Origin of the sequence: Streptomyces sp. NPDC017225, from assembly GCF_044331465.1 — a bacterium.
Classification (GTDB): Bacteria; Actinomycetota; Actinomycetes; order Streptomycetales; family Streptomycetaceae; genus Streptomyces.
In genome coordinates this window covers 1-56,431 of sequence record NZ_JBIRNE010000027.1, presented here as the reverse complement: position 1 = coordinate 56,431, position 56,431 = coordinate 1, and the positions used below count along the sequence as shown (strand labels likewise).

Genomic DNA, 56,431 nt, shown 5'->3' with positions numbered 1-56,431 from the left:
CAGGCACGACCTCATGAACGGCAAGCCGCCGCCCGGTTACCGGGCGGCGGTTTTCGTTACTCCGAATTTTCAACAAAGTGTTGACGGCTTGTTTCCGAGCGCGTTAGCTATCGGCACGCCCGTTCAGCACAAGGCCACGGAGGCTCCCGTGACGTCCATTTCCGCGTCGGGCCTGGCCCGTTTCAACACCCTCGAGGAGTCCGCCGCGCTCGCGGAACTCCACGAGGCGTGTGCCTCCACGGCGTGGGCCCGGCACCTGCTCGCAGCCCGCCCCTTCACCACCGTGGAGGACCTCCACACCGCCAGCGACGCCGCCATGGCCGAGCTGACGGCCGAGGACCTCGCCCAGGCGATGGCCGGGCACCCGCCGATCGGCCGCCCCAAGCCGGGCGACCCGACCTCGTCCCGCGAGCAGGCCGCAATGGCCGGCGCCGCCGAGGAACTCAAGGCGGAGATGCTCGAACTCAACCTGGCCTACCAGGAGAAGTTCGGCCACGTCTTCCTCATCTGCGCCACCGGCCGGACCGGCGAGCAGATGCGGGACTCGGCTCGGGAACGGATCGGCAACTCGCCCGAGCAGGAGCGGGAGATCGTCCGCACCGAACTGGGGAAGATCAACCGCATCCGCCTGACCCGACTCGTCGAACAGGACGCCCGACCATGAGCACCAGCACCACCGCCTCCGTGTCCACGCACATCCTGGACACCAGCGCCGGCCGCCCCGCCGAGGCCGTCGCCGTCCAACTCGCCGCCCGCGCGGGCGGCGACGCGGACTGGCAGACGCTCGGCGGCTCCGCCACCGACGCGGACGGCCGGTGCAAGGACCTGCCGGCCCTGCCGGAGGGCACCACACACGTACGGCTCGACTTCGACACCGAGACGTACTTCGCCAAGAAACAAGCCGCGGCCCAGCAGGACGCCCCCGCGCTCCGGGACAGCGAGAACGGCCGGCCGGTGTTCTTCCCCGAGGTCACCATCACCTTCGCGGTGGTGCCCGGGGAGCACTACCACGTTCCGCTGCTGCTCAACCCGTTCGGCTACTCCGTTTACCGAGGGAGCTGACCGACACATGACCCGTTTCGTCCTGGGACAGAACCAGTACGGCAAGGCAGAGAACCGCGTTGTCAAGATCACGCGTGACGGCGACACGCACCACATCAAGGACCTGAACGTCTCCGTCGCCCTCTCCGGCGACATGGAGGAGGTCCACCGCAGCGGGTCCAACGCGAACGTCCTGCCGACCGACACCACCAAGAACACGGTGTTCGCCTTCGCCAAGGAGCACGGGATCGAGAGCGCCGAGGACCTCGGCGTCAAGCTCGCCCGCCACTTCGTGGACAACAACGACCCCATCCACCGGGCCCGCATCCGCGTCGAGGAGTACGGCTGGGAGCGGATCGAGACCTCCAAGGGCGGCGCCCGCTTCGTCGGCTCGGAGGAGATCGCCCACTCCTTCGTCCGCACCGGCCAGGAGACCCGCGTCGCGGAGATCACCTACGACGGCCACGGCATCCAGGTGCTCTCCGGCTTCAAGGACCTGACCGTCCTGAACTCGACCAACTCCGAGTTCTTCGGCTACCTGAAGGACAAGTACACCACCCTCAAGGAGGACTACGACCGGATCCTCGCCACCACCGTCTCCACCTGGTGGCGGCACAACTGGGACGGCGTCGACTCGCACGCCCCCGACTGGGACCGCTCGTACAACGGGGTGCGCAAGCACGCGCTCCAGGCGTTCGCCGAGACCTACTCGTACTCGCTCCAGCAGACCCTCTTCGAGATGGGTGTGCGGGTGCTGAACTCCCGCGACGAGGTCGACGAGATCCGCTTCTCCATGCCCAACAAGCACCACTTCCGCTCGGACCTGTCGCCCTTCGGGATCGACAACGAGGCCAAGGACGGCGCCGTCTACTACGCCGCCGACCGCCCGTACGGCCTGATCGAGGCCACCATCCTGCGCGACGGCGCCGAGCAACTCATCCCGGTCGACATGACCAACCTCTGACGCGGGAAGCGCGCCGCCGGCCCGGCCCCCCGGGGCCGGCGGCGCGCCACACCGGAGGGAAGACCATGGCACAGCCTGCAACGGAGCCGGCGAAAGGCTCCTGTTCCACCCCGCCGGTGCACACGGAGGACGCCGTCACGTCCGTGCACCCGGTGGACGAGAAGCTCCACCCCTCGCGGCTCGCCCCCGCCGCGCTCCAGCACATCGCCGCCATGTACGCGGGCGTCGTCACCCCTCCGCTCATCATCGGCCAGGCCTGCGGACTCGACGTCGAGGGCCGCACCAGGCTGATCGCCGCGAGCCTGCTCATCGCCGGCGTCGCGACCCTGCTCCAGACCCTCGGCGTCAAAGGCTTCATGGGCAACCGCCTGCCGTTCGTCAACGCGGCCTCCTCGGCCGGTATCGCACCCATCCTCGCCATCGCCGAGACCAACGGCGACGGCCGCCAACTCCCCGCCATCTACGGCGCGGTGATGGTCGCCGGCGTCTTCTGCCTCGCCGTCGGACCGTTCTTCGGCCGGCTGCTCCGCTTCTTCCCGCCCCTGGTCACCGGCGTCGTCATCACCCTCATCGGCGTCACCCTGATGCCGGTCCCGGTCGGCTGGGCCCAGGGCGGCGACGAGAGCGCCGCCGACTTCGGCTCGATGCGCAACCTCGCGCTCGCCGCCTTCACCCTCGCCGTCATCCTCGTCATGCAGCGCTTCGGCAAGGGCTTCCTCAAGCAGGTCGCCCTGCTCTTCGGCCTGCTCGTCGGCACCCTGGTCGCGATCCCCGTCGGCATGGCCGACTTCAGCGCCCTGAAGTCCGCGCCCATCGCCGCGCTGCCCACCCCCTTCGCCTTCGGCGCCCCCGAGTTCCAGCCCGCGGCCATCCTGTCGCTGTGCATCGTGATGCTGGTCCTGATGACCGAGTCGTCCGCCGGCATGCTCGCCCTCGGAGAGATCTGCGACCGCCCCGCCGACGCCAAGGTGATCACCCGCGGCCTGCGCACCGACGGCCTCGCCACCCTGGTCGGCCCCGTCTTCGGCGGCTTCCCCACCTCCGCCTTCGCGCAGAACGTGGGCGTCGTCACCCTCACCCGGGTACGCAGCCGCTACGTCGTCGCCGTCGCCGGCGCCACCCTGCTCGTCCTGGGTGCCTTCCCGGTCCTCGGCGCGGTCGTCTCCCTGGTCCCCATGCCGGTCCTGGGCGGTGCGGGCATCGTGCTCTTCGGGTCGATCGCCGTCAGCGGCATCCGTACGCTGGCCGAGGCAGGCCTCGACGACAGCTCCAACATCATCCTGGTGGCCGTGGCGCTCGGCGCGGGCATCATCCCGCTGGCCGCGCCGACCTTCTACGCCGAGTTCCCGGCCTGGGCGCAGACCGTCCTCGGCTCCGGCATCAGCGCCGGCGCGCTCGTCGCGGTCGGTCTCAACCTGTTCTTCCACCATCTCGGCACCCGGAGCCGCACCACCGTTCCGGCACTCAAATCCTCCTAGGGTCCTGCCGTGCCCTCCCCGTGGGTACTCACTCCCGCCCATGGGCCCCACTGAAAGAGAAGGAAGCAGCATGGCAGCATCATCGGCACCGGAGCGCGCGTCCGAGCGCGTGGTCGAACGCGTGGTCATCGAGAACTGCGCGATCGCCACGGTGGACGCGGGCGACACCGAGATCGCCTCGGGTCATCTCGTCCTCGTGGGCAACAGGATCGAGTCCGTCGGCGCGGGAGGGGCACCCGAGGGCCTGGAGAACGTGGTGCGCCGGATCGACGCGACCGGCCACCTGGCCACGCCCGGACTGGTCAACACCCACCACCACTTCTACCAGTGGATCACCCGGGGCCTGGCCACCGACCACAACCTGTTCGACTGGCTGGTCGCGCTGTACCCGACCTGGGCGCGGATCGACGAGCCGATGGCGTACGCGGCGGCCCAGGGCTCACTCGCCATGATGGCCCGCGGCGGCGTCACCACCGCCATGGACCACCACTACGTCTTCCCGCGGGGCTCCGGCGACCTGTCCGGCGCGATCATCCTCGCCGCCCGCGAGATGGGCGTCCGCTTCACCCTCGCCCGCGGCTCCATGGACCGCGGCGAGTCCGACGGCGGGCTGCCGCCGGACTTCGCGGTGGAGAGCCTGGACGGCGCGCTCGCCGCCACCGAGGCCACCGTCCGGGAACACCACGACGCCTCCTTCGACGCCATGACCCAGGTCGCGGTCGCCCCCTGCTCCCCCTTCTCCGTCTCCACCGAACTGATGCGCCAGGGCGCGGAGCTGGCCCGCCGGCTCGGCGTACGGCTGCACACCCACGGCTCGGAGACCGTGGAGGAGGAGAAGTTCTGCCACGAGCTGTTCGGCATGGGCCCGACCGACTACTTCGAGTCCACCGGCTGGCTCGGCGAGGACGTGTGGATGGCGCACTGCGTCCACATGAACGACTCCGACATCGCCGCCTTCGCCCGTACCGGGACCGGCGTCGCGCACTGCCCGTCCTCCAACGCGCGACTGGCCGCCGGAATCGCCCGCGTCCCCGACATGCTCGCCGCCGGCGTCCCGGTCGGCCTCGGCGTCGACGGCACCGCCTCCAACGAGTCCGGGGAACTCCACACCGAACTGCGAGGCGCCCTGCTGATCAACCGCCTCGGGCCCCAACGCGAGGCCGCGCTGAACGCCCGCAAGGCGCTGCGCCTGGGCACCTACGGCGGCGCCCAGGTCCTGGGCCGGGCCGCCGAGACCGGCTCGCTGGAGCCGGGCAAGCTGGCAGACCTGGTGCTGTGGCGGATGGACACCGTCGCCCACTCCTCGATCGCCGACCCGGTGACCGCCCTGGTCCTCGGCGCCGCCGCCCCGGTCACCGCGTCGTTCGTGAACGGCCGCCAGATCGTCGAGAACGGCCGGCTGCTCACCGCCGACGAGGATGCCATCGCCCGCTCCACCCGGGACGAGGCACGACGCCTGGCGCGGATCGCCGCGCAGGGCTGAAGGACGCACGACTGTCGGACGCACAGCTGAAACACGCACCACCACGCACCACTTGATCTCCGGCCGGGAGGGACGGCTTCCGGCCGGTAGCCGTGGACCCGAGCGGGGTCCATGGCGGCTGTCTCCGGGGCGCGTGCGCCCAAGCGCGCACGCTCCCGGAGCGGTCACCGTTTCCCGGAACGGTCCGTCCCGGTCCCGCACGACCACCACCCGCACCACCTCCCTGACACCCGCGTCAGAGCCGACGTGTACCCGACCGGAGGAACGCCGCCGTGGCCGACCACCCTGTTGACGAGAAACTCCCGCCACTGAAAATGGCGACGACCGGCCTGCAGCACGTGGCCGCCATGTACGCCGGAGTCGTCGCTCCACCCCTGATCGTCGGTGCGGCCATCGGCCTGACCGCGACCGAACTGACCTTCCTCACCGGTGCCTGTCTGTTCACCGCCGGCCTCGCCACCTTCCTGCAGACCCTGGGCATCTGGAAGATCGGTGCCCGGCTGCCCTTCGTGAACGGCGTCACCTTCGCCGGCGTCGCCCCCATGACCGCGATCGTCGCCTCCACCGAGGACAAGTCCGACGCGTTGCCGATCATCTTCGGCGCCGTCATCGTCGCCGGACTCATAGGCTTCTTCGCGGCCCCCTTCTTCAGCAAGGCGATCCGGTTCTTCCCACCGGTCGTCACCGGTACGGTCATCACCCTCATCGGTATATCCCTGCTGCCCGTGGCCTTCGGCTGGGCACAGGGATCCAGCCCCGAGGCCGACGACTTCGGGTCGTCGACCAACCTGGGCCTGGCCGCGATCACCCTCGTCATCGTCCTCCTGCTGCGCCGCTTCACCCGCGGCTTCGTCAAGCAGATCGCCGTGCTGCTGGGCCTGGTCGCGGGCACGCTCATCGCCATCCCGTTCGGCGTCACGGACTTCGGGCCGGTCGCGGACGCGAGCGTCGTCGGCTTCCCGACCCCGTTCCACTTCGGCGCCCCGCAGTTCCAGCTCGCCGCGATCCTCTCCATGTGCGTGGTGATGGTGGTCTCGATGACCGAGTCCACCGCCGACATGCTCGCCCTGGGCGAGATCGTGGACCGCCCGGCCGACGAGAAGACCATCGCGGCCGGCCTGCGCGCCGACACCCTCGGCTCCGCGCTGAGCCCGGTCTTCAACGGCTTCATGTGCAGCGCCTTCGCCCAGAACATCGGCCTCGTCGCGATGACGAAGATCCGCAGCCGCTTCGTCGTGGCCGCGGGCGGCGGCTTCCTGGTCCTGATGGGCCTGTGCCCGATGGCCGCCTCGCTCATCGCCGTCGTGCCCCGCCCGGTGCTCGGCGGCGCCGGCGTGGTGCTGTTCGGCTCGGTCGCGGCCAGCGGTATCCAGACCCTGGTCCGGGCCAGCCTCGACAAGGACAACAACGTCCTGATCGTGGCGGTCTCCCTGGCCGTCGGCATCATCCCGATCGCGGCGCCGGAGTTCTACCACTCGTTCCCGGAGAACGCGAAGATCATCCTCGACTCGGGCATCTCGACCGGCTGTCTGGCCGCCGTCCTGCTCAACCTGGTCTTCAACCACATCGGCGGCCGGGGGAAGGAAGCGGAGGACGTGACCCATCCGATGGAGGCGGGAACGGAGATCACCGAGGCGTCCCGGGCCCCGGCCACGCCGTGACCCCATGGTCAGCCTGACGCGGTCGGACGGCGTATCGGACCGATGCGCCGTCCGACCGCGTCAGGCCTCCGGGACGAGCCGGGACGAGCCGGGACGAGCCGGCACGTCACGCCCCGAACAGCCCCGATTCCGCCGCCAGTTCCGCGGACCGCCCGCGCGGGTTCGCCACCAGCCGGCGCTCGCGCAGGTCCATCGGGCCGCCGACACCCTCGACCTCGGCCGCGACCGTGCCGTCCGCCTTGCGGATGACCTGCCGTGTCCGGAAGGCCCTGCCCTCGCCTTACTCGAACGCGCAGGACACCGTGACCTCGTCACCGGCGAGCAGCTCCCGCCACAAGCGGATGGTCGTCTCCAGAGCGACGGGACCCACACCCCGGGCCACCGGATCGGCCTGCCGGATACCGGCCGCCCGGAGCAGCGACCAGCGGGCGCGCTCGGCGTCACGGGAGCGTCACACCTTCCGCGGCGAGGCCAGCAGGTAACGGGCGCGCGTGCGCGGCTCGGTGTGCTCCCCGACCTGCCACCCCACCCGCTCCAGCGTCGCCGCACAGCCCCGCAGGGCCGCCTCGTCCGGCTCGTACACGGCGACGGCGTCCGGCTGGGGCGTCGCCCGGACCCGGTACCCGTCATCGCCGTCCGGTCCCGCCGGACGATGCCCGGCCGCCTCCAGCGCGAGGGCGGCGGCGCGCACGAGATGTGCCCGCTCCCACCCGCAGGGCCGCTCCGTGCTCCCGTCGGAGTGCGTCATCCGGCGCAACTCCAGCAGTCCCTGCCAGGCGCTTCGCACCTCACGCAGCCGAGCCGGCCCGGCATCGCCCGGTACGGCCTCCTCCCCACCCACCCGCGCGGCGAACACCCCGTCGTCGGCGGCGGCGGGCGCCGCCGGCCCGGGCGTCCTCGGCGCCCCGGGCCCGGCGGGGGCCTCCCGTGTCCGGTGCCCGGCCGGCGTCAGGAAGTGGTCGTGCGGCGGACGCGGATGCCGGAAGGCGAGCCCTCGCCTCACCAGCGCCGCGAGCTGTGCCTCCGTGCCCTTCAGACGCCCGGTGACGGCGTCGGCGGCGTCGATGACGCGCCGCTGCGCGGCGGTGGGCGACAGTGCCACGGCGTCCTCCTTCCACCCTCACCGCCGAGACCTTCGAAGCCGGCGGCTCCCTCGAACCCGGCGGCTTGCCCGAAGCCGGTGACTCCCTCGAAGGCTACGACGGAGGTCTGACATTCCAGGCCGCGATCACCGGCCGCGCGTGCTCCGTGCCCAGCCGGCACAGCGTGCCCGTGCCCAGCTGGAACAGCGCCCCGTGCGACGCCGGAAGTCCCAGGTACCGCGCGGTGAGCGCCCGCAGGAAATGCCCGTGCGCCACCAGCACCACGCACCCCTCCGTGTTGGCGAAGGCGGCCTCCACCCTGGCCAGCACCCGGTCGGCCCGATCGCCGACCTGCTCCGGTGACTCCCCGGGACGGTCCGGCGGCCCGGGCTCGACCCCGTCGGTGAACAGGAACCAGTCCGGCCGGCTCCGGTGGATCTCGACCGTCGTGACCCCCTCGTACCCGCCGTAGTCCCACTCGTGCAGGTCGGAGTCGATCCGCACCTCCTCGCGCAGCCCGATCAGCTCGGCCGTCTCCCGGGCCCGCTGGAACGGGCTGACGAACGCGGCCCCGATGCGGTGCGACCGGATCAACGGCACAAGACCGCGCGCCTGCTCCCGCCCGTGCTCGGTCAGTGGCACGTCCGTCAGCCCGGTGTGCCGCCCGGACCGCGACCACTCGGTCTCACCGTGCCGGACCAGAAAAAGATCACCCATGCCGACCAGGCTACGGAAGGGAGCCCGGTGATCGGCGCGCATACGTCCGCGTGTGCCGTGTCCGTGCCCCGCCGTGTCCGTGCCCCGCCGTGCCCGGGACCCGCCGTGCCCGGGACCCGTCGGACCCGGGGGCCGCGGAACCCGGGGACGGCGAAACCGGGGTACCCGGGGAGGCGATAATGAACCCATGCAGTCACGCGGCGAGTTGGGAGACTTCTTACGCTCACGGCGGGCCAGGATCCGGCCCGAGGACGTCGGTTACGCCTCCGGCTCGGGCCTGCGGCGCGTGCCGGGGCTGCGCCGTGAGGAGCTGGCACACCTGGCGGGGGTGAGTATCGACTACTACGTACGCCTGGAGCAGGGCCGCAACCGCGGCGTCTCGGACACCGTGCTCGGTGCGGTGGCCGCCGCCCTGAGGCTGGACGAGGACGAGCGCGCCCATCTCTTCCGGCTGGCACGGCCGCGGAAGCCGGAACCGGACGCCGAGCAGTCCGCCCCGCGAGTGGCGGTGCGTCCCGGGGTGCGCGGGCTGCTGGACTGGATCACCGCTCCGGCGCTCGCCATGGGCCGCCGGATGGACGTACTGGCCTGGAACCGGCCCCTGTGTGCCCTCATCACCGATTTCGACGCGCTGCCCGTGGCCGACCGCAACCTGTGCCGGCTCCATCTGCTGAACGACGAGATCGGCAGCCGCTACCCCGACCGTGAGATGATCGCCCGTGAGGTGGTGGGCCACCTCCGCATCGCGGCGGGCCGCTTCCCCGAGGACCCGGAACTGTGGCGGCTGGTCGAGGAACTCAACCAGGGCAGCGAGGAGTTCCGGCGCCACTGGCAGCGGCACACCGTGCGCACCAAGTCCCACGGCCTCAAACGCATCGACCACCCCGAGGCCGGCCCGCTCACCCTTTCGTACGAGATCACCCACTTCCCCCAGGACCCCGAGCTGAGCCTCCTCGTCTACACGGCCGCTCCGGGCTCGCCCGAGGAGGAGGCACTGCGCGTCATGGCCAGGACACAGGCCCGGTGAGGGGGTCCGGCGGTACCCAGGTTCGCCGTGTCTCCGGTGGGACGGAGCGGAGGGAACCGGACCCGGTCCGGCCCAGGATGGACGAAACATCCGCCCCACCTACCCCACCGAGGCCTCCATGCGCCTGCTCGCTTCCGCCCTGGCGACCGTCACCGTGCTCGCCGTCACCGTCGCCACCGGCTCCCAGGCCGCCGTCGGCTCCGAATCCGCCGTCGGCTCCCAATCCGCCGCCCGCTCCGAATCCGCCACCGCGCGGCTTCCCGACCACTACGTGATCCCGGGGGAGAAGGCCTTTCCCACCGGGGTGGCCTACGACCCGCGCACCGGGCACTACTACGTGGGCAGCGCCCAGGACGGCACCCTCTACCGGGGGCATGTACGCAAACCCGACGCCCGGGTCTGGTCGCCCGCCGGGCGGGACGGGCGTTCCTTCACCGCCGGCATGACCATGGACGGTGAGGGGCGGCTGTACGTCAACGGGGGCGGCACCGGCACGCTGCGCGTCTACGACTCGGCGACCGGCACCCTGCTGACCACACAGCACGGCGCGAAGGGCGGATTCGTCAACGACGTCACGGTGGCCGCGGACGGCACCGCCTACGTCACCGACTCCTTCAAGCCGGTCGTCTACCGCCTGACCGAGGACGAGCGAGGCCGGTGGAAGCTGGAGCACTGGCTCGACGTCGACGCCTCGGGCGTCGACTGGGTCGACGGCCAGCACAACCTCAACGGCATCGTGGCGGTCGGCACCCGCCACCTGCTCGCCGTGCAGAGCAACACCGGGAAGCTGTGGCGCATCGACCGCTCCACCGGCCGGACCACCGAGGTCGACCTCGGCGGCCACACCCTTGTCAACGGAGACGCCCTGGCCTGGAGGGACGGCCGCCTCTACGTGACCCAGGGCAACCTGTACGACGATCCCGACACCGAGCCGCAGGTCGCCGTCGTCGAGATGGACGACGACCTCACCAGCGGCCGGTTCCTCCACGCCCTCGTGCCGCCGGAAGGCCTCCTCCACCCCTCCGCCGCGGTCATCACCGACCACGACCGGCTGCTCGTCGTGAACAGTCAGTACAACCGCTGGGTCGGGGGTCTGCCGCCGGAGAGCCTCCCCTTCACGGTCTCCAGCCTGCCGCTCGGGTAGCGCGGCTACTGCCGGTATCCGCCGAGGAAGCGCCCGATCCGTCCGATGGCCGCCTCCAGGTCGTCCGCGTGGGGCAGCGTCAGGATGCGGAAGTGGTCGGGGGAGGGCCAGTTGAAGCCGGTGCCCTGGACGACCTGGATCTTCTCCCGCAGCAGCAGGTCCAGGACGAACTTCTCGTCGTCGTGGATCTTGTGCACGGCCGGGTCGAGGCGCGCGAACGCGTACAGCGCGCCCTTCGGCTTCACACACGACACACCCGGGATCTCGTTCAGCTTCTCCCAGGCCACGTCCCGCTGTTCGCGCAGTCGTCCGCCCGGGGCCGTCAGCTCGTGGATGGACTGGCGGCCGCCGAGCGCGGCCTGGATGGCGTACTGGGCGGGCGCGTTGGCGCACAGGCGCATGGAGGCCAGCATGGTCAGGCCCTCCAGGTAGTCGCGGGCGTGCTGCCGAGGGCCCGTGACCACCATCCAGCCGGAGCGGAAGCCCGCCACCCGGTACGTCTTCGACAGGCCGCAGAAGGTGAGGACCACCAGGTCGGGGGCGAGCGCGGCGGCCGAGTGGTGCACGGCGTCGTCGTACAGGATCTGGTCGTAGATCTCGTCGGCGAAGACCATCAGACCGTGCCGGCGGGCGAGGTCGAGGACGCCCTCGACGATCTCCTTGGGATAGACGGCGCCGGTGGGGTTGTTGGGGTTGATGATGACGACCGCCTTGGTGCGGTCGGTGATCTTCGACTCCATGTCGGCCAGGTCCGGGTACCACTCCGCCTGCTCGTCGCAGAGGTAGTGCACCGCCTTGCCGCCGGCGAGGGTCGTCACCGCCGTCCAGAGGGGGAAGTCGGGGGCGGGGATCAGGACTTCGTCGCCGTCCTCGAGCAGCGCCTGTACGGCCATGGAGACCAGCTCGGAGACGCCGTTGCCCAGGAAGACGTCGTCCACGTCGACCTCCAGGCCGAGGGCCTGGTAGCGCTGGGCGACGGCTCGGCGGGCGGAGAGGACGCCGCGCGAGTCGGTGTAGCCGTGCGCCTGCGGCAGCATGCGGATCATGTCCTGGATGATCTCCTCCGGCGCCTCGAACCCGAAGGCGGCCGGGTTGCCGGTGTTGAGCCGCAGCACGCTGTGCCCCGCCTCCTCCAGCGCGTTGGCGTGCTCTATCACCGGGCCGCGGATCTCGTAACAGACCTCGCTGAGCTTGTTCGACTGCCGGAATTCCATGCGGCGCTTCCCCTCCGGTATCTGGTGTTGCTTGGTTTTACCAAGTGAGAGCTTGGAAAGTCCAACAACTTGTCTACACTGCGTCGCATGTCACCTCGCCGAAGCTACGACCAGTACTGTTCCGCCGCCCGCGCGCTCGACACCGCCGGCGATCGCTGGACCCTGCTGATCGTCCGGGAGCTGCTCGCCGGTCCGCGGCGCTACACCGACCTGCACGCCGACCTGCCCGGCGTCAGTACGGACGTACTCGCCTCGCGGCTCAAGGACATGGAGCGCGACGGGCTGACGACCCGGCGCCGGCTGCCCCCGCCCGGAGCGGCCTACGTCTACGAACTCACCGGACGGGGCCGCGGGTTGCTGCCGGTCCTGGAGGCGCTGGGCGCGTGGGGTGCCGACGAGCTGGGGGAGCGGCGGCCGACGGACGCCGTACGGGCGCACTGGTTCGCACTGCCCCTGCTGCGGGCGCTGCGGGAGGCCGGGGCGGGGGAGGGGCTCGTCGAAGTGCGGGCGGACGAGGGCGACTTCCACCTGTACGCCGGAATGGACGGGGAGGGCCCCGTGTACGGCGACGGGCCCGCACCGGGGGAGCCCGACGCCCGGCTGGTACTGGACGCGGGGACCTGCGCGGCGCTCAGCCGCGGGGAGCTGGCCTTGCGGGACGCGGTGCGGGACGGGCGAGTCGGGGTGAGCGGCGACGGCACGGTCGCCAAGGCGCTCCGGGAAGCGCTCCGGGAGGGATGAGACGGCGGAAGGCCCGCCGGGGGCGGGCCTTCCGCGATGGCGTCAGACGCTCGGAGGCATCCGCGACGGCCGCCCCGACCCGCGGGTCAGCGCGTATCCGCCGATGCCCGCGAGCGCGGCCAGCACGCCGCCGATCCCGGTCCACACCCACCGGTCGGACCACCAGCCGGAGGACCAGCCGTCCTCGGGCTCGATGGCGGACAGCACGGCGCCGCCGCCCGAGTCCTCCTCCTCGGCCGGGGAGTTCATCGCCACGCCCGGTACCAGCGGCTCGGCCAGCGAACCGTCCACCGCCGCCGCCCCGCCGACGTCCTTGGAGTCCACCCGGACCTCCGCGGAGACCGGGACGCCCAGGTCGGACGTCGGCAGGTTCACCGCCGTCAGCCGGATGTAGTACGTACCCGGCAGCGGGTCGTTCGCCCACGGCTCCGACCACGCGCGGACCGTCCGCAGCACACAGGCCAGCTCCACGGAGGAGGTGCCGGCCGCCGCGATGCGGGTCTGTGCCCCGTACTGGCAGGCCTGACGGCGGCGCAGGCCGTCGTACACGTCGATCCGCCAGGTCTCGGCGGCGTGCGTCTCGGGCAGTTTCACCGTGGCCTTCACGGTGGGACGCTGACCGGCGTCCGCCGGGAACGACCAGTACAGGTAGTCACCCGCGGAACCGTTCGCCGTGGCACGCTGCCCCTGCTCGAACTCGGCCGCCGTACGGAAGGACGTACCCGCCTCGGTCGGCGCGCCGCCGTCGTCCGACGGGCTCGCGGAGGGCGAGGAGTCGGCCGCCGCGGGGGTCGCGGCCAGGCCGAGCAGCAGCACAGCCGCACTCAACGCTCGGGTGAGACGCATCAGTTGGTCCTCCAGACCGCGAACCGCCAGCGCGACAGCCAGCCCCACAGCAGACCGGCGACGAAGCCGATGAGCACCAGCACTCCGAGCAGCCACCAGCCGCGCCCGAGGCCGAAGGAGGCCACGTCGTCGGAGTCGCCCGGACCGTCCACGACGTCGACCGTCAGCTCCAGCGGCAGCCCGGGCGTGGTCTTCACGCCGGAGGCGACGGAGAAGGAGTTGGTGACCTGGAGGCACACGGTCTCGGCCGGGGCGTCCTCCTCGTCGCTCTCCGCCTTCGGGTAGCGCAGGCCGGTGGAGAGCACGTCCGTACGGCCGTTGCCCGCCGCCTCACCGCGCACGATCTCCCGGCCGTGCACCGTCACCGCCCGCAGCAGCACCCCGTAGGACGGGTTCACGGTCCGGTCGGCGCCCACGCTCACCGAGGCGCGCAGCTCCTGGCCGGGCAGCATGTCCACCCGGTACCAGCGCTGCTTGCCGAAGTCCTCACGGTCGGTGTACAGCCCCGACTTCAGCGTCGGCGCCTTCGCGCAGGCGTCCGCGCCCTCGGTGGCGACCGGCGTCACCACCGGGTCGGCCGCGCGGTCCACCAACTGGTTCACCTTGTCGGTGAGTTCGTCGGTGTGCTCGACCGAGGTGTACGTCCCGCCGGTCGCCTCGGCGATGCAGCTGAGCTGCTGACGCATCTTGGCGTTGGGAACCAGGCCCAGCGTGTCGATGGTCAGCCCGATGCCCTTGGCGGCGATCTCGCGGGCCACCTCGCACGGGTCGAGCGGGGCACAGGTGTCCTCGCCGTCGCTGATCAGCACGATGCGCTTGGAGCCGTCGCCGCCGTCGAGGTCGTCGGCCGCCTCGAGCAGCGCCGGGCCGATCGGCGTCCAGCCGGTGGGCGCCAGCGTCGCCACCGCCGTCTTGGCCTCGGTGCGGTCCAGCGGGCCGACCGGGTAGAGCTGGGCCGTGTCCTTGCAGCCGGTCTTGCGGTCGTCGCCCGGATAGTCGGCGCCCAGGGTCCGGATCCCGAGCCGCACCTCCTCGGGCGTCGCGTCGAGCACCTCGTTGAACGCCTGCTTCGCCGCGGCCATCCGGGTCCCGCCGTCGATGTCCCGGGTCCGCATCGAACCGCTGACGTCGAGCACCAGGTTGACCTTCGGCGCGTCCTCGTCCGTGGGTTCACCGGCGGCCGCCGGGGCCGGGAAGGCGATCCCGGCCGTCAGCGCGGCGAGCAGGGCACAGGCACCCGCCGCCAGCCGTGTTCTTGTGATCATCGGCGGATCTTATTGATCAGTGGTGCCGGGTTCCAAAACGAGACCGCGGCGCCACCCCGACTTCACCGCGGGCGCAGCGGATTGGGCAGCTCCGCCCACAGATCCCCGGCGTTCCCCGGCGAAGTACGCATCACCGTCAGCGCCTTCACCGGCAGCGGCTCCTCGCACAGGGCCAGGACGTCCGGCGTGCGGGGCAGTTCGCGTACGGCGGCCTCCAGCGCCTCCCCCAGCGCCGCACCCGAACCCGTCGTCGCCGCCAGCGCGCCCCCCACCAGCGAGCCGAACAGTTTGCGGCGCAGCGCCACCGGATCGTCGGTGAGGATCCGGGCGGGCAGGTCCGGGACATCGATGCCGTGGCGGGCCAGGCGCGCCGGGCTGACGCGGATGTCGGCCAGGTCCCGGTAGACCAGGCGCACCGGATCACCCGCGGAAGACAGCACCACGAGGAGGTTCTGGCCGTGCGCCTCCAGGGCCACGCCGAGCTCCAGCAGGCGCAGCCCCACGGTGAGGGCGAGACGGGCGAACCCCGCCCGCCAGGTGGGGGAGCCGGACAGCCCGGTGCTCGCCAGTGCGGCCACCGGGACGACGTGTTCGCCGGGCGCCGCGTGGACCGTCGGCGGCTCGCGCAGCACGGCGGCCAGGTCGGGAGAGCCGGCGGCCACCGCGCCCAGGGTGCGGGTGACGTGCAGCAGCCCGTCCGCGCGCGCGGTCAGCGCCTGCCCGAAGTCCGACAGGTGAGCGGACGCGGCGACGGAGGCGATCGAGATGTCCCGCACCGAGGAAGTCAGCCGGGCGCTCAGCGCGGTCTTGACGTGCGGCCCGCCGGGGACGGCGAGGGTCCGCAGGGACATCAGCGGGCGTGCGTCCGGCCCCTTCTCGCACGGACCCCTGAGCACGTGCGCCGCCTGCCACGGATGCACCGGGACCAGCACCCTCGACCCGTCCCGCAGCTCCCGCGGCCACGACCCCGACACCACGCACCCGGCCACCGGGGCCGGCACCAGCCCCAGCCCCACCACCGGACCGTGCTCGGGCCCGTAGGCGAGCTGCTCCGCCACCGAGAAACCCGGCCGGGAACGGCAGTTCGGGTGGTACGGATGTCCGTCGACCACCCGCCGCTCCCAGCCCCAGTCGCTGTCCGGCCACTCGTCCGGGTGAATCTCCTGCCCCGCCCGCGACAGCGCCAACGACGCGGCACTGTGCCCGAGTTCCGCGGCGAACTCCGCCGAGTGCGGTGCGGCGATGTCCGCCATCAGCCGCGCCGGATCGTCGTACGCGGCCTCGTCGAGCCGTACGACGTGGACGTACGCGTCCGTGCGGTACGGGTCGGCCACCGGACCGGCCAGTCGGCGGCCGTCCCCCAGGCGCATCACCAGACCGCCCCCGGCCGCGGGCTCCCGGCCGGCGATCCACGGCAGTGGCTCATGGGCGAAGGCACGCCACAGCCGGGACAGCACGGCCGCGCGGGCGCCGGGCAGTTCGGCCGTGAACCGGTCGACCAGACCGGGCCGGACGGCCGCCAGCTCGTCGGCGACCTCGGCCGCTGCGCTGGGGAGACGATGCACGGGCGGGCTCCTCGGGTACGAGTAGGACGTCACGGCGGGGGGACGGCGACGGACATACTGATCGTCTCCGGCAACTCCGCCACCTCCGCCATGGACAGCATGGACAGACCGTAGGGAACGAGTGGAACGCGTGGATCTCCTGCCCCCGCCCACCGGCGCCGACGCCGCCTTCCGGGACGACGTCGCGGAACGTGCCGACGCCTACGCGTCGGTGCCGCTGCTGAACTGCCTGCTGCGCGAGGTGGCCGCCCCCCTCCCGGGCCCCGGCCCTCGCCCGAACCCCGGCCCCCGCCCGAACCCCGGCCCCCGCCCGGCCCCGGGCACACGGCGGGTGTACCGGCTGCCCGGCGGCAGACTGCTCCGGGTGCTCGAGGGCCGGCGGCCCGCCGAACCCGAGGTGCGCGGGGCGGACGGCTGGCACCGCGTGGGCCACACCGAGCTGGTGAAACTCGTCGCGGAGGAACTCCGCCGGCACACCGGCCTGCCCAATCACGAACTGCCCACCGAGATGACCGACAGCCGGGACGCGGTGGCCGCGCTGCTGACGGCACGCGAGCGTGCCACCCCGCCCCACGACCCCTATCTCCGCTCCGAGCAGTCCCTCCTCACCGGCCACACCCACCATCCCGCCCCCAAGGCGCGTGGCGGTGGCCCGCACGCGGGGTGGCTGCCGTACGCGCCCGAGGCGCACGCGCGATTCCCGCTGACTCTGCTCGCCGTACGCGAGGACACGGTCGTCGACGAGGGCGACACCGCCGCCCTGGACGCCCTCGGCGAGACCCCGCCCGGCTACCGGCTGCTGCCCGCCCACCCCTGGCAGCTGGACCTGACGGCGGCCGCCCTCGCCCCCGCCTTCGCCGACGGCCGCCTCGTCCGCCTCGGCACGACCGGCTTCCTCACCTGGCCGACGGCCGCGATCCGCACGGTCTACGCGCCCGACCACCTGCCCGGGCAGGACCTGTTCCTCAAGTTCAGCCTCGACGTGCGCATCACCAACGACATCCGCCGCCTGTGGCGCCACGACCTGCTGAGACTGCGCCGCACCGACACGGCGGTCACCGAGGCCTTCGACGCCGTCGCGCCCCCGGCGGCCTGGCTCGGCGACCGCGGCTACCGCACCGCGGACTTCGCCTTCGAGGAACTGGCCGTCGTCGTCCGCGACGGACTGCGCGACCGCGTCCTGCCCGGCGCGACCCCGCTCCTGGCCGCCGCGCTCGTGGAGGGCTTCCCGGACAACCCGCTGGCCCGCACCACGGACCCGGCGGCCTGGTGGGAGGCGTACCTCGCCGCCGTCGTCCCGCCCGTCCTGACCGCCTTCGCCGACGACGGCGTCGTCCTGGAGGCACACCTGCAGAACACACTGGTCGCCATGGACGCCTCCGGCACACCGGTGCAGGCCCTCTTCCGGGACGCCGAGGGCGTCAAACTGCTGCCGGACACCTCCCGGCCGGCGGGCTGGGAGCGGCTGGTCTACTGCCTCGTCGTCAACCACCTCTGCGAGATCGCCGCCGCCCTGGCCGAACACCACCCCGGCCTCGACCCCTGGCCCGCCGCCCGCCGAGCCCTGGGCCGCCACGAGGACCTCCCCGAGATCCCCGCCCTCCTCACCTCGCCCACCCTGCCCGGCAAGACCAACCTCCTGCTCCGCTGGACGGGCGCGGACGGCGCCACCGCCCGCTACCGGCCGCTGCCCAACCCGTTGCTCGGGGCCTGACGCCGTCGGACGAGCCGGGTGCGGGGAAGCGCCCCGCCCGGCGCCCGGCCGGGAGCGGTTCGGTCCCGCCTACCGGAGGGGCGGTGCGGTGGCTCGAACGAGGGCTCGTGCCGCGTCAGTGCTTGCCGAGAGGGTGTCGAGCGCGAGAGGCCGCGTGGCGAGAGCGCCCTCGTGCAGCACGAGGAGCTGGGTGGCGAGCGTAGCGGGCCCCGAGCAGCCCGCCGCGGTGGCCAGTTCCTCGAACAGGTCGCGCAGCCAGAGCTTCTGGTCCGCGGCGACGCGGTACGCGGGGTGCGAGGGATCCGGGAGTTCGGCGAGCGCGTTGATGAACGCGCATCCGCGGGTGTTGGTCTCGCTCCAGGTCCGCAGCGCGTCAAAGGGTGCGACGACGGCCTCGACAGGACCGTCACAGGCGTCGACGGCGGCCCGGACGAGTGACTGCCAGCGATGACCGCGTTCCGCCAGGTAGACCGACACGAGGTGGTCCTTCGAGCCGAACCGGTTGTACAGGGTCCGCTTGGTCAGACCCGAGTGCTCGGCGATCAGGTCCACGCCGACCGCCGTGATCCCGCGGTTGTAGAAGAGCTCCTCGGCGGCCGCCACGATACGGCGCCCCGCCGGTGTCATGGGCTGTGCTTCCTGCATTCGACGTACCTTTACCGATCGGTGTACCGTGGTGGGAAGTTCACAGATCAGTATACCTGTGAGGAGATTGAGTGATGTGTTTCCCCGAGACCATGCGCGCGGTGCGGATCGCGGAGCACGGTGGACCGGAGGTTCTTGAGCTGACGGAGGTGGCCGTGCCCGCCCCGCAGGCAGGAGAGGTACTGGTCCAGGTCAGCGCGGTGGCGCTGAACAACACCGACCTGTGGACCCGGGAGGGCGCCTACGGCCGCCCGGGGGACCCGCGAGCACTGTCGGGCTGGCGGGGCCCGGTCGACTTCCCGCGCATCCAGGGTGCCGACGTGGCCGGCCGGGTCGTGGCGGTCGGCGCCGAGGTGGACGGGAGCCTCGTCGGCCGCCGCGTGGTCGTCGACCCGGCGATCTACGACACCGAAGGTCCGGACGCGAACCCGGTGGGCCTGATGGGCAGCGAACGCGACGGCGGCTACGCCGAGTACGTGACCGCGCCGGCGGCGCGCGTGCACGACGTGACGCAGTCCCCGCTCACGGACGATCAGCTCGCGACGCTGCCGACCGCCTACGGCACCGCACTGGGCATGATCGAGCGGGGCCGGCTGCGAGAGGGCGAGACCGCCCTGGTCTCGGGAGCGTCCGGCGGCGTCGGCATCGCCCTGGTGCAGATCGCCCGGGCGCGAGGCGCGAGGGTACTCGCCGTCAGCAGCGGGTCCAAGATCGGCTCGGTGCGCGAGGCGGGCGCGCACGAAGTCGTCGACCGGGCGGGGGACGTCGCCGGGCAGATCCGCGCCGCCGCCCCGGAGGGCGTCGACGTCGCACTCGACGTCGTGGCCGGGGACCTGGTGGGTGAGGGACTGCCGCTGCTGCGCGAAGGCGGCCGGTGGGTCGTCGCCGGTGCCCTCGGCGGGTACGACGTGGCCTTCGACGTGCGCCGTCTCTATCTGCACAACGCGCAGGTGATCGGCTCCTCGATGCACACACCGGCGCACTTCGGCCTCTTGATGGGCCTGGCCCGTCGGGCCGAGATCCAGCCCGTCGTCGCCGCGGTCTTCCCGCTGGACCGGGCCGCTCGGGCGCAGGAAGAGCTCGCCCTCAGGGGGCACGTGGGAAAGATCGTCATGCATCCGTAGACCGTGGGCGGTTCGGGCACTCATCGCCGACGATCACCCCGGCTACTATGCTCACTTCACACCGGAAGCCGGAAGCCGGAAGCCGGAAGCCGGAAGCCGGAAGCCGGAAGCAAGGGGCGAATGGCCACCGAAGGGCTGCCGGGGAGGCGGGCCGGACTCGCGGTTGAGTACCCCAGGAGGTTGCCGTGGATCGCAAGGCCGACGACGTCGGCGGGCTGGGAAAATGCTGAGGCAAGTCACCGCCACCCGCTATGTCGAACCTCTGCGCTCCGGGGGCTCCGTCCCCGGCGTCGTCGAGGCCGACGACCTGGGCACCTACGTCGTGAAGTTCACCGGCTCCGCGCAGGGCCGCAAGGCGCTGGTCGCCGAGGTGATCGTCGGGGAGCTGGCGCGTGAGCTGGGGCTTCGGGTGCCGGAGCTGGTCCTCGCCCATTTCGACCCGGCGGTCGCCGCCGACGAACCGCACCAGGAGGTGCGGGACCTGCTGGACGCCAGCGCGGGGCTCAACCTCGGCATGGACTACCTGTCGGGCGGCGCCGACCTCACGCCCGAGGTCGCGGCGGTGTTCCCGGTGGACGCGGGGGAGGCCGGGCGCGTCGTCTGGCTGGACGCCCTCACCGTGAACGTGGACCGCACGGTGCACAGTTCCAACCTGATGGTCTGGCCCACCTTCGGCACCGCGCCTTCGCGCCTGTGGCTGATCGACCACGGCGCGGCCCTCGTCTTCCACCACCGCTGGGGCGCCTCCCCGCCCGAGAAGGCGTACGACTTCCGTCACCACGCCCTCGGCCACCACGCGCCCGACGTCCGGGCGGCCGACGCAGAGCTGGCGCCGAAGGTGACCCAGGAGCTGCTGCGCGACGTGGTGGCCAGGGTGCCGGAGGCCTGGCTGACCCCCGAGGCCGGTTTCGGCACACCGGACGCCGTCCGGGACGCCTACGTCGGCTATCTGCACGCGCGCGTGCGGGCGTCCCGGGAGTGGCTGCCCACCGACTTCCCGACCCGTGAGGAGCTCGCGGCCGAGAACGCCGCCCGCGCGGCGCGCACCGAGCGGGGCCGTCCCGACTGGCTCAAGCGCGTCCCCGACCTGCACGGCAAGCCGCCCGCCGAACAGGACTGGTCCGTACACCTGGGCTGAGACGCGTCCGCGCCCCGGTGCTGTGGGGCACCGGGGGCGCGGACGGGCTTTCCCGGGGCCGGGCGTCAGCCCTTCAGCTGCTCGTACGCCGGCAGCGTCAGGAAGTCGGCGTAGTCCTCGTCGAGGGAGACGGTCAGGAGCAGGTCGTGGGCCTGCTGCCAGTTGCCGGCGGCGAAGGCCTCGTCGCCGATCTCGGCGCGGATGTTCGCCAGCTCCTCGGCGGCGACCTTGCGGGCCAGCTCCGCGGTGACCTGTTCGCCGTTGTCGAGGACGACCTCCGCGTTGATCCACTGCCAGATCTGCGAGCGGGAGATCTCGGCGGTTGCCGCGTCCTCCATCAGGTTGAAGATGGCCACCGCGCCGAGGCCGCGCAGCCACGCCTCGATGTAGCGGACACCCACCTGCACGGCGTTGACCAGGCCCGCGTACGTCGGCTTGGCGTCCAGGGAGTCGACGGCGATCAGGTCGGCCGCCTTGACGTCGACGTCCTCGCGCAGCCGGTCCTTCTGGTGGGGCCTGTCGCCGAGCACCTTGTCGAAGGACTCCATGGCGATCGGCACCAGGTCGGGGTGGGCGACCCAGGAGCCGTCGAAGCCGTCACCGGCCTCGCGGTCCTTGTCGGCGCGGACCTTCTCGAAGGCCACCTTGTTGACCTCGGCGTCCCGGCGGGACGGGATGAACGCCGCCATGCCGCCGATCGCGTGCGCGCCCCGCTTGTGGCAGGTGCGGACGAGGAGTTCGGTGTACGCGCGCATGAACGGGGCGGTCATCGTCACCGCGTTGCGGTCCGGAAGGACGAACTTGGCGCCGCCGTCGCGGAAGTTCTTGACGATGGAGAACAGGTAGTCCCAGCGGCCCGCGTTCAGCCCGGAGGCGTGGTCGCGCAGCTCGTAGAGGATCTCCTCCATCTCGTACGCGGCCGTGATCGTCTCGATCAGGACGGTGGCGCGGACGGTGCCCTGCGGGACGCCGACGTAGTCCTGCGCGAAGACGAAGACCTCGTTCCAGAGGCGGGCCTCCAGGTGCGACTCCGTCTTGGGCAGGTAGAAGTACGGGCCCTTGCCGAGGTCCAGCAGGCGCTGGGCGTTGTGGAAGAAGTACAGGCCGAAGTCGACCAGGGCGCCGGGGACCGGCCGGCCGTCGACCTGGAGGTGGCGCTCGTCGAGGTGCCAGCCGCGCGGGCGCATGACGACCGTCGCCAGTTCCTCGTCCGGGCGCAGGGCGTACGACTTGCCGGTGCGCTCGTCGGTGAAGTCGATGCTCCGCGTGTAGGCGGAGGCCAGGTTGAGCTGGCCGAGGACGACGTTCTCCCAGGTCGGCGCGGAGGCGTCCTCGAAGTCCGCGAGCCAGACCCTCGCGCCCGAGTTGAGGGCGTTGATGGTCATCTTGCGGTCGGTGGGGCCGGTGATCTCGACCCGGCGGTCCTGCAGCGCGGCCGGGGCCGGGGCCACCTTCCAGGAGTCGTCCGCGCGGATCGCGGCGGTCTGAGGGAGGAAGTCGAGCGTGGAGGTGCGGGCGATCTCGGCGCGGCGCTCCGCACGGCGGGCGAGGAGCTCGTCACGCCGGGGCGTGAACCGCCGGTGCAGCTCGGCCACGAAGGCGAGCGCCGCATCGGTGAGGACCTCCTCCTGCCGGGGCAGGGGCTCGGCGTCGACGATGGCCAGCGTGGACGGCGCTGGTGCGGACATGAGCTGTCACTTCCTTCAGCGTGGCACCGGGTGCCAGAGGGTGCGTATGGGACATAGCGCACCCGACGTGCGGGCGGGTGCTTCTGGTCAGTGGATAGTAGTTTCCTCATCGTGGAACTTCAATGGTTTGTTGATGTCGAGATTCTCTGAGTCGAGGGAAGGTGGCGCCCAGTGCCACACCCCTTACTCAAGGTGGCGCAGGTCGGCCTCGGTGTCGATGTCGTACGGCCGCGCCACGTCCCCGCACTCCACGAGCTCGATCTCCGCCTCGTGTTCCCTCAGGTAGGCGCGTGCCCCGCGGTCCCCGGTCGCAGTCGCCGCGACCCCCGCCCAGTGGGCGGCACCCAGGAGGACGGGGTGCCCGCGCACGCCCGCGTACGCGGCGGAGGCGAGCGACGCGTCGGCCCGGTGTCCGGCACGCACCCGCGCCATCGCCTCCGGGCCGATGCCGGGCTGGTCCACCAGCGACACCAGCGCGGCCCGCGCCCCACTGCCGGCCAGTGAGGCGAGCCCGGCGCGCAGCGACGACCCCATGCCCTGTTCCCAGTCGGGGTTGTCCACGAGCACGCACCCGTCGAGCACCGCCCGCGCCCGTACGTCCTCGGCCCGCGCCCCCAGGACCACGTGCACGCGCGTGCAGCCGGCCGCGCGCAACGCCGCGACCGCGTGTTCGACGAGTGGACGTCCGCGGTGTTCGAGCAGCGCCTTGGGGCGTCCGCCGAGCCGCCGCCCGCCCCCGGCGGCGAGCAGCAGCCCCGCCACCCCCGCTGCCTGGTCTTCGTTGTCCGTCATGCGTCCTGCATACCTGACCGCCCGCCGAACGCTCCGGCGTGCGCCGGGTTTCCGGAGGCTGAATTTCGGTCCGCGCGGTGGCGCGTCCGGTGCGCGGTGGCGTTTACTGGCCCGCGTCCCCGGCGCCCGACCAGCGTCACGGGGGCGCTCGGCACGTTGACCATGTAGGGGCGCACAACGGGGTGCGAGGGGGAGGGCTGTGTTGCGGAGCTTGGGGCAGAGGCACGTGATCATCGGCGACGAGGACGACGTGAGGGTGGTGGCACTGCGGACCGCGGTGTCCCGGTTGCGTCGCGAACTCGCCCTGCTGCCTGCCGACTTTCCGGACCGGGTCATCGCCGAGGACGAACTGGCCGACCTCGCCGCGATGACGGACCACGGTGTCCCCGAGGTGCCGCGGCTGCACCGCTCCCTGCTGCTGATAGCGGGCGCGATCGGCTCCGTGAGCGCCTTGTCGCGTGGGCTGACGGACGTCCGCCACGCCGTGGAGCTGCTCGGCGACACACCGCGCCGGTGAGGTGCCGGCCGCGCTGGACCGCCGCGTTGAACGGCCGCGCTGGACCGCCGCGTTGAAGGGGCCGTGCTGGACGGCCGTGCTGAACGGAACGGCGGCGCCGGGTGCGCGCTGAGTGACGTGCCGAGTGCCGAGTGCCGCGTGCCGCGTGCCGCGTGCCGCGTGACGTGCGACGACCGCCGCCCCCGGCCTCGGTGAGGCCGGGGGCGGCGTGTTCGCGGCGTGGCTCAGGCGGCCGGGTTGCCGTTCGAGGCGAGGAGGGCCTCCGACAGCTCCGCCGCCACCTGCTGGAGCAGCGGCACCATCCGCTCGGTCGCGGTCTCCGTGACCCGGCCGGCCGGACCGGAGATCGAGATGGCGGCCGCGGTGGGGGAGTCCGGCACGGAGACGGCCAGGCAGCGGACGCCGATCTCCTGCTCGTTGTCGTCGATCGCGTATCCCTGGCGCCGCACGTCCTCCAGCGCCGCGATGAAGCCGTCCGGCGTGGTGATCGTCTTCTCGGTCGCGGCCGGCATGCCGGTCCGGCCCAGCAGGGCCCGCACCTCGTCCGCCGGGAAGTCCGCGAGCAGCGCCTTGCCGACGCCGGTGGAGTGCGGCAGGACGCGCCGGCCGACCTCGGTGAACATGCGCATCGAGTGCTTGGACGGCACCTGGGCGACGTACACGATCTCGTCCCCGTCGAGCAGCGCCATGTTCGCGGTCTCGCCGGTCTCCTCCACCAGGCGGGCCAGGTGCGGGCGGGCCCAGGTGCCGAGCAGCCGGGAGGCGGACTCGCCGAGCCGGATCAGGCGGGGGCCGAGCGCGTAGCGGCGGTTGGGCTGCTGGCGTACGTATCCGCAGGCCACGAGGGTGCGCATCAGACGGTGGATGGTCGGCAGCGGCAGCCCGCTGCTCGCGGAGAGCTCGCTGAGGCCGACCTCGCCGCCCGCGTCCGCCATCCGTTCGAGCAGGTCGAAGGCGCGCTCCAGGGACTGGACGCCACCTGTGGCGGACCTGGCGGAGTCGGTGGTGCTGGCGCTGGACGTCGGCACGGCACGTTCCTTTCGGGGCTGGCGGGAGAAAGAAGCGTACCCGGCGGCCGGTTGACTACCGGCTTGTACGTAGCTACGTTCTGCTTGCTGGAATTCTAATTCCGCTTTGTGGAAACGTCCAGGGCGGTGTCGTTGGGCATGCCCGCACAAAGGGTGCCTCTTGACGTCGCGGAACCGGGAATGAAGACTCCTTCAACAGAACGTTGAAATCGGCGGCAGAGAGAGGGGTTCGGGTGTCCGAGGCTGAACTGGCGCTGCGCTCGACGCGCGTCATCACTCCCGAGGGGGTACGCGCCGCGTCGATCGCGGTGACCGGGGGGAAGATCACGGCCGTTCTGCCGTACGACGCCCCCGTCCCGGCGGGCGCCCGGCTGGAGGACGTCGGCGACCACGTCGTCCTGCCCGGTCTGGTCGACACCCATGTGCACGTGAACGACCCCGGGCGCACCGAGTGGGAGGGCTTCTGGACCGCCACCCGCGCCGCGGCGGCCGGCGGCATCACCACCCTCGTCGACATGCCGCTCAACTCCCTCCCGCCGACCACCACCGTCGACCACCTGCGCACCAAGCGCGAGGTCGCCGCCGACAAGGCCCACATCGACGTCGGCTTCTGGGGCGGCGCCCTTCCCGACAACGTCAAGGACCTGCGTCCGCTGCACGAGGCCGGGGTCTTCGGCTTCAAGGCGTTCCTGTCGCCGTCGGGCGTGGACGAGTTCCCGCACCTCGACCAGGAGCAGCTCGCCCGGTCCCTCGCGGAGATCGCCGACCTCGGCGGCCTGCTGATCGTGCACGCGGAGGACCCGCACCACCTGGCCGCGGCCCCGCAGCAGGGCGGTCCCAAGTACACCCACTTCCTCGCCAGCCGCCCGCGCGACGCCGAGGACACCGCGATCGCCGCCCTTCTCGCGCAGGCCAAGCGGTTCGACGCGCGCGTGCACGTGCTCCACCTGTCCTCCGGCGACGCCCTGCCGCTGATCGCCGAGGCCCGTGCCGAGGGCGTGCGGGTCACCGTCGAGACGTGCCCCCACTACCTCACCCTCACCGCCGAGGAAGTGCCGGACGGCGCGAGCGAGTTCAAGTGCTGCCCGCCCATCCGTGAGGCGGCCAACCAGGACCTGCTGTGGCAGGCGCTGGCGGACGGCACGATCGACTGCGTGGTCACCGACCACTCGCCGTCCACCGCCGACCTCAAGACCGACGACTTCGCCACCGCCTGGGGCGGCATAGCCGGCCTCCAGCTCAGCCTGCCGGCCATGTGGACCGCGGCCCGCGAGCGCGGCCTGGGCCTGGAGGACATCGTGCGCTGGATGTCGGCGCACACGGCCCGCCTGGTGGGGCTCGACGCGCACAAGGGCGCCATCGCCGCGGGCCGGGACGCGGACTTCGCGGTCCTCGCCCCCGACGAGACCTTCACCGTCGACCCGGCCGCCCTCCAGCACCGCAACCGCGTCACCGCGTACGCGGGCAAGACCCTGTACGGCGTCGTGAAGTCCACCTGGCTGCGCGGAGAGCGCATCGTGGCGGACGGCGCGTTCACCGAGCCGAAGGGACAGCTCCTCACCCGGCCCTGACGGGTCCGGACCTCCTGAACCCAGATCATCCCGAACGCCCCGAAAGGAACACCTGATCACCGTGACGGCCCAGCAGAAGCCCTCGTTGGCCAGTTTCACCGGCGACGCGAACCCGTACGGAGGCGGCGACCCGTACGCCGACTACCGCACCGCCGACCTCCCCTTCACCCAGTACGCCAACCTTGCCGACCGGCAGCTCGGCGCGGGTGTCGTCGCCGCCAACGACGAGTTCTTCGCCCAGCGAGAGAACCTGCTGGTGCCCGAGCCCGCCGAGTTCGACCCCGAGCACTTCGGGCACAAGGGCAAGGTCATGGACGGCTGGGAGACCCGCCGGCGCCGCGGTGCCTCGGCCGGCCACCCCTGGCCCACCGAGGACGACCACGACTGGGCGCTGATCCGCCTCGGCGCCCCCGGCGTGATCCGCGGCATCGTCGTCGACACCGCCCATTTCCGCGGCAACTACCCACAGGCCGTCTCCGTCGAGGGCACCTCGGTCGCCGGCTCCCCGTCGCCCGGGGAACTGCTCGCGGACGACGTGAAGTGGACGACCCTCGTCCCGCGCACCGCCGTCGGCGGCCACGCGGCCAACGGCTTCGCCGTCTCGGCCGAGCAGCGCTTCACCCACCTGCGGCTCAAGCAGCACCCCGACGGAGGCATCGCCCGCCTGCGCGTGTACGGCGAGGTCGTCCCGGACCCCGCGTGGCTCGCGGCCCTCGGCACCTTCGACGTGGTGGCGCTGGAGAACGGCGGCCAGGTCGAGGACGCCTCCAACCTCTTCTACTCGCCGGCCACCAACACCATCCAGCCGGGGCGCTCCCGCAAGATGGACGACGGCTGGGAGACCCGGCGCCGCCGCGACCAGGGCAACGACTGGATCAGCTACCGCCTGGTGGACCGCGTCCGGATTCGCGCGATCGAGATCGACACGGCCTACCTGAAGGGCAACTCGGCCGGCTGGGCCTCGGTGTCCGTGAAGGACGGCGAGTCGGGCGAGTGGCGCGAGGTCCTGCCGCGCACCCGCATGCAGCCCGACACCAACCACCGGTTCGTGCTGCCCGAGGCGGCCGTCGGCACCCACGCGCGCGTGGACATCTTCCCCGACGGCGGCATCTCCCGCCTGCGCCTGTTCGGCTCCCTGACGGAGGACGGCACCGGCCGCCTGACCGCCCGCCACCAGGAACTCGGCGGCTGACCCACCGCTCACAGACCCGCGGGGCGCACCGGCCGGACAGCACCGGTGCGCCCCGCGCGCATGCCGCCCATCGACGCGGGACCACCGCCTGATGAGGCGTGGCGCCTACGCCGCGTGTCCGCCGTCCACCGCGAACTCCGCGCCCGTGACGTACGCGGCGCCCGCCAGGTACGCCACCGTCGATGCGACCTCGTCCGCGGTGCCGAAACGGCTCAGCGCGGTCAAGGCCGCCTGCGCGTCCGCGTGGGGACCGTCCGCCGGGTTCATGTCGGTGTCGATCGGCCCCGGGTGGACGATGTTCGCCGTGATCCCCCGCGGACCGAGCTCCCTGGCCAGGGCCTTGGTCAGCCCGATCAGCGCCGACTTGCTCATCGCGTACAGCGTCCCGCCCGGACCGGGCACCCGCTGGGTCATGCAGGTGCCGACGGTGATGATCCGGCCGCCCTCGGTCATGCGGGACGCGGCCGCCTGCGAGGTGAGGAAGACCCCGCGGACGTTCACGGCGAGCAGCCGGTCGACATCGGCGAGCGACAGACCGTCGAGCGGGCCGAGCAGGCCCAGACCCACGTTGTTGACCAGCACGTCGGGGTTTCCGCCGAGCGCCTGTGCCGCGCGCTCCACCGCCCCCGCCGCCTCGTCCGCGTCGGCGGAGTCCGCCCGCAGGGCCACCGCCCTGCGCCCCAGTGCCCCGACGGCCCGTACGACGTCCTCGGCCGCGTCCTTGCCGTTGAGGTAGGTGAGGGCCACGTCCGCGCCCTCCCGTGCCAGCCGCAGCGCGGTCGCCGCACCGATGCCGCGGCTGCCGCCCGTCACCAGGGCCGTCCGGCCGGTCAGCGGCGCCGAGGGACGGATGAGTGTTTCCGTGTTCGTGTTCATGGCTCCATCCCAGTGCACCCGCCCCGCACACGCTGGCGGTGAACGGACGTCGACGTGACCGACCGATGAGTCCTCGACGCCGGCGGAGTCTGAACCGGTGACAGCACAAGCCACCGCACCGGAAAGCAGGCACCCGTCATGGGCAAGCTCGTTCTCACCACCTTCCTCTCCCTCGATGGCGTCCACCAGGCCCCCGGCGGGCCCCGGGAGGACACCCGCGACGGCTTCGACCAGGGCGGCTGGACCGTCCCGTACGGCGACGAGGACTTCGGCGGTTTCGTCGACGAGGTGTTCGGCCGGGTCGGCGCCTTCCTCCTCGGCCGCCGTACGTACGAGATCTTCGCCTCCTACTGGCCGAAGATCACCGACCCGGCCGACCCCGTCGCGTCCAAGCTGAACGGTCTGCCGAAGTACGTCGCCTCCACCACCCTCACCGACCCGGGGTGGGCGGGCACGACCGTGCTCGGCGGCGACCTCGCCAAGGAGGTCACCGCGGTGCAGGAGCGCACCGACGGGGAACTCCAGGTGCACGGCAGCGGAGCCCTCGCGAGGTCGCTGCTGGCGCTCGACCTCGTCGACACGGTCCACCTGCTGACCTTCCCCGTGGTGCTCGGCGCGGGGCGCCGCCTGTTCGCGGAGGGCACCCGGCCCACGGCCTTCCGGCACACCGGCGGGCGCGTGACGGCGGCGGGCGTCTCCATTCAGTCGTACGACCTGGCCGGACGCCCGGAGTACGGCTCTTACGAACTGCCGGAGAACGCCTGACCGCGCCCGGGGCGCTTCATCGCCGCCGCTCGGACGGGTGGGGGCGGCGGCGTGCGCACTCGCCGAAAGCACATATGACTTCCCGGGAAACTCCACGACCTTGTCATTGACATGCCATGGTCTACGCGCGTCATCATGAGGTCATGCGATTCCCCCCACGCGCCGCTCGGCTCGGCGCGGCAGCCGCGGTCCTGTCCGCCCTCCTCGTGGGCGGCACCGTCTCCGCGACCACGGCGAACGCCGCCACGGCGGCGAACGCCTCCGCCACCGCGAACGCCGCCACCATGGCCAGTGGTGTCCCCTCGGCGGGCGCAGTCGCCGCGACGGTCGGCGACATCTGTTACAGCGACCTGCCCTCCCAGGCGCACGACACGCTCGACCTGATCGAGCAGGGCGGTCCCTACCCGTTCGAACAGGACGGGACCGTCTTCCAGAACAGGGAGGGCATCCTGCCCGGTCGGTCCACCGGCTACTACCACGAGTACACGGTGATCACTCCCGGCTCCGACACACGCGGTGCCCGCCGCGTCGTCACCGGTGAGGACCACCAGGAGGACTACTACACGGCCGACCACTACGCCTCGTTCGACCTCGTCGACCACGGCTGCTGAGGCGGCGGGCGGTCACGGGGGCGGGCTGCCGGATTCACCGGGACTTCCCGCTCTCGGCGGCGGCGAACAGCGCCAGGGCCAGTACGACGAGGGCCACGCTCGCGTAGATCTCGTAGCCGTCCAGGAAACCGATCCGGTGCACGAATCCCCAGTTCCAGTCGGCGAACTCGTGCACGAGGCCCGCCACGCCCTGCACCAGGGCGAAGAAGCCGATGAAGCCCAGTAGTTCCTTCATGCCCCCGACTCTCGCCCCGCGGTCCCCCCACACGCATCGGCCGCGGGGCGAGCCCCGTCCTACCGAAGTACCCGTTCCCCGTCGTCCGGCGCGCCGAAAGTCGGCGGTTCCCCGACCTCGGTCGGCGATCCCGTACGCACGGCGGTCACGGGGCCCGGTGCTGCGTAGATTCGTCGACTGTGAACAAAGAAAGGCAGGCGCGGATCACCCCGGCGTTCCCGGAGCGTCGCTGGCTGCTGCCCTCGGCGCTGATCGCACAGCTCGACCCGAGCCCGGGTCCCGAAGCGTCCGGAGGGGGGTCCCGGCGGCACCGGCGGACCGCACGCGACTGGACCGTCGACTTCAGCTGCTTCCTGATCGCCGTCGTGATCGGCATCCTCAGCGCGGACGCGCTGGAGAACGAGCCGCACCTGCCGCATTCCATGGAGGTCGCCGACCAGGTGATCGGCGCCCTCGCCTGCGCCGCCGTCTGGCTCAGGCGCCGGTGGCCGGTCGCACTCGCCGTGGCCATGCTGCCCATCGGCTTCCTCTCGGTCACGTCGAGCGGCACCGCGCTGGTCTCCCTCTTCACCGTGGCCGTGCACCGGCCCTTCCGGTACGTGGCCTGGGTGGCGGGCGCGCACATCGTGGTCCAGCCCGTCTTCTACTGGGTGCGCCCCGACCCCGAGCTGCCCTACCTCGGGGTCGTCTTCTTCGGCATCCTGCTCGCCGCCGCGGTGGCGGGCTGGGGCATGCTCGCCCGCTCCAAGCGGCAGCTCATGCTCAGCCTGCGCGACCGGGCCCGGCGCGCCGAGACGGAGGCCCGGCTCCGTGCCGAGCAGGCGCAACGGCTGGCCCGGGAGGCCATCGCCCGCGAGATGCACGACGTCCTCGCACACCGGCTGACACTGCTCAGCGTGCACGCGGGCGCCCTGGAGTTCCGGCCGGACGCGTCCCGCGAGGACGTGGTGCGAGCGGCCGGCGTCATCCGCGAGAGCGCGCACGACGCCCTTCAGGACCTGCGGGAGATCATCGGCGTCCTGCGGGCCGCGGAGCCCGATGACTCCGGGCGTCCCCAGCCGACGCTCGCGGCGCTCGACGCCCTGGTCGCCGAGTCCCGCGAAGCGGGCATGAAGGTCGCCCTCGCGGGAGGCGTCACCGACCCCGCCGCCGTGCCCGCGTCCGTCGGCCGCACCGCCTACCGCATCGCCCAGGAGGCACTGACCAACGCGCGCAAGCACGCCCCAGGCACCGAGGTCACCGTCTCCGTCACCGGAGCGCCCGGAGACGGTCTCGTCATCACCGTGCGCAACGCCCCGCCCGAGGGTGAGGTGCCCGACGTGCCCGGCTCGGGACAGGGCCTGATCGGGCTGACCGAGCGCGCCACCCTCGCGGGCGGCGCCCTGGACCACGGCCCCACCCCCGAGGGCGGCTTCGCGGTACGGGCGCGGCTGCCGTGGGGGTGAGCCGGGCGGTCGTGGGGGGAGGACCGTCATCGGGTGCGTCGGGTGCGTCGGGTGCGTCGGGTGCGTCGGGTGCGTCGGGTGCGTCGAGCCCGTTGCGGTCGCTGGGGTCGCTGGGGTCGCCGAGGCCGTCGCAGTTCCCGAAGCCGCCGGAATCGCGGAAGGAACCAAGTCGGCCACCGGCAGCCGTGATTACGTAGGCCGTATGACTGTGATCAGACTGCTCCTCGTCGACGACGACCCGCTGGTGCGGGCCGGGTTGTCGTTCATGCTGGGCGGCGCCGACGACGTCGAGATCGTCGGCGAGGCCGCCGACGGCGACGAGGTCGAGGCCCTCGTCGACCGCACCCGCCCGGACGTCGTCCTCATGGACATCCGGATGCCGGTGGTGGACGGTCTGACCGCCACCGAGCGGCTGCGGGGCCGCCCGGACGCCCCGCAGGTCGTCGTGCTCACCACCTTCCACGCGGACGAGCAGGTGCTGCGGGCCCTGCGCGCCGGTGCCGCCGGGTTCGTCCTCAAGGACACCCCGCCCCCCGAGATCCTCGACGCGGTGCGCAGGGTCGCGGCCGGCGACCCCGTCCTGTCGCCCGCCGTGACCCGGCGGCTGATGGAGCACGCGGCCGACGCCGCCGCCGACACCAGACGCACGCGCGCGCGTACGCGCATCGCCGCCCTCAACGACCGCGAGCGTGAGGTCGCCGTCGCCGTCGGCCGAGGCATGGCCAACGCCGCCATCGCGGCGGAACTCTTCATGAGCGTCGCCACCGTCAAGACGCACGTCTCCCGCGTCCTGGCCAAGCTCGACCTCAACAACCGGGTGCAGATCGCGCTCTTGGCGTACGACGCGGGACTTCTGGAGGAATACGAGACGTAGAGGGAGGACGGACACCGGCCGGCGGACGTACCCGTTCACGGTGCGGGAGCACAGGGGGCCGCCCGCCCGATCCGGCCCCGCCCCTCACCCGGACGCCGGAGCCCCGGGGACCTCCGCCAGCCGCACCGCTCTGCGCTCGCGCCGGGAGATCTCGCAGGCCTCGGCGATCCGCAGGGCCTGCAGCGCCTCGCGCCCGTCGCACGGATTGGCCCGCTCACCGCGCACGACCTCCACGAACGTGGCCAGCTCCGCCTCGTAGGCGGGCCCGAACCGTTCCACGAAGCCGGTCCACGGCTTGTCCGCGGCCGGCGGCCCGTGCGGCTCGGTCGAGGCGATCGGCGTGCGGTCGTCCAGGCCCACGACGATCTGGTCCAGCTCCCCGGCCAGCTCCATGCGGACGTCGTACCCCGCGCCGTTCAGCCGCGTCGCCGTCACCGTGGCCAGCGTGCCGTCCTCCAGGGTGAGGAGCGCCGCGCCCGTGTCCACGTCGTCGGCCGCGCGGAACATCGCCGGCCCGGCGTCGGACCCGGCGGCGTACACATCGGTGATCTCCCGGCCGGTCACCCAGCGCAGGATGTCGAAGTCGTGGATGAGCGTGTCCCGGTAGAGCCCGCCGGACTGCGGCAGATACGCGGCCGGCGGCGGCGCCTGGTCGCTGGTCACGGCCCGGACGGTGTGCAGCCGGCCGAGCCGCCCGGACCGTACCGCCTCACGGGCGCCCGTGTAGCCGGCGTCGAAGCGACGCTGGAACCCCATCTGCAGAATCGTCCCGGCGGCCTCCACCTCGGCGATCGCCTGCAGCGTGCCCGGCAGGTCCAGCGCGATGGGCTTCTCGCAGAACACCGGTAAACCCGAGCGCGCCGCCCGACCGATCAGTTCGGCGTGGGCCGGCGTCGCCGTGGTGATCACCACGGCGTCCACGCCCCACTGGAAGATCTCGTCGACTCCTGGTGCCGCCGTCTCGCCCAGCCGGTTGGCCAGGTCCTGGGCCCGCGCCAGGTCCGCGTCCGTGAGGATCAGGGATCCCACGTCGCGATGGCGGCTGAGCGTGTTGGCGTGAACGGTGCCGATGCGGCCCGTTCCGATGACCCCGATGCGCATGGAATCAAAGTGGGCTCACAGCGCATGCGCTGTCAATGCGTATGTCCGGACAATCGAACTGCACAACTTCCCGTCAACAGCGCACGGAGCTACGCTCGGCCCGTGCCGAAACCAGAAGTGGACCCCACCGTGTCGCTGGAGCTCAGCGTGGATCGCAGCAGCCCCGTGCCGCTGTACTTCCAGCTGTCGCAGCAACTGGAGGCGGCGATCGAGCACGGCGCGCTGACCCCCGGCAGCCTGCTGGGCAACGAGATCGAGCTGGCCGCGCGGCTCGGTCTGTCCCGTCCCACGGTCCGCCAGGCCATCCAGTCGCTCGTCGACAAGGGCCTGCTGGTGCGCCGCAGGGGTGTCGGCACCCAGGTGGTGCACAGCAAGGTCAAGCGCCCGCTCGAGCTCAGCAGTCTCTACGACGACCTGGAGGCGGCGGGGCAACGTCCGGCCACGAAAGTGCTGGTCAACACCGTCGTCCCCGCGACCGCCGAGGTCGCCGCCGCGCTCGGTGTCGCCGAGGAGAGCGACGTGCACCGGGTGGAGCGGCTGCGGCTGACGCACGGGGAGCCGATGGCGCATCTGTGCAACTACCTGCCGCCGGGTCTCTTCGACCTGGACACCGAGCAGCTGGAGGCCACGGGTCTGTACCGGCTGATGCGGGCCGCCGGGATCACCCTGCACAGTGCCCGCCAGTCCATCGGCGCCCGCGCCGCCACCGCCGGCGAGGCCGAGCGGCTCGGTGAGGACGAGGGTGCCCCCCTGCTCACCATGGAGCGCACGACGTTCGACGATACGGGACGCGCGGTCGAGTTCGGCGCGCACACCTACCGGCCGTCCCGCTACTCCTTCGAGTTCCAGCTCCTCGTACGGTCCTGACCGGCCGCCGACGGCACGGAGCGGCCCCGAGTCCGCCGCCCGGTGCGCCGCGTCGGCCGCTGCCCGGTGCGCCTCCCCCCGTGCCGCCGCCCGGTGCGCCGCCCGGTACGCGGCGTGATTCGCCGTGCGAGTTCGTCGCATTGTCCGGACAATGTGTCCGACGCCTGCTCCCCGGCGCCGAGTGATCGTTCTCCATGTCGGACAATGGGGCGTTTGGGGTTTCGAGAACCCGGCCGGGTTCCCGCGGAACCCCGGCACGCACAGCACGGCACAGCAAGAAGGGCACGGCCTCGTGGCACGGTTTCGGACCTGGGTAGGCATAGCGCTGGCAGGGGCACTGTCGGTGTCCCTGGCCGGCTGCAGCAGTACGGGCGGCAAGCGCGCCGAGGACGCCCGCAAGGCCGCGTCGGCCCAGGGGAAGGCGGCGGTGGACACGCCCCGCTGGACCTTCGCGATGATCACTCACTCGGGTGATGGCGACTCGTTCTGGGACATCGTCCAGAGCGGCGCCGAGCAGGCCGCGTTGAAGGACAACATCAACTTCCTGTACTCCCAGGACGACGAGGGCCAGCAGCAGGCGCAGCTCGTGAACGCGGCCATCGACAAGAAGGTCGACGGGATCATCGTCACCCTCGCCAAGCCCGCCGCGATGAAGTCGGCCCTGGCCCGTGCGCAGAAGGCGGGCATCCCCGTGATCACCGTGAACTCCGGCTCCGAGGAGTCCAAGGAGTTCGGCGCCCTCACCCACATCGGCCAGGACGAGACGATCGCCGGTGAGGCGGTCGGCGAGGAGCTGAACGAGCGCGGGCGCGAGCAGGCGGTCTGCGTGCTGCACGAGCAGGGCAACGTCGGTCACGAGCAGCGCTGCGACGGCGTGGAGAAGAGCTTCGAGGGCAAGGTCGAGCGGCTCTACGTCAACGGCACCAGCATGCCGGACGTGCAGTCCGCCATCGAGGCCAAGCTCCAGACCGACAAGGCCGTCGACGCCGTGGTCACCCTCGGCGCCCCCTACGCCGCCACCGCCGTGAAGGCCAAGCAGGGCGCGGGCAGCAAGGCCGAGATCGACACCTTCGACCTCAACGCCAAGGTGGCCGCCGGGCTGGAGGACGGCACCCTCGGGTTCGCCGTCGACCAGCAGCCCTACCTCCAGGGCTACGAGGCGGTCGACCTGCTGTGGCTGTACAAGTACAACGCCGACGTCCTCGGCGGCGGCCGGCCGGTGCTCACCGGGCCGCAGGTCATCACCAAGGACGACGCCGCCGCGCTGGCCGACTACACGAGGCGGGGCACCCGATGAGCGCCGGCACGGACGCGGCGGCCGCCGGCCAAAGCGCTGACGAAAGGATTCTGCACGCCTCTCCGCTGCGGAAACTGCTGGGCCGCCCGGAGCTGGGCTCCGTGGTCGGCGCGATCGCGGTCTTCGTCTTCTTCGCGTTCTTCGCCGACAGCTTCCTGCGTGCCACGAGCCTCAGTACGGTGCTCTACGCCGCCTCGACGATCGGCATCATGGCCGTCCCGGTGGCGCTGCTGATGATCGGCGGCGAGTTCGACCTGTCCGCGGGCGTCATGGTCACCTCGTCGGCCCTGGTGTCGTCGATGTTCAGCTACCAGATGACCGCCAACGTCTGGGTCGGTGTCGGCGTCTCCCTGCTGGTCACCCTGGCACTGGGCGTCTTCAACGGCTTCATGCTCACCCGCACCAGGCTGCCCAGCTTCATCATCACGCTCGGCACCTTCCTGATGCTGACCGGCCTGAACCTCGGCTTCACCAAGCTGATCGGCGGCACCGTCTCCACCAAGACGATCGCCGACATGGAGGGCTTCGACTCCGCCCGTGAGATCTTCGCCTCCACCCTCACCATCGGCGGTGTCGGCTTCAAGGTCACCATCCTGTGGTGGCTCGCCCTGGTCGCCGTCGCCAGCTGGATCCTGCTGCGCACCCGCGCCGGCAACTGGATCTTCGCCGTCGGCGGCAACAGGGACGCCGCCCGCGCGGTCGGCGTGCCGGTCAACAGGACGAAGATCGGCCTGTACATGGGAGTGGCCCTCGGCGCCTGGATCTCGGGCCAGCACCTGCTCTTCTCCTACGACGTCGTCCAGTCCGGCGAGGGCGTCGGCAACGAGCTGATCTACATCATCGCGGCCGTCATCGGCGGCTGTCTGATCACCGGCGGTTACGGCAGCGCCGTCGGCTCGGCGGTCGGCGCCCTCATCTTCGGCATGACCAGCAAGGGCATCGTCTTCGCCGAGTGGAACCCCGACTGGTTCAAGTTCTTCCTCGGAGCGATGCTGCTCCTCGCGACCCTGCTCAACGCCTGGGTCCGCAAGCGCGCGGAGGCCACCAAGTGACGCAGACCGAAAGCGGTACGCCGCGCAGCCGCACGGCACTCGTCGAGCTGTCCGGCGTCAGCAAGAACTACGGGAACGTCCGCGCCCTGGAGGGGGTGTCGCTGGAGGTGCACGCGGGTGACATCACCTGCGTGCTCGGCGACAACGGCGCCGGCAAGTCGACGCTCATCAAGATCATCTCCGGCCTGCACCAGCACGACGGCGGCACACTGAGCCTCGACGGCGAGGAGACCCGCCTCTCCTCCCCGCGCGAGGCACTGGACCGCGGCATCGCCACCGTCTACCAGGACCTGGCCGTGGTCCCCCTCATGCCGGTCTGGCGCAACTTCTTCCTCGGCTCCGAGCCGCGCAAGGGCGTCGCCCCGTTCAAGCGCATGGACGTCGACCACATGCGCCGCACCACCCGCGCGGAACTCCTCCGCATGGGCATCGACCTGCGCGACGTCGACCAGCCCATCGGCACCCTCTCCGGCGGCGAGCGCCAGTGCGTGGCGATCGCCCGCGCGGTGTACTTCGGCGCGAAGGTACTGGTGCTGGACGAGCCGACGGCGGCGCTGGGCGTGAAGCAGTCCGGCGTGGTCCTGAAGTATGTGGCGGCGGCACGGGACCAGGGCCTGGGTGTTGTGTTGATCACCCACAACCCGCACCACGCGTACCTGGTGGGAGACAGGTTCGTCCTGCTGAAGCGCGGCACGATGGTGGCCAATCAGCCGCGTGACGAGGTCACGCTGGACGAGCTGACCCAGCAGATGGCCGGTGGGACGGAGCTGGACGACCTACGTCATGAACTGGAACGCCGATGACGGGCGCGGGGCCGTATCGATGAGCGGCTCCGCCGTGCGCGCGACCAGCCATGCCGTGCGCGTGACCAGCCACGACGCACCCGCGCCCGGCGACGGACCGCTCCCCTCGCCCCCTGTCCATTCGGCACCCAGCGTGAGCGTGCGGCACAATCGCACCCGATGAGCACCTACCGCGACCTCACCGCCCCCATCGGCTCCCGCCGCGCCCCGGTCCTGCGCACCGTGGGTACGAGGGAACGCCGCTCGCACCTCACGGCACCCCGCGTGCCGACGGTCGGCATCGACATCGGCGGTACGAAAGTCATGGCGGGCGTCGTGGACGCCGACGGCAACATCCTGGAGAAGCTCCGCACGGAGACCCCCGACAAGTCCAAGAGTCCCAAGGTCGTCGAGGACACCATCGTCGAACTGGTCCTGGACCTCTCCGACCGGCACGACGTGCACGCCGTCGGCATCGGCGCGGCCGGCTGGGTCGACGCCGACCGCAACCGGGTGCTGTTCGCCCCCCACCTGTCCTGGCGCAACGAACCGCTGCGCGACCGCATCGCCGGCCGCCTCGCGGTCCCCGTCCTGGTGGACAACGACGCGAACACCGCCGCCTGGGCCGAGTGGCGCTTCGGCGCCGGCCGCGGCGAGGACCACCTCGTCATGATCACGCTCGGTACCGGCATCGGCGGCGCGATCCTGGAGGACGGCCAGGTCAAACGCGGCAAGTACGGCGTCGCCGGCGAGTTCGGCCACATGCAGGTCGTCCCCGGCGGCCACCGCTGCCCGTGCGGCAACCGCGGCTGCTGGGAGCAGTACAGCTCCGGGAACGCCCTGGTCAGAGAGGCCCGCGAGCTGGCCGCCGCCGACTCGCCGGTGGCGTACGGGATCATCGAGCACGTCAAGGGCAGCATCGGCGACATCACCGGCCCGATGATCACCGAGCTGGCCCGCGACGGCGACGCCATGTGCGTCGAACTGCTCCAGGACATCGGACAGTGGCTCGGCGTCGGCATCGCGAACCTCGCCGCGGCCCTCGACCCGTCCTGCTTCGTGATCGGCGGCGGGGTCAGCGCCGCCGACGACCTGCTGATCGGCCCCGCGCGCGACGCCTTCAAACGCCAGCTCACCGGCCGCGGCTACCGCCCCGAGGCGCGCATCGTCCGCGCCCAGCTCGGCCCCGAGGCCGGCATGGTGGGCGCCGCCGACCTGTCCCGGCTGGTCGCCCGCCGGTTCCGCCGCGCCAAGCGGCGCCGGGTGGAGCGCTACGAGCGCTACGAGCGGTACGCGGAGGCCCGCCGCACGCCCGGGGAGTCGCTGTGACGGATTCCCTGCCGCACCAGGCCGGGCCCCCGCAGGACCCCGGCCCTCCGGCGGAGGGCCGTCGGCGCATGATCCGCCGCCGGTCGCTCACCCTGCTCACCATCGTGCTGCTCATCGGCATCCCGGCCGGCTACCTCGTGATCTCCGCCAACCAGAGCCGCGACAGCGGCAGGGAGAAGGAGGCGAAGTACGCGGCGACCGGCATGACCGAGGGCTGGCCGTCCAAGCTGCAGCGCCGCATCTACGAGCTGCCCGTCCCGGTCCCGTCCGACGAGGTCGCCTACTACGAGACGAACAACTGGAAGACCAGCCGTCTCTACGTCCAGTTCGAGACCACCGGCGCCGGTCTGGACGCCTTCCTGGCGGGACTGGGCGTCGACCGGGACGCGCTGGAGAAGGACAAGATCGCCATCAGTGACCGTGCCCAGCAGGTCACCGGATGGGAGTTCGGCGGGTCCGGCTCCTGGTGGGGCCTCGTCAACGAGCAGCCGAACCCGGCGCCCACCCACGACGTCGTCGTGAACATGCGCAATCCGGACTACCCGATGGTGTACGTCGTCTCCCGCACGGTTCCCTGACCGCGTACGTACGACGGCGACCGCGTACGTGCGACGGCGACCGCGTACGTGCGACGGCGACCGCTGCGTACGGCGGCCGTGGCCCGGCAGGCCGCCGGGGCCGATTGTCAGACCCCGCCCGTAGAGTCGAAGACATCTGATGCGGAACGCGGGCGAGGGGGTGACAGGACGTATGAACGACACGATCGTGGCGGGCACGCCGGCCGCCGGACGAGCGGGGGAGCGGGGAGGGACGAGGCGGTCGGAGGGGCTCGTCCCGTCCGTCCCCGTCCGGCTCGCGGCGGTCTTCCTGCCCGCTCCTCTGCCGCGTGACGGGCGGATCGCCTTCTGGGACCCCGGCGACGGGCCCGTCACCACCGTCTTCTCCGAAGAGGGGGCCGCCGCCGGGTCCGGGGGCGGCACCGCCCCCGCCGGAGACGGGCCTGCCGCCGCGCCTTCCGAAGACGGGGCCGCTGTCGTCGGGCCGCCCGGTGGCGGGACCACTCTTGTCGCGTCGTCCGGTCGCGGGACCGCTGCCGCGTCGTCGGGGAGCGCGTCCGCCGTCGCCGAGGCCCTCGGAGACGGCGCCCGGACCGCCGGGATCACCGAGCTCACCGTCGTCCGGCGGCACGGCGCCGGTGTGCGGCGCAGGACGGCCCCCGCGGTGTCGCTGCCGCTCGCCGAGGCACTGCCCCTCCTGGTGAGCGCCCGGCACGACCCGGCCGCCCATCCGGCCACCGCCTGCTGGGGCGCCGCGGCCCTGCACGCCCTGCGGCTCACCGCACGCGGCCGGCTGCTGCCCGGCCTGACGGCGACCGGTGACGACGCCTGGCGGGCCGGTCCCCTGGACCCCGACGACATCGCGCACCTGCGGGCGGTGGCCGCCGCACTGCCGCCGGAGGGCCACGCGGTCCCCCTGGACGGCCCGGGCCCGATCCGGCTGCCGGAGCCGGAGGCACTCGTCCGCGCCTTCCTGGACGCGGTCGCCGACACCCTGCCGCGCACCCCGGCCGCGCCCCACGCCTCGGGCCGGCCCTTCGCCGCACGCCCCGCCCAGCGCCTGCCCGACGCACACGACTGGGCGGCGGAGGTCGCCGCCGGCATGGACGCGGGCGTGCGGATCTCGCTCCGCCTGGACCTGTCGGCGTACGACCTGTTCGACGGGGACGACGCCGAGACCGGGGAAGGCGGCGGCGGTGTGCGCAGGGCGGGGGCGGCGGTCGTCCAGGTGCACAGCCTCGCCGACCCCACCCTCGTGGCCGACGCGGCGGACCTGTGGTCGGGGACGGCCGACGCCGCGTTCGGTCCCCGCACGCGCGTGGACGCCGCCCTCGCGGTGCGGCGCGCGGCGCGGGTCTGGCCGCCGCTCGACCGGCTCACCGAGCAGGACGTGCCGGACGTCCTCAGCCTGTCCGAGGAGGAGGTCGTCGACCTGCTGGGCGTGGCGGCCGGCCGGCTCTCCGCCGCCGGGGTCGCCGTGCACTGGCCCCGCGACCTGGCCCAGGACCTCACCGCGACCGCGGTGGTCCGGCCCGCGCCCGGCTCGGCGACCGACGGTACGGGCTTCTTCGAGAGCGAGGACCTCCTCCAGTTCCGCTGGCAGCTGGCGATCGGCGGCGACCCGCTCACCGAGGCCGAGATGGACACCCTGGCGGAGGCCCACCGCCCGGTCGTCCGGCTCCGCGACCGGTGGGTGCTGGTCGACCCTGCCCTCGTCCGCCGCGCCCGCAAGCGCGACCTCGGCCTGCTCGACCCGGTCGACGCCCTGTCCGTCGCCCTCACCGGCAGCGCGGAGGCCGACGGCGAGACGGTCGACGTGGTGCCGGTCGGCGCGCTGGCCGCCCTGCGCGACCGCCTCACGGCGGGCGTCCGCCCCGCCGAACCGCCACCCGGCCTGCACGCCACCCTCCGCGACTACCAGCTGCGGGGCCTGGCCTGGCTCGACCTCATGACCTCCCTCGGTCTCGGCGGCTGCCTCGCCGACGACATGGGCCTCGGCAAGACGGTCACCGTCATCGCCCTGCACCTCGAACGGGGCCGCACCGAACCGACCCTGGTGGTCTGCCCCGCCTCCCTGCTGGGCAACTGGCAGCGGGAGATCACCCGGTTCGCGCCCGGCGTCCCCGTCCGCCGCTTCCACGGCCCCGAGCGCACCCTGGACGGCCTGACCGGCGGCTTCGTCCTCACCACGTACGGCACGATGCGCTCCGCCGCGGCGACACTGGCCGAGCAGCACTGGGGCATGGTCGTCGCGGACGAGGCCCAGCACGTCAAGAACCCGTACTCGGCGACGGCGAAGGCCCTGCGCACGATCCCGTCCCCCGCACGCGTCGCACTGACCGGCACACCCGTGGAGAACAACCTCTCCGAGCTGTGGGCACTGCTCGACTGGACCACCCCAGGGCTCCTCGGCCCCCTCAAGTCCTTCCGCGCCCGGCACGCGCGCGCGGTGGAGAACGGCGAGGACGAGGAGGCGGTGGAGCGCCTCGCCAGTCTGATCCGCCCCTTCCTGCTGCGCCGCAAGAAGTCCGACCCGGGCATCGTCCCGGAACTGCCGCCGAAGACCGAGACGGACCACCCCGTCCCGCTCACCCGCGAACAGGCCGCGCTGTACGAGGCGGTGGTGCGCGAGTCGATGCTCGCCATCGAGTCGGCCGAGGGCATGGGCCGCCGAGGGCTGGTGCTCAAGCTCCTGACCTCGCTGAAGCAGATCTGCGACCACCCCGCGCTGTTCCTGAAGGAGGAACACCCGCCGGGCGGCGCCGACCGGCTGACCGCGCGCTCCGGCAAGCTCGCCCTGCTGGACGAGCTGTTGGACACGCTGCTCGCGGAGGACGGTTCGGCCCTCGTCTTCACGCAGTACGTCGGCATGGCCCGCCTCATCACCGCCCACCTGACGGCTCGCGCGGTCCCGGTCGACCTGCTGCACGGCGGTACGCCGGTGCCGGAACGCGAGAACATGGTGGACCGATTCCAGAGCGGGGCCACGCCCGTCCTCGTCCTGTCCCTGAAGGCCGCCGGCACCGGTCTGAACCTCACCCGCGCGGGCCACGTCGTGCACTTCGACCGCTGGTGGAACCCGGCCGTCGAGGAACAGGCCACCGACCGCGCCTACCGCATCGGCCAGACCCAGCCGGTCCAGGTCCACCGCCTCATCACCGAGGGCACGGTCGAGGACCGCATCGCCGAGATGCTCCAGTCCAAGCGTGCCCTGGCCGACGCGGTCCTCGGCTCCGGCGAGGCGGCCCTCACCGAACTGACCGCCCGTGAACTGTCCGACCTGGTGTCCCTGCGGAGGCCGTCATGACCCCCCGGCCCGCCGACGAGGCCCGCCGCGCCCTGCGCGAGGCTCGCGAACGCGGCGAGGGGGCGCCGGGCCACTGCGCCGATACCGACGTCCACGCGGGTGTCACGGACCGCGAGCCGGCGCGGGAACACGGACGCGACCTGAGCCAGGACCAGGACCGGACCGAGGTCCACGACCGGACCGAGGACCACGACGACCGGACCGAGGACCAAGGCCGGGGCCCGGATCGGGGCCGGAAGAACCCGGAGGAGCGCACTGGGCCGCGCCCCGGGGACGTCGCACGCGCGGCGCTGCGCAGCGCGCGGACCGCACGGTATGTGGGCGCGGACGCAGACGTCGGCAGCACGGCGGGGAAGAGTGAGAACCCTCGAGACGCGAAAGAGGCGAAACCGGACGCGACCACGGACGCGACCACGGGCGCGGGCTCGGGCTCGGTCGCGGACACGACCGGGTACGTCCCTCCAGGCACACCCGGCACTCCGCGAGAGGAGGCGGACCCGCCCGCAGCCGGGACTCGGCCTGCTGGGCCGACCGCCCCCGGCCCGGCCCACCCTCCTGCCGAGGCGACGCCCGCGGCCCGCCCCGACTCCGTGGACGGGAGCGACGGACGACCGGCGGACGTGGCGCGTGAGGCTTTGCGGGCGGCTCGTCGGCAGGCGAAGTCGGACACCGCGGTCAACGGCGCGGCGAGCACACGGCGACTGTCACGTTCGGCCGGTCGTCCGCAGGGGGCCGTCGGCGGTCCGCGCACCGCCGACGCCCGCGCCCGTGCCGTGCGGGACTTCGTCGCGGGTGCGTTCCGGCTGCCTCCGGAGGCGGACCCGGCCGGCGACCCGCTGCCCCACGGAGACCCACACGGAGCCCTTCACGGAGATCCCGCCGGAGAGCCGGCGGGTGGCGGCTCCGCCAAGAGCCCGGCGGCTCCGCTTCCGCACCCGGCCCTGTCGCACGCCTCGTACGCCACCCCCGGATCTCCCACGGCAACCGCCGACGAGCCGTGGCCCTCACCCGCGTCGTCACACGAGTCACCGCCACCACCGCCTCCACAGCCACCACGGCCGCAGGCGTCGCAGCCGACGGCGCACGGCCAGGCCTTCTCCGCACCGCCCGCCAAGCCCCGCACCCCCCGCTCGATGGCGGCCCCGGGCCGCGACGGCGAACTCCGCCGTACCTTCCCCGCCCTCCCGCCCCGGGCGGCGGCGGACGAGGGCTTCGCCGGGACGTGGTGGGGGAACGCGTGGGTGACCGCGTTGGAGGAGGGCGCCCTGGACGCCGCGAGACTCGCGCGAGGACGCGGATATGCCGAACGGGGACACGTCGACGCCATCACCGTGACGCCCGGCCTGGTCCTCGCCTACGTACAGGGCAGCAGGCCCCGGCCGTACCGCGTGCAGGTGCGGCTGCGCACGCTGGACGACGCCGACTGGGAGCGGTTCCTGGACACCGCGGTGGCAAGGCCCGGGCACATCGCCGCCCTCCTCGACAAGGAGCTGCCCCACTCCCTGGCCGACTGCGGTGTCCCCCTGCTCCCAGGCCCCGGCGACCTCGCCCCGCAGTGCAGCTGCCCCGACTCCGGACACCCCTGCAAGCATGCCGCCGCCCTCTGCTACCAGACGGCACGGCTGCTCGACGCCGACCCCTTCGTCCTGCTCCTGCTCCGAGGCCGGGGCGAACGCGAGCTGCTCGACGCCCTGTCCCGGCTGAACGCCGCCCGGGCGGCCCGCGCCGCCCAGGAGCGCGGGCCGGCCTCCCTGCCCGGCGTCCGGGCGGGTGAGGCCATGACCGCGCGCGCCCTGCCGCCCCTCCCGACGCCGCTGCCCGCACCTCCGCATCCCGAGCAGCCCCCGGCCTACCCGGCGGCACCGGGCGGCCCCGACCCCTTCGCGCTGGACCAACTGGCCACCGACGCCGCCGCCCGCGCCCACGCCCTGCTCACCACGGGCCGCGACCCGGTGGGCGGGCTGACGCTGTGGCAGGACGCCGTCCGCCTCGCCGCGGCCCGCCCCGGCTCCGGCCTCACCGCCGGCACACGGGCGCTCTACGCGTCCCTCGCCAAGGCCGCCGGCCGCGGTACGGCGGAACTGGCGCGTGCCGTGGCCGCCTGGCGCCAGGGCGGACCCGACGGCCTGGACGTCCTGGAGGAGGCCTGGGACCCGCCGGCCGGCCGCTTCGACAGGGCCCGCCCCCTGCTGCTCGCCGCCGACCTCCCCGCCTTCCGCCCCTGGCGCAACCGCCTCACCCACCCCCAGGGCCACGTCCAGCTCCGCCTCGGCCGGGCCGGGCTCTGGTACGCGTACGAGTCGGAGCCCGGCCACGACGACTGGTGGCCGCGCGGCACCCCCGACCTCGACCCGGTCGGCGCGCTGACCGGCCTGGGCGCGTCCGGCGACCTCTGACGTGGCCGGGCCGGCCGGGTGGTGCGACGCGTGCCGCGTGGCCGACGCCGACAGGACCAGCAACGGCCCCTTCACCTCACCGCTTACGTGGCGCACCCTGAAGGTTCCGCCGGTGCGGGACGAGAGGCTGAGCGGCAGGGACCAGTACTTTCTCGTGCGGATCTGGCGCACGTCCGCCGGGTGAGGAGACCACGGGGGCCCGGCACGTGGTCGGGCCCCCGTGCGCGTCAGGCCACGGCGGGGATCGAGCGGCCCGCCCAGTCAGGAGCCGGTTCGGTCAGCTCCGTGAAGCGGTGCCGGACCGCGGGCGGGAACTCGGTGGCCCGGCCCGCCCGCTGGTCGACGTGGACCGCGAGCAGCTCGGTCGTCGCCACCGGGGCCGCGCCGGGTGTCGGCTCCGACTCCGGGTCGGACACCACGTACATCTCGTGCGCGAAGCGCGACTTGCGCGCCGCCGCTCCCAGCACCCGCGTACGGATGGCCAGATGGGCGGCCTCGGGCACGTCCTGGAGGAAGCGGATGTGCGACTCGACCGTGTAGAGGGAGCAGCCCGTGGACTCGCGGTAACTGGAGCCCAGGCCCGTCTCGATCATCAGCGCGTCCGTGGCGTGACCGAAGACGAGGACGTAGAAGGCCTCGCTCATATGGCCGTTGTAGTCGATCCACTCCGGACGGACCGTGCTGTGGAGCAGAGGGAGCCTCGTCATCGGGAGCCCTCCTCGCGGTCCAGGCGGCCGGTGGCGCGCAGCACTTCGATGACGCCCCGGTCGCGTTCGGCCACCAGGTCCGCGATGGAGCGGCCGTCCGCCGCCTCGTCGCAGCCCGCCACCACGGCGTCGTACAACTCCTTGTCCAGCTCCGGCGCCTCGAGGCGCGTCCACGGGGACTTCAGGGACGGGCCGAAGTGGTCCAGCATGTGCGCCATGCCGCCCTCGCCGCCCGCGAGCGCGAACGTCAGCATCGGTCCCATCACCGCCCAGCGCAGCCCGGGACCCTCGGTGATCGACAGGTCGATGTCCCGGACGGTCGCCTCGCCGCTCGCGACCATGTGCAGGGCCTCGCGCCACAGAGCCTCCTGGAGGCGGTTGGCGATGAAGCCCGGTACCTCGTTGTCCATCGTGATGACGGACTTGCCCGCGATCTCGTAGAAGCGGGACGCCCAGGCGACCGCCGTCGCGTCGGTGCGCTCACCGCCGACGACCTCGACGAGCGGAATGAGATACGGCGGGTTGAACGGGTGGCCGACGACCAGTCGCGACGGGTCCGCGGCCGTCGTCTGCATGTCGGTCATCGGATAGCCGGAGGTGGAGGAGGCGATGACGACGCCGGGCGGTGTCGCCGCGTCCAGGCGGGCCAGCAGGTCGCGTTTGAGGTCGAGCTTCTCGGGCGCGCTCTCCTGGACGAACTCGGCTTCGGCCACAGCCTGTTCGAGTGTGTCGCTCACGGTGAGCCGGTCGGTCGACGCGCCCTCGGCGAGGCCGAGCAGGGTGAGCGCCGGCCATGCGGCGTCTACCAGGCGGCGCAGCTTCTGTCCGGCGTCGGGCGCCGGGTCCCAGGCGGTCACGTCGTAGCCGCGCGCCAGGAAGTGGGCGACCCAGCCGCCGCCGATGACTCCGGCACCGACACAGGCGACGCGGCGGACGTTCTCCGGTGAGGTCATGAGAGGGATCCTTCGTCGTCGCGGCGGGCTACTTGCGGGGCTTGAGACCGAGAGTGGCGCGGGCCTCGTCCGGTGTCGCGACGCGTGCGCCGATGGACTCGGTGAGGGTGACGGCCCGCTCGACGAGCCGGGCGTTGGTCGCCTTGTCGCCCTTGCCGAGGTACAGGTTGTCCTCCAGGCCCACGCGGACGTGACCGCCGAGCAGGATCGACTGCGCGACCCACGGCATCTGCATCCGGCCGAGCGCGAAGCTCGCCCAACGTGCTCCGTCCGGAAGCATGTTGACCATCGACTGGAGTACTCCGGGGTCAGCGGGCGCACCCCACGGGATGCCCATGCACAGCTGGAACACGGTCGGGTCGTCGAGCAGGCCCTCCGCGAGCAGTTGCTTGGCGAACCAGAGCTGACCCGTGTCGAAGATCTCCAGCTCGGGCCGCACGCCCAGCTCCTGGATGCGCCGCGCGCCCGCGCGCAGCATGTCGGGCGTCGAGACGTAGAGGTTCGAGCCGTCGCCGAAGTTGAGGGAGCCGCAGTCCAGCGTGCAGATGTCGGGAAGCAGGTCCTCGACGTGCGGAAGGCGCTCCAGACCGCTGACGAGATCGGTGCCGGGGAGGTGGGTGAGCGGGTCCTCCGGGTCGATGACCAGGTCGCCGCCCATGCCGGCGGTGAGGTTGATGACGACGTCGGTGCCGGTCTCCTTGATGCGCTCGACGACCTCGCGGTAGAGCTTCGGGTCGCGGGACGGGTCACCGGTCTCCGGATCGCGTACGTGGATGTGGACGACGGCCGCTCCGGCGTCGGCCGCCTCCACGGCGTTCCTGGCTATCTGTTCCGGGGTGACGGGGACGTGGGGGCTCTTGCGGACGGTGTCGCCGGCGCCGGTGAGCGCGCAGGTGATGATGACGTTCTCGGTCATGGGCATGCGGGGGCCTCCCGGGATCTTGCCGCTCCGGCGCTGGCGGAGCGGGGTGGGGTGGGGGGAAGTGCAGGGCAGGGGGCGACGGGGCGGTGGCGGGGCTTGGCCGGCTTCTGGGCTACGGAGCCAGGATCGTGTGGGTGACGTGGGCGGTCAGTGCCGCGTGCATCGCGTCCGCGGCCGTGGCGGACGACGGCTCGCTCACCGACAGGACGTGTGTCGCCAGGCCGTCGATCAGCGCGGTCAGCGTCAGCGCCGCCGCCCGCGGATCCACCCCGGCGCGGAACACGCCCTGTCCGACACCTCGGCGTACGACGTCGGCGACGGTCTCCCGCCACTGCCGGTAGTACTCGGAGTGCAGTCGGCCCACCGCCGTGGACCGCGCGGCCTCGGCCCAGAGGTCGAGCCACACCGCCCACTGGCGGCGCTGCTGCGCGGTGCGCGGTGTCTGAAGCTCGATGAGCTGGCGCAGCTCCGCCGCCGCGTCGTCCGCCTCGGCGAGACGGGCGGCACGGCGCGAGGTGTCCTCGTCCATGCACCAGCGCACGGCCGCCTCCAGCAGTTCGGCGCGACCCGGGAAGTGGTAGTGGATCGCGGCGCTGCTGGTGGCGCAGGCGCGGGCGATGTCGGCGACCCGCACCGCGTGGAAACCGTGCTCCGCGATCAGCCGGACCGTCTCGCGGACGATCTGCAGCGGTCGCCCGCCCTCGACACCGGCGGCCGGCGTCGTGGCCTCCTCGCGGGGCCGGGTACCGAGCAGCCAGCCCGCGTCGACCCGCCCCTCGTCGGCGATCCGAGCCAGCTCCGCGGCCGTGAAGCGGCGGGTGCCGCTCAGCGAACGCGAGAGCTTGGACGGATCCATGACGACACGGCGCGCGAACTCGCGCTGGCTCACGCCCGCTGCCGAGATGACCTCGCGGACACGGGCGGCGGCGTCGGCGGTCGGTGCGCCGTCGAGGGCATCGTCGGTTTCCACGGGCACGACCTTAGAAGCGTGTTGCGAAAAACTCAACATCTCACGCGAAAGAAGCCCAAGGAACCCACAGTAAGCCCAGCTGGAACGCCTGATTGAGACCCTGACTGGCGTGCCAGTCAGAAACGCAACGGCCTGGAGCCGAGCTCGGGCGCTGCCGAACGCGGGCGCACGGGCGGTACGACGTGGGCCGGCGCCCTTGTGATGGAGCCGGTCGCGCCGAGCCCGGGGCCGCCTGCCCCGCCGACGTGGGCACACGCGTCCGGGCCGGTCCTCCGGAGGTCGGGGGTACAGTCGGCTCGCCGCTCAGCCCGCGCCGGACCGGGCATCGCGGCCCGGTGTTTCCTCGTCGTGTTCCGGCCAGGGATGCCATGACCAGTACGCAGGAACAGCCCGAACTGAGCCCGTCGGCCCCACAAACACCGGGCACCCAGCCCGTGGAGGAGCGCGTCGCGCGGATACGGCGACGTCTGGAGCGGCTGATCGGGATCGCGGCGACCGAGGGTAACGCGTTGACCGTCCTGCGCAACGGGGACGAGATCTTCGCCGCGATGCTGGCCCGGATCCGCCGTGCCGAGCACACGGTGGACATGATGACGTTCGTGTACTGGAAGGGCGACATCGCCCGCCGGTTCGCCGAGGCCCTCGCGGAGCGTGCCCGTGCCGGCGTGCGGGTGCGGCTGCTGCTGGACGGCTTCGGCAGCCGGTTGATCGAGACCGAGCAACTGGGGACGATGGAGCGGGCCGGGGTGCAGGTGGCGTGGTTCCGCAAGCCGCTGTACCTTTCGCCGCTCAAGCAGAATCACCGGTGCCACCGCAAGGTTCTGGTCGTCGACGAGGAGACCGCCTTCACCGGAGGGGTGGGGATCGCCGAGGAATGGTGCGGCGACGCGCGCAATCCGCACGAGTGGCGTGACACCCACGTCGAGGTCCGTGGTCCCGCGGTGGACGGCGTCGCCGCGGCCTTCGCGCAGAACTGGGCGGAGTGCCACGACGAACTCTTCGACGACCGGGACCGGTTCGTCACGCACCCGCACCAGGGCGACGCGATCGTCCAGGTGGTGCGCGGTTCGGCGAGCTTCGGCTGGCAGGACATGCAGACCCTGATCCGCGTGATGCTGGAGTCGGCCGAGGAGCGCGTCCGTCTGGCCACCGCGTACTTCTCACCGGACGCGTACTTCGTCGAGCTGCTGTGCGCCACCGCGCGGCGCGGGGTCGAGGTGGAGATCGTGCTGCCCGGGCCGCACACCGACAAGCGGGTCTGCCAGCTGGCCGGACAGCATTACTACGAGTACCTCACCGCATGCGGGGTGAGGATCTACCAGTACCAGCCGACGATGATGCACGCGAAGGTCGTCACCGTCGACCGAGTCGCCGCCCTGATCGGGTCGACCAACTTCAACCGCCGCTCGCTCGACCACGACGAGGAGGTCATGCTGGCTGTGCTGGATCCGGAGTTCACCGCGACGCTGGACGAGCACTTCGAGGCCGACATCGCGGCCAGCACACTGATCCGGGCGGGCAGGTGGAAGATGCGATCCGCCGTCCAGCGGGCCCGTGAGGCCGCTGTCCGGCCCATCCGCCGGTTCCTGTGACCGGCACCCGTACGGGGAAGGCGGAGCAGTGGACACAGAGCCGGGCGGACCACCGGACGCCCCGACCTGCACGGGCTGCTCGGTCACACCCGCCAGACCCTCCGATGGACGTCGGCGGCATCCGCACCACACCCGCCACCCCGCGAGCACGGGTGGAGGAGACGCTCCGGCCCGTCCCGCGGCGCCGGGTACGGCTTCTCGAAGAACTGCTGTCCCTGGGACGGGCCCGCGACGGACCAGTGTCCTGACTCCCGGATCGACGTTCCCTCCACCTGCCCGCGCCGTGCGCAGTGGCCTCTCGGAGGGGTGATCCCCGGTCACGGTGGCGGGAACGTGCCGGATTCGCACCGGCTTCCCGCGACCCGGCCGCACGCCCCGCGCCTTCGTCACGCTTCGCGTACCGCTCGCAGCACGAGCCGCTCGGCGTTCTCGTCGTAGGGGCGTCCGTCGAACCCGCCGAAGACCTCCACGCGGCCGAAACCCGCATCCTCGGCCATCCGGCGAAGCTCCACCGCGCTGTACACGAACCACGTCAAGGTGGCCCGCGTCACCCGATCATCCCGGACCAGCACCCACTCGCTGCGTAGCCGCGCCCACTCGTCCAGCACGGTGTCGGTCTGCACCATCAGGTCGTCGCCCCGCCGCACCACCTTGGGCGGGGTGACCCTGCGGGCCAGGAGTTCTTTCCCGGCGAGGTCCAGGACGAGCGTGCCGCCGGGCGCCAGGCAGGTGTGCATGGTGCGCAGTACGCGCGCGTTGTCGGCGGGGTTCTCGAAGTACCCGAAGGAGGTGAACATGTTGAGGACGACGTCGAAGCCGCCCGGCGCCTCGTACTCGCGGGCGTCGGCCCGTACGTACGTCACGTCGGCACCGGCGTCGGCCGACCGCTTGCGTGCCCGGTTCAGCATGGCCGGGCTCAGATCCACTCCGGTCACGCGGTGACCGCGACGGGCGAGCGGCACGGTGAACACCCCTGGCCCGCAGCACAGGTCCAGCACCCGTGATCCGTCGGGGAGGGCGAGCAGGGGGGAGGCGTCGAGCAGTTCCTCGGCCTGCTCGTAGCGCTGCTCGGAGAAGAGGAAGTCGTGGAACTCGGTCCAGAAGTCATCGTCCTGGAATCCGCCCGTCCGTGTCATCGCGCGTCAGTGCTCCTTCATGGTCGCCGTCGGGGACAGGGCGCCGCGCCGTGCGACGGCGCAGCGTGAGCAGCAGAGGGGGAAGCAGGAGACACTGGGCGGCTGCCAGCAACCAGAACCAGCCGGCGTGTCCGGCCCGTTCGCCGAGGCCGTACACCTGCCCGCCCAGCAAGCCGCTCGCGCAGGCGCCCAGGCCCGCGGCCAGCCGCTGCTGGCCGAAGACCACGGCGTCTGAGCGGGGGCTGCGGCGCAGTGCCTCCAGATCGTTCTTGAGGAACAGCACGATGTCGCCGAGGGTGATCAGCGCGCCGCCCGCCAGTAGTGCCGTCCGGGTGCCGGCCGCCAGAACGGCCAGTCCCGCCGCCAGGCCCGTGAAGCCGACCGCGAGGGCGAGGGCGTACGGCATGCGCCGGATCAGGCCGGACGCGAGCGGCTGTACGACGATGACCAGCGTGAAGCAGAGCAGCAGTACCACGCTGTAGAACGCGCTGGAGGCACGCTCGACGGCGTACACCGCCAGGAAGTGCTGGAAGTGGAAGTACAGGTAGAAGGCCAGCGCGTTGGCGGCGAACGGCAGGAGCGCCACGCCGGCCAGGAGACCGGAGGGAGCCGTTCCCGTCGATCCGGTGAGGTGTTCCCCGTGGGTTTTGGGGAGCCGCGCGTGTCCCGCCGTGACCGCGAGGAACAGCGCCGTGACGGCCGCGAACAGCCAGCCGGGCGACGACAGGACGAAGGGCCCGGCGATGAGCGGGCCGACGGCCATGCCGGCGTTGAGTGCCGCGTTGCCCGCCGACAGGAACGCCGGACGGCGCTCGTCGTCGACGCCGCGCACCAGGTACGCCTTGTTGGCGGGCAGGTAGAGCGCGGCACCGCAGCAGGTCAGGACCAGCGCCCAGATCGCGAGGGGCGGCCAGCGCAGGGCCAGCAGGAGCCCGGCGAAACCGGCGGTGCGTACGACGAGCGCCCACAGCATCGTGCGGCGCAGTCCGATCCGGTCCGCGAGGGCTCCACCGACGACGCCGCCGGAGAACTGCACGAGCGATGCCACGGCCAGGACGACGCCGACCGTACCGAGTCCCATGCCGAGCCGTTCGTGCAGGAAGACCGACATGAACGGCAGGACCATGAAGCTGCCGAGCGGAATGAGGAACGAGCTGAGCAGCAGGAACCGCAGTGGGCCGGTGAGTGGGAACAGCGAGGCCCGCAGGCCCGGCCCCCGGGCGGTGCGCTCACCCACCGGGCGCCTCCCGGCCGGCCGGGTCGGGGAACGGGGCGGTGAGCACACGCAAGGCGTTTGCGGCGGTCACCGCGCGGTGGGTGGCGAGTTCGGCGGTCTCCGCCTCCGCGTACACGATGCCCGCGTATCCACGGCTGTCGCCCAGGTGCTCGATGCGTTCGCCGGCCTGCTTGATCGGGTACCAGACGCAGCTTCCCGGCATGTCGGTGAGCCTGTCGAGCCCGGCGACGCCGGTGAACACGCCGGGGGAGGCCGGGTAGCCGAGAACAAAGGCGACGGCCGGACCGCCGGGACAGTCCGCGTCCATGAGACCGGGGCGGTGACCGAGCGCGGCCTCGATCATCGCCTCGTACACGTTGACGCCGAGCGCCCGGCACAAACCCTCCCCGACCAGCGCGCCCCCGATGCGGGGATTGACCTCCACCACTTCCGGGCCGTCGGCGGTCAGCACGAACTCCACGTGAGCGAACCGGTCGGTGTAGTCGATGGCGGCGAGCACCCGATCGAGCCAGCTCTCCAGCGATGTCCGCTGCGGGCCCGGGAAGGCGACGGGGAAGGCGGTGATCTCCTCCCGGAAGTGCGGCTCCGGTGACATGAGCCGACTGGAGACGCCCAGCAGCCGGGTGCGGCCGTCCCAGGTGAGCGTCTCGGCGCTGTACACCGGGCCGCTGAAATAGGGCTCGGCGAACAGCCGCCCTTTCAGGTCCCGATCGGAAGCCTCCGCCAGCGCCGCGTCGAGTTCGGCCTCGTCACGGACCAGCCACACGTTCTGGCTCCCGGTGCCCGCGGTGTCCTTGAGTACGAGCGGCAGCCCCGTCTCCTTGAGCAGGAGCCCGCGTGCCTCGTGGTCCGGGTCGGCGCTTTCGACGGCCCGTGCGCGGGTGAGACCCGCGTCGTGCAGCCTGTTGCGTACGGCGGCCTTGTCCCGGGTCAGCCGCAGGGCGGCTGGATCGAGCCCCGGCAGGCCGAGGCGTTCGGCGAGGGCGGCGCCGGTCAGGGTCCAGGTGTCGGTGGAACTGATCAGGCCACGCAGCCCCGGAGTGCGCCGGAGCAGAGCGGCGACCCGCTCCACGTCGAAGGTGTCGGTCACGACGACGTCGAGGGCGTCGCTGGGCAGCCGGTCCAGTTCGTGGGCGTAGTAGGCGGGGTCCCGGGTGAGGAGAAGCAGGCGCTCACCGAGCCGGTCGGCGGCGCGGACCAGATGGCCGAGGCCGAAGGTCAGTGACTCCAGGCAGGCCACGGTCATGCGGCACTCTCCTTCCGGCCTGCCGGGCAGGGCGTGCGCTGCCACGTCATCCTCGACCAGGGCATGGTCATCTCCTCCGGACTGCGTACCTCGTGGGGCTTGAGCGCGGCCGGATCCAGGGCCTCGGCGTGCCGGGCGAACACGCGCTCCACGTAGCGGTGTCCGGTGTCGGCCCCCATCACCAGGTGCAGTCGGTCGGGGTGGCGGCGGGCCTCGTACGTCGCCGTCAGGTAGCCGGCACCGGTGGACAGTCCGGCGAAGACCGCGTGCTCGCGCAGCAGGGCGACGGCGCCGGACATGGCGTGGGTGAAGTCCAGCCAGTGCACGGTGTCGTAGAGATGGTGGCGGACGTTGTCGAAGACGATCGACGAGCCGATGCCGGCGATGATCGCCTCGGGATCGTGATGGTCCTGGCTGCCGAAGGTGACGCTGCCGAAGGGCTGGACGCCGATCAGACGCACCGAGGGGTCCGTCATGCGCAGGCGTTCCACGATGCCGCCGGTCGAGGCCCCGGATCCCACCCCGCCGACGACGGTCAGCGGTGCGTCCGGGAACTCCGCCGCGATCCGGTCGGCCACCTCCTGGTAGCCGAGGTAGTGGACGTCGTCGTGGTACTGGCGCATCCAGTGGTGGCCGGGACGCTCGGCGAGGATCTCGCGCACCCGTCGCACCCTCAGTTCCTGGTCGAGTTTGAGGTTCCGCGACGGTCTGACCTGTTCCACCGTGGTGCCGAGGATCTCCAGCTGGGCGAGTGTGGTGGCGTCGACGGTGGTGGACGCGACGATGTGGCACCGCATGCCGTACCGGTGGCAGGCCAGGGCGAGGGCGTAGGCGTAGATGCCGCTGGAGCTGTCGATCAGGGTCTGTCCCGGGCGGACCGTGCCCCGCTCCATCAGGTGACGGACGGCGGCCAGGGCCGAGTAGATCTTCATCGACTCGAACCTCAGCAGGACCAGGCCGTCAGTGAGCCGGACGAGGTCCGGGACTTTCAGGGCATCGGCGATGTGGGGGTGGATCACCCGTAGCCTCCTTGGGCGAAGGTGCACTGGTGGCCGAGCGAGTGGAAGAACGTGGAGAGTTCGGACTTGACCTCGGCCCGTGGGCGCGAGGCGAAGAGGTAGCCGGCCAGGCAGCCGGTGTGGGCGACGAAGACGCCGTCGGCGCCGAACCGCTCACGATGGGCTTGCAGGCTGCCGAAGGTCGTCTTGGGCAGCACCTCCTGGGACAGGGCGGCACTGACCGTCGCGGCACGGGCGACGGCGGCCGGGTCGCCCGAGTCGAAGCCCTTCACCAGGTCGGTCAGACACCGCTGGTACTCCTCGCCGCGGCGCCGGTAGTGGTCCAGCAGCAGGGGAGTGACAGCGGCGGTGTCCACCGTGCCGGGTTCCGTGACGTAGGCGGTGTGGAAGCCGATGTCCGGGCCCAGCCGCCGCACCACCCGGTGCATGCCGCTGAGATACAGGGCGAACTCGTCGAGGAAGACACTGTCGGCGCGCTCGATGTCCGCCAGGACACCGAGGACCACGTCCACGTCGTACGGCAGCGAGAAAACGCGGAACAGACAGCGCAGCGTCGCCACGATGTCCGCCGTCGAACTGGCCATCCCCACGCCCACCGGCAGTTCGGAGTGGGTGCGCCACTCGCCCGGGGGCATGGCGAGGCCGTAATGGTCCAGGAAGAGCCGGGCCGCTTCCACCGACTTCTCCCCGAGCGGCGGCGTGTGCGGCGCAGGATCGGCCGCCGCCTTCGGAGTGAAGTACACCCAGGAGTGACGGTCCACGGGAAAGGACACCACCGCGATCTCAGGATCGGTGCCCGCCCGCAACGGGCCCTGGTACAGCTCGCCCAGAGTGCCATGGCAGACACCGGACACGGTGCCGCGGGACACGTTCCGCCCCTGCGGGACGTCCGCGACGGGTCCGGGGGCCGTCTGTCCCGGTCCGTCGGACGAGACGTCGGCCCGGGGGCGGAAGGGCCGATCCGAAGCGGCTGTGTACCGCACACCATCCTCCTTCGTACCGGGCCTTGAACACCGACAGGGAAGGAGACGCGGCCACACGCACGACGTACGACCGCTCATACCGCCGACCCAGTCCACGAGGTCACGTGCACAGCCCGCGCGGGCCGCGGGCGCAGTGGCAGGTCTTCGGACTCGCGGGCACGTCCGCCGAAAGGGCGGACACCTACCGGCCGTCTCTTCCCCGGCCCTGACGCGGACCCAGTGACATCGACGGCTTCCGTTCCCACTCACCGCTGCGGGACAGCCCCGGATTCGCACCGGGTTCCCTCTTGCGTCGCGCCACCGGGCGCCCGGGTGGGCGGGAGGCGCGAACCGACTGCGTGCATCAGCGTAGAGGCGCTCGTATTCCGGCGACAGTGGGCCTTCGGCGGTTGTCTTGAATGTGGAGGGGAGGAAGAACCAGGCGTGTTCCCCGGGCAGTTGCCGTCCGGTCTCTGGCCGGATATCGCCTCAGAGGTTCGTCGTCCCTTCAGCAAGACTTGTTGCCCCACGCCACATGCGCACCGCTGCCGCGGTG

Annotated in this window: 50 protein-coding genes, 1 pseudogene and 2 riboswitches; of the genes and pseudogenes, 28 read left to right on the top strand and 23 right to left on the bottom strand. The window is 72.3% G+C overall.

Going from position 1 to position 56,431, the window contains the following annotated elements; all coding sequences use genetic code 11:
- Window positions 1–148 precede the first annotated feature (148 nt).
- The 6 genes from uraD to ACH4NX_RS34775 all read left to right on the top strand — a co-directional run bounded on the left by uraD (window position 149) and on the right by ACH4NX_RS34775 (window position 6,627).
- A complete protein-coding gene (gene uraD, locus ACH4NX_RS34800) occupies window positions 149–664 on the top strand; it encodes a 2-oxo-4-hydroxy-4-carboxy-5-ureidoimidazoline decarboxylase (RefSeq protein WP_351399518.1) in 516 nt (171 codons plus the stop codon).
- Window positions 661–1,062: a hydroxyisourate hydrolase gene (gene uraH, locus ACH4NX_RS34795; RefSeq protein WP_351399521.1), complete on the top strand. Its 402-nt coding sequence runs from the start codon at window positions 661–663 to the stop codon at window positions 1,060–1,062. The genes uraD and uraH overlap by 4 nt, the downstream gene beginning before the upstream one ends.
- A gap of 7 nt (window positions 1,063–1,069) precedes the next feature.
- The gene (gene pucL, locus ACH4NX_RS34790; RefSeq protein WP_351399523.1) at window positions 1,070–2,005 is read left to right on the top strand and encodes a factor-independent urate hydroxylase; all 936 of its coding nucleotides are present in this window, start codon (window positions 1,070–1,072) and stop codon (window positions 2,003–2,005) included.
- Between the two features lie 65 nt (window positions 2,006–2,070).
- Window positions 2,071–3,483 (top strand): nucleobase:cation symporter-2 family protein, encoded by a 1,413-nt coding sequence (locus ACH4NX_RS34785; RefSeq protein ID WP_398130024.1) that lies wholly within the window; start codon window positions 2,071–2,073, stop codon window positions 3,481–3,483.
- Window positions 3,484–3,553: 70 nt separating this feature from the next.
- Window positions 3,554–4,966, top strand: a complete 1,413-nt coding sequence (locus ACH4NX_RS34780; protein ID WP_398130023.1) for an 8-oxoguanine deaminase — start codon at window positions 3,554–3,556, stop codon at window positions 4,964–4,966.
- 272 nt (window positions 4,967–5,238) lie between these two features.
- Window positions 5,239–6,627 carry a nucleobase:cation symporter-2 family protein gene (locus tag ACH4NX_RS34775; protein WP_351399527.1) on the top strand — a complete coding sequence of 463 codons (1,389 nt, stop codon included), beginning with the start codon at window positions 5,239–5,241 and terminating at the stop codon, window positions 6,625–6,627.
- 106 nt (window positions 6,628–6,733) lie between these two features.
- Here the strand turns inward: ACH4NX_RS34775 and ACH4NX_RS34770 are convergent.
- The 3 genes and pseudogenes from ACH4NX_RS34770 to ACH4NX_RS34760 all read right to left on the bottom strand — a co-directional run.
- Window positions 6,734–7,066, bottom strand: a pseudogene (locus ACH4NX_RS34770) (acyl-CoA thioesterase); the annotation flags it as partial.
- A 12-nt stretch (window positions 7,067–7,078) separates the two neighbouring features.
- Window positions 7,079–7,729, bottom strand: coding sequence for a hypothetical protein (locus ACH4NX_RS34765; RefSeq protein WP_398130022.1), 651 nt, complete (start codon window positions 7,727–7,729; stop codon window positions 7,079–7,081).
- A 94-nt stretch (window positions 7,730–7,823) separates the two neighbouring features.
- The gene (locus ACH4NX_RS34760; RefSeq protein WP_351399531.1) at window positions 7,824–8,426 is read right to left on the bottom strand and encodes a histidine phosphatase family protein; all 603 of its coding nucleotides are present in this window, start codon (window positions 8,424–8,426) and stop codon (window positions 7,824–7,826) included.
- A gap of 187 nt (window positions 8,427–8,613) precedes the next feature.
- Between ACH4NX_RS34760 and ACH4NX_RS34755 the strand changes: the two genes are divergently transcribed.
- Window positions 8,614–9,453: a helix-turn-helix transcriptional regulator gene (locus ACH4NX_RS34755; protein WP_351399532.1), complete on the top strand. Its 840-nt coding sequence runs from the start codon at window positions 8,614–8,616 to the stop codon at window positions 9,451–9,453.
- Window positions 9,454–9,571: 118 nt separating this feature from the next.
- A complete protein-coding gene (locus tag ACH4NX_RS34750) occupies window positions 9,572–10,597 on the top strand; it encodes an SMP-30/gluconolactonase/LRE family protein (RefSeq protein WP_398130021.1) in 1,026 nt (341 codons plus the stop codon).
- Window positions 10,598–10,602: 5 nt separating this feature from the next.
- On the opposite strand, the gene ACH4NX_RS34745 is transcribed toward ACH4NX_RS34750, so the two are convergent.
- Complete coding sequence (locus tag ACH4NX_RS34745; protein WP_351399536.1) at window positions 10,603–11,811, bottom strand: pyridoxal phosphate-dependent aminotransferase; 1,209 nt, start codon at window positions 11,809–11,811, stop codon at window positions 10,603–10,605.
- Between the two features lie 87 nt (window positions 11,812–11,898).
- On the opposite strand from ACH4NX_RS34745, the gene ACH4NX_RS34740 reads away from it, so the two are divergent.
- A complete protein-coding gene (locus ACH4NX_RS34740) occupies window positions 11,899–12,552 on the top strand; it encodes a helix-turn-helix domain-containing protein (protein ID WP_351399538.1) in 654 nt (217 codons plus the stop codon).
- A gap of 42 nt (window positions 12,553–12,594) precedes the next feature.
- Here the strand turns inward: ACH4NX_RS34740 and ACH4NX_RS34735 are convergent, their stop codons facing one another.
- The 3 genes from ACH4NX_RS34735 to ACH4NX_RS34725 all read right to left on the bottom strand — a co-directional run bounded on the left by ACH4NX_RS34735 (window position 12,595) and on the right by ACH4NX_RS34725 (window position 16,228).
- On the bottom strand, window positions 12,595–13,398 hold the full coding sequence (locus ACH4NX_RS34735; protein ID WP_398130020.1) for a hypothetical protein: 804 nt from the start codon (window positions 13,396–13,398) through the stop codon (window positions 12,595–12,597).
- Entirely contained in the window at window positions 13,398–14,663 is a 1,266-nt protein-coding gene (locus tag ACH4NX_RS34730; protein WP_398130019.1) for a vWA domain-containing protein, read from the bottom strand. Before ACH4NX_RS34730 ends, ACH4NX_RS34735 begins: the two co-directional genes overlap by 1 nt.
- 62 nt (window positions 14,664–14,725) lie before the next feature.
- Complete coding sequence (locus tag ACH4NX_RS34725) at window positions 14,726–16,228, bottom strand: IucA/IucC family protein (RefSeq protein WP_398130018.1); 1,503 nt, start codon at window positions 16,226–16,228, stop codon at window positions 14,726–14,728.
- Window positions 16,229–16,349: 121 nt separating this feature from the next.
- On the opposite strand from ACH4NX_RS34725, the gene ACH4NX_RS34720 reads away from it, so the two are divergent.
- Window positions 16,350–17,942 (top strand): IucA/IucC family protein, encoded by a 1,593-nt coding sequence (locus ACH4NX_RS34720; protein ID WP_398130017.1) that lies wholly within the window; start codon window positions 16,350–16,352, stop codon window positions 17,940–17,942.
- 69 nt (window positions 17,943–18,011) lie between these two features.
- Here the strand turns inward: ACH4NX_RS34720 and ACH4NX_RS34715 are convergent, their stop codons facing one another.
- Window positions 18,012–18,587 carry a TetR/AcrR family transcriptional regulator gene (locus tag ACH4NX_RS34715; RefSeq protein ID WP_398130016.1) on the bottom strand — a complete coding sequence of 192 codons (576 nt, stop codon included), beginning with the start codon at window positions 18,585–18,587 and terminating at the stop codon, window positions 18,012–18,014.
- A 74-nt stretch (window positions 18,588–18,661) separates the two neighbouring features.
- Here ACH4NX_RS34715 and ACH4NX_RS34710 point away from each other — a divergent pair, with 74 nt between their 5' ends.
- Together ACH4NX_RS34710 and ACH4NX_RS34705 are read left to right on the top strand one after the other, a co-directional pair.
- The gene (locus ACH4NX_RS34710) at window positions 18,662–19,711 is read left to right on the top strand and encodes a zinc-binding dehydrogenase (protein ID WP_351399550.1); all 1,050 of its coding nucleotides are present in this window, start codon (window positions 18,662–18,664) and stop codon (window positions 19,709–19,711) included.
- A gap of 223 nt (window positions 19,712–19,934) precedes the next feature.
- Window positions 19,935–20,849, top strand: a complete 915-nt coding sequence (locus tag ACH4NX_RS34705) for a HipA family kinase (RefSeq protein ID WP_351399552.1) — start codon at window positions 19,935–19,937, stop codon at window positions 20,847–20,849.
- Between the two features lie 65 nt (window positions 20,850–20,914).
- Here the strand turns inward: ACH4NX_RS34705 and aceB are convergent, their stop codons facing one another.
- Both aceB and ACH4NX_RS34695 read right to left on the bottom strand, forming a co-directional pair.
- Window positions 20,915–22,537 (bottom strand): malate synthase A, encoded by a 1,623-nt coding sequence (gene aceB, locus ACH4NX_RS34700; RefSeq protein ID WP_351399554.1) that lies wholly within the window; start codon window positions 22,535–22,537, stop codon window positions 20,915–20,917.
- 183 nt (window positions 22,538–22,720) lie between these two features.
- Window positions 22,721–23,329 carry an NTP transferase domain-containing protein gene (locus ACH4NX_RS34695; protein WP_398130015.1) on the bottom strand — a complete coding sequence of 203 codons (609 nt, stop codon included), beginning with the start codon at window positions 23,327–23,329 and terminating at the stop codon, window positions 22,721–22,723.
- A gap of 199 nt (window positions 23,330–23,528) precedes the next feature.
- Between ACH4NX_RS34695 and ACH4NX_RS34690 the strand changes: the two genes are divergently transcribed.
- Entirely contained in the window at window positions 23,529–23,846 is a 318-nt protein-coding gene (locus tag ACH4NX_RS34690; RefSeq protein ID WP_351399557.1) for a DUF5955 family protein, read from the top strand.
- 224 nt (window positions 23,847–24,070) lie between these two features.
- On the opposite strand, the gene allR is transcribed toward ACH4NX_RS34690, so the two are convergent.
- Entirely contained in the window at window positions 24,071–24,874 is an 804-nt protein-coding gene (allR, locus tag ACH4NX_RS34685) for an allantoin degradation transcriptional regulator AllR (RefSeq protein ID WP_279566011.1), read from the bottom strand.
- A gap of 233 nt (window positions 24,875–25,107) precedes the next feature.
- Between allR and allB the strand changes: the two genes are divergently transcribed.
- Together allB and alc are read left to right on the top strand one after the other, a co-directional pair.
- The gene (allB, locus tag ACH4NX_RS34680) at window positions 25,108–26,445 is read left to right on the top strand and encodes an allantoinase AllB (protein ID WP_398130014.1); all 1,338 of its coding nucleotides are present in this window, start codon (window positions 25,108–25,110) and stop codon (window positions 26,443–26,445) included.
- Between the two features lie 61 nt (window positions 26,446–26,506).
- Window positions 26,507–27,637: an allantoicase gene (gene alc / locus ACH4NX_RS34675; RefSeq protein WP_351399561.1), complete on the top strand. Its 1,131-nt coding sequence runs from the start codon at window positions 26,507–26,509 to the stop codon at window positions 27,635–27,637.
- Between the two features lie 105 nt (window positions 27,638–27,742).
- Here alc and ACH4NX_RS34670 read toward each other — a convergent pair whose 3' ends face one another.
- Window positions 27,743–28,513 carry an SDR family oxidoreductase gene (locus ACH4NX_RS34670; RefSeq protein ID WP_398130013.1) on the bottom strand — a complete coding sequence of 257 codons (771 nt, stop codon included), beginning with the start codon at window positions 28,511–28,513 and terminating at the stop codon, window positions 27,743–27,745.
- Window positions 28,514–28,651: 138 nt separating this feature from the next.
- Here ACH4NX_RS34670 and ACH4NX_RS34665 point away from each other — a divergent pair, with 138 nt between their 5' ends.
- Both ACH4NX_RS34665 and ACH4NX_RS34660 read left to right on the top strand, forming a co-directional pair.
- Window positions 28,652–29,278 carry a dihydrofolate reductase family protein gene (locus ACH4NX_RS34665; RefSeq protein ID WP_351399565.1) on the top strand — a complete coding sequence of 209 codons (627 nt, stop codon included), beginning with the start codon at window positions 28,652–28,654 and terminating at the stop codon, window positions 29,276–29,278.
- A gap of 143 nt (window positions 29,279–29,421) precedes the next feature.
- Entirely contained in the window at window positions 29,422–29,889 is a 468-nt protein-coding gene (locus ACH4NX_RS34660; protein ID WP_398130012.1) for a ribonuclease domain-containing protein, read from the top strand.
- Between the two features lie 34 nt (window positions 29,890–29,923).
- Here ACH4NX_RS34660 and ACH4NX_RS34655 read toward each other — a convergent pair whose 3' ends face one another.
- Window positions 29,924–30,124: a hypothetical protein gene (locus tag ACH4NX_RS34655; protein ID WP_351399569.1), complete on the bottom strand. Its 201-nt coding sequence runs from the start codon at window positions 30,122–30,124 to the stop codon at window positions 29,924–29,926.
- Between the two features lie 179 nt (window positions 30,125–30,303).
- Here ACH4NX_RS34655 and ACH4NX_RS34650 point away from each other — a divergent pair, with 179 nt between their 5' ends.
- Window positions 30,304–31,569 carry a histidine kinase gene (locus tag ACH4NX_RS34650; RefSeq protein ID WP_351399571.1) on the top strand — a complete coding sequence of 422 codons (1,266 nt, stop codon included), beginning with the start codon at window positions 30,304–30,306 and terminating at the stop codon, window positions 31,567–31,569.
- Window positions 31,570–31,771: 202 nt separating this feature from the next.
- A complete protein-coding gene (locus ACH4NX_RS34645; protein WP_398130011.1) occupies window positions 31,772–32,443 on the top strand; it encodes a response regulator in 672 nt (223 codons plus the stop codon).
- An 84-nt stretch (window positions 32,444–32,527) separates the two neighbouring features.
- Here ACH4NX_RS34645 and ACH4NX_RS34640 read toward each other — a convergent pair whose 3' ends face one another.
- Window positions 32,528–33,544, bottom strand: a complete 1,017-nt coding sequence (locus tag ACH4NX_RS34640; protein ID WP_351399575.1) for a Gfo/Idh/MocA family oxidoreductase — start codon at window positions 33,542–33,544, stop codon at window positions 32,528–32,530.
- Window positions 33,545–33,673: 129 nt separating this feature from the next.
- Between ACH4NX_RS34640 and ACH4NX_RS34635 the strand changes: the two genes are divergently transcribed.
- From ACH4NX_RS34635 to ACH4NX_RS34600, 8 genes are all read left to right on the top strand, one after another.
- Complete coding sequence (locus ACH4NX_RS34635; protein ID WP_351399612.1) at window positions 33,674–34,411, top strand: myo-inositol degradation transcriptional regulator; 738 nt, start codon at window positions 33,674–33,676, stop codon at window positions 34,409–34,411.
- A 292-nt stretch (window positions 34,412–34,703) separates the two neighbouring features.
- The gene (locus tag ACH4NX_RS34630) at window positions 34,704–35,708 is read left to right on the top strand and encodes a sugar ABC transporter substrate-binding protein (protein ID WP_351399577.1); all 1,005 of its coding nucleotides are present in this window, start codon (window positions 34,704–34,706) and stop codon (window positions 35,706–35,708) included.
- Window positions 35,705–36,760: an ABC transporter permease gene (locus ACH4NX_RS34625; RefSeq protein WP_398130010.1), complete on the top strand. Its 1,056-nt coding sequence runs from the start codon at window positions 35,705–35,707 to the stop codon at window positions 36,758–36,760. Before ACH4NX_RS34630 ends, ACH4NX_RS34625 begins: the two co-directional genes overlap by 4 nt.
- Complete coding sequence (locus ACH4NX_RS34620) at window positions 36,757–37,563, top strand: ATP-binding cassette domain-containing protein (protein ID WP_351399581.1); 807 nt, start codon at window positions 36,757–36,759, stop codon at window positions 37,561–37,563. Before ACH4NX_RS34625 ends, ACH4NX_RS34620 begins: the two co-directional genes overlap by 4 nt.
- A 159-nt stretch (window positions 37,564–37,722) precedes the next feature.
- Window positions 37,723–38,871, top strand: a complete 1,149-nt coding sequence (locus tag ACH4NX_RS34615) for an ROK family glucokinase (RefSeq protein WP_351399583.1) — start codon at window positions 37,723–37,725, stop codon at window positions 38,869–38,871.
- A complete protein-coding gene (locus ACH4NX_RS34610; protein ID WP_398130009.1) occupies window positions 38,868–39,449 on the top strand; it encodes a sugar kinase in 582 nt (193 codons plus the stop codon). The genes ACH4NX_RS34615 and ACH4NX_RS34610 overlap by 4 nt, the downstream gene beginning before the upstream one ends.
- Window positions 39,450–39,621: 172 nt before the next feature.
- The gene (locus ACH4NX_RS34605; protein ID WP_351399587.1) at window positions 39,622–42,735 is read left to right on the top strand and encodes a DEAD/DEAH box helicase; all 3,114 of its coding nucleotides are present in this window, start codon (window positions 39,622–39,624) and stop codon (window positions 42,733–42,735) included.
- The gene (locus ACH4NX_RS34600; RefSeq protein WP_398130008.1) at window positions 42,732–45,131 is read left to right on the top strand and encodes an SWIM zinc finger family protein; all 2,400 of its coding nucleotides are present in this window, start codon (window positions 42,732–42,734) and stop codon (window positions 45,129–45,131) included. Before ACH4NX_RS34605 ends, ACH4NX_RS34600 begins: the two co-directional genes overlap by 4 nt.
- A gap of 227 nt (window positions 45,132–45,358) precedes the next feature.
- Here ACH4NX_RS34600 and ACH4NX_RS34595 read toward each other — a convergent pair whose 3' ends face one another.
- The 4 genes from ACH4NX_RS34595 to ACH4NX_RS34580 form a co-directional block, all read right to left on the bottom strand.
- On the bottom strand, window positions 45,359–45,838 hold the full coding sequence (locus ACH4NX_RS34595; protein WP_351399591.1) for a thioesterase family protein: 480 nt from the start codon (window positions 45,836–45,838) through the stop codon (window positions 45,359–45,361).
- Complete coding sequence (locus ACH4NX_RS34590; protein WP_351399593.1) at window positions 45,835–46,791, bottom strand: 3-hydroxyacyl-CoA dehydrogenase NAD-binding domain-containing protein; 957 nt, start codon at window positions 46,789–46,791, stop codon at window positions 45,835–45,837. Before ACH4NX_RS34590 ends, ACH4NX_RS34595 begins: the two co-directional genes overlap by 4 nt.
- A 28-nt stretch (window positions 46,792–46,819) precedes the next feature.
- Window positions 46,820–47,713 carry a 3-keto-5-aminohexanoate cleavage protein gene (locus tag ACH4NX_RS34585; RefSeq protein ID WP_398130007.1) on the bottom strand — a complete coding sequence of 298 codons (894 nt, stop codon included), beginning with the start codon at window positions 47,711–47,713 and terminating at the stop codon, window positions 46,820–46,822.
- A gap of 112 nt (window positions 47,714–47,825) precedes the next feature.
- A complete protein-coding gene (locus tag ACH4NX_RS34580; RefSeq protein ID WP_351399597.1) occupies window positions 47,826–48,683 on the bottom strand; it encodes a TetR/AcrR family transcriptional regulator in 858 nt (285 codons plus the stop codon).
- Window positions 48,684–49,051: 368 nt separating this feature from the next.
- Between ACH4NX_RS34580 and ACH4NX_RS34575 the strand changes: the two genes are divergently transcribed.
- The gene (locus tag ACH4NX_RS34575) at window positions 49,052–50,275 is read left to right on the top strand and encodes a phospholipase D-like domain-containing protein (protein ID WP_351399599.1); all 1,224 of its coding nucleotides are present in this window, start codon (window positions 49,052–49,054) and stop codon (window positions 50,273–50,275) included.
- A gap of 239 nt (window positions 50,276–50,514) precedes the next feature.
- Window positions 50,515–50,631: riboswitch (cobalamin riboswitch) on the bottom strand.
- Between the two features lie 30 nt (window positions 50,632–50,661).
- On the opposite strand, the gene ACH4NX_RS34570 is transcribed toward ACH4NX_RS34575, so the two are convergent.
- From ACH4NX_RS34570 to ACH4NX_RS34550, 5 genes are read right to left on the bottom strand one after another with little or no spacing between them, the layout of a single operon-like run.
- Window positions 50,662–51,411 carry a class I SAM-dependent methyltransferase gene (locus tag ACH4NX_RS34570; RefSeq protein ID WP_351399601.1) on the bottom strand — a complete coding sequence of 250 codons (750 nt, stop codon included), beginning with the start codon at window positions 51,409–51,411 and terminating at the stop codon, window positions 50,662–50,664.
- Window positions 51,380–52,648 (bottom strand): MFS transporter, encoded by a 1,269-nt coding sequence (locus ACH4NX_RS34565; protein ID WP_398130006.1) that lies wholly within the window; start codon window positions 52,646–52,648, stop codon window positions 51,380–51,382. The genes ACH4NX_RS34570 and ACH4NX_RS34565 overlap by 32 nt, the downstream gene beginning before the upstream one ends.
- Window positions 52,641–53,894: an ATP-grasp domain-containing protein gene (locus tag ACH4NX_RS34560; RefSeq protein ID WP_351399605.1), complete on the bottom strand. Its 1,254-nt coding sequence runs from the start codon at window positions 53,892–53,894 to the stop codon at window positions 52,641–52,643. The genes ACH4NX_RS34565 and ACH4NX_RS34560 overlap by 8 nt, the downstream gene beginning before the upstream one ends.
- On the bottom strand, window positions 53,891–54,913 hold the full coding sequence (locus tag ACH4NX_RS34555) for a cysteine synthase family protein (protein ID WP_398130005.1): 1,023 nt from the start codon (window positions 54,911–54,913) through the stop codon (window positions 53,891–53,893). Before ACH4NX_RS34555 ends, ACH4NX_RS34560 begins: the two co-directional genes overlap by 4 nt.
- The gene (locus ACH4NX_RS34550) at window positions 54,910–55,782 is read right to left on the bottom strand and encodes a hypothetical protein (protein ID WP_398130004.1); all 873 of its coding nucleotides are present in this window, start codon (window positions 55,780–55,782) and stop codon (window positions 54,910–54,912) included. The genes ACH4NX_RS34555 and ACH4NX_RS34550 overlap by 4 nt, the downstream gene beginning before the upstream one ends.
- Window positions 55,783–56,031: 249 nt before the next feature.
- Window positions 56,032–56,198: riboswitch (cobalamin riboswitch) on the bottom strand.
- Between the last annotated feature and the right edge of the window lie 233 nt (window positions 56,199–56,431).

Bases quoted from the DNA above. Each gene is read 5' to 3' on its own strand.
- uraH (WP_351399521.1), top strand. From the start codon at position 661: ATGAGCACCAGCACCACCGCCTCCGTGTCCACGCACATCCTGGACACC.
- pucL (WP_351399523.1), top strand. From the start codon at position 1,070: ATGACCCGTTTCGTCCTGGGACAGAACCAGTACGGCAAGGCAGAGAAC.
- ACH4NX_RS34785 (WP_398130024.1), top strand. From the start codon at position 2,071: ATGGCACAGCCTGCAACGGAGCCGGCGAAAGGCTCCTGTTCCACCCCG.
- ACH4NX_RS34780 (WP_398130023.1), top strand. From the start codon at position 3,554: ATGGCAGCATCATCGGCACCGGAGCGCGCGTCCGAGCGCGTGGTCGAA.
- ACH4NX_RS34760 (WP_351399531.1), bottom strand. From the start codon at position 8,426: ATGGGTGATCTTTTTCTGGTCCGGCACGGTGAGACCGAGTGGTCGCGG.
- ACH4NX_RS34755 (WP_351399532.1), top strand. From the start codon at position 8,614: ATGCAGTCACGCGGCGAGTTGGGAGACTTCTTACGCTCACGGCGGGCC.
- ACH4NX_RS34750 (WP_398130021.1), top strand. From the start codon at position 9,572: ATGCGCCTGCTCGCTTCCGCCCTGGCGACCGTCACCGTGCTCGCCGTC.
- ACH4NX_RS34745 (WP_351399536.1), bottom strand. From the start codon at position 11,811: ATGGAATTCCGGCAGTCGAACAAGCTCAGCGAGGTCTGTTACGAGATC.
- ACH4NX_RS34740 (WP_351399538.1), top strand. From the start codon at position 11,899: ATGTCACCTCGCCGAAGCTACGACCAGTACTGTTCCGCCGCCCGCGCG.
- ACH4NX_RS34735 (WP_398130020.1), bottom strand. From the start codon at position 13,398: ATGCGTCTCACCCGAGCGTTGAGTGCGGCTGTGCTGCTGCTCGGCCTG.
- ACH4NX_RS34730 (WP_398130019.1), bottom strand. From the start codon at position 14,663: ATGATCACAAGAACACGGCTGGCGGCGGGTGCCTGTGCCCTGCTCGCC.
- ACH4NX_RS34715 (WP_398130016.1), bottom strand. From the start codon at position 18,587: ATGCAGGAAGCACAGCCCATGACACCGGCGGGGCGCCGTATCGTGGCG.
- ACH4NX_RS34710 (WP_351399550.1), top strand. From the start codon at position 18,662: ATGTGTTTCCCCGAGACCATGCGCGCGGTGCGGATCGCGGAGCACGGT.
- ACH4NX_RS34705 (WP_351399552.1), top strand. From the start codon at position 19,935: ATGCTGAGGCAAGTCACCGCCACCCGCTATGTCGAACCTCTGCGCTCC.
- aceB (WP_351399554.1), bottom strand. From the start codon at position 22,537: ATGTCCGCACCAGCGCCGTCCACGCTGGCCATCGTCGACGCCGAGCCC.
- ACH4NX_RS34695 (WP_398130015.1), bottom strand. From the start codon at position 23,329: ATGACGGACAACGAAGACCAGGCAGCGGGGGTGGCGGGGCTGCTGCTC.
- ACH4NX_RS34670 (WP_398130013.1), bottom strand. From the start codon at position 28,513: ATGAACACGAACACGGAAACACTCATCCGTCCCTCGGCGCCGCTGACC.
- ACH4NX_RS34665 (WP_351399565.1), top strand. From the start codon at position 28,652: ATGGGCAAGCTCGTTCTCACCACCTTCCTCTCCCTCGATGGCGTCCAC.
- ACH4NX_RS34660 (WP_398130012.1), top strand. From the start codon at position 29,422: ATGCGATTCCCCCCACGCGCCGCTCGGCTCGGCGCGGCAGCCGCGGTC.
- ACH4NX_RS34655 (WP_351399569.1), bottom strand. From the start codon at position 30,124: ATGAAGGAACTACTGGGCTTCATCGGCTTCTTCGCCCTGGTGCAGGGC.
- ACH4NX_RS34645 (WP_398130011.1), top strand. From the start codon at position 31,772: ATGACTGTGATCAGACTGCTCCTCGTCGACGACGACCCGCTGGTGCGG.
- ACH4NX_RS34640 (WP_351399575.1), bottom strand. From the start codon at position 33,544: ATGCGCATCGGGGTCATCGGAACGGGCCGCATCGGCACCGTTCACGCC.
- ACH4NX_RS34625 (WP_398130010.1), top strand. From the start codon at position 35,705: ATGAGCGCCGGCACGGACGCGGCGGCCGCCGGCCAAAGCGCTGACGAA.
- ACH4NX_RS34615 (WP_351399583.1), top strand. From the start codon at position 37,723: ATGAGCACCTACCGCGACCTCACCGCCCCCATCGGCTCCCGCCGCGCC.
- ACH4NX_RS34605 (WP_351399587.1), top strand. From the start codon at position 39,622: ATGAACGACACGATCGTGGCGGGCACGCCGGCCGCCGGACGAGCGGGG.
- ACH4NX_RS34600 (WP_398130008.1), top strand. From the start codon at position 42,732: ATGACCCCCCGGCCCGCCGACGAGGCCCGCCGCGCCCTGCGCGAGGCT.
- ACH4NX_RS34595 (WP_351399591.1), bottom strand. From the start codon at position 45,838: ATGACGAGGCTCCCTCTGCTCCACAGCACGGTCCGTCCGGAGTGGATC.
- ACH4NX_RS34590 (WP_351399593.1), bottom strand. From the start codon at position 46,791: ATGACCTCACCGGAGAACGTCCGCCGCGTCGCCTGTGTCGGTGCCGGA.
- ACH4NX_RS34585 (WP_398130007.1), bottom strand. From the start codon at position 47,713: ATGCCCATGACCGAGAACGTCATCATCACCTGCGCGCTCACCGGCGCC.
- ACH4NX_RS34575 (WP_351399599.1), top strand. From the start codon at position 49,052: ATGACCAGTACGCAGGAACAGCCCGAACTGAGCCCGTCGGCCCCACAA.
- ACH4NX_RS34570 (WP_351399601.1), bottom strand. From the start codon at position 51,411: ATGACACGGACGGGCGGATTCCAGGACGATGACTTCTGGACCGAGTTC.
- ACH4NX_RS34560 (WP_351399605.1), bottom strand. From the start codon at position 53,894: ATGACCGTGGCCTGCCTGGAGTCACTGACCTTCGGCCTCGGCCATCTG.